The 57,671-nt window shown below is 42.1% G+C and carries 50 protein-coding genes and 2 pseudogenes (2 of these 52 cut by a window edge); 28 read left to right on the top strand and 24 right to left on the bottom strand.

Annotated features, from left to right (window positions below; all coding sequences use genetic code 11):
• Positions 1 to 177 carry the beginning of a L,D-transpeptidase gene (locus tag BM283_RS05635; protein WP_254776203.1) on the bottom strand. Its footprint begins 348 nt before the window's first position, so the window shows 177 of its 525 coding nt (coding positions 1-177); it begins with the start codon at positions 175 to 177; the stop codon falls past the left edge of the window.
• A gap of 169 nt (positions 178 to 346) precedes the next feature.
• On the opposite strand from BM283_RS05635, the gene BM283_RS05630 reads away from it, so the two are divergent.
• From BM283_RS05630 to hypE, 3 genes are read left to right on the top strand one after another with little or no spacing between them, the layout of a single operon-like run.
• On the top strand, positions 347 to 586 hold the full coding sequence (locus BM283_RS05630; RefSeq protein ID WP_090690634.1) for a HypC/HybG/HupF family hydrogenase formation chaperone: 240 nt from the start codon (positions 347 to 349) through the stop codon (positions 584 to 586).
• 5 nt (positions 587 to 591) lie between these two features.
• A complete protein-coding gene (gene hypD / locus BM283_RS05625) occupies positions 592 to 1,719 on the top strand; it encodes a hydrogenase formation protein HypD (RefSeq protein ID WP_090690630.1) in 1,128 nt (375 codons plus the stop codon).
• A complete protein-coding gene (hypE, locus tag BM283_RS05620) occupies positions 1,719 to 2,786 on the top strand; it encodes a hydrogenase expression/formation protein HypE (RefSeq protein ID WP_090690627.1) in 1,068 nt (355 codons plus the stop codon). Before hypD ends, hypE begins: the two co-directional genes overlap by 1 nt.
• Before the next feature lie 96 nt (positions 2,787 to 2,882).
• Here hypE and BM283_RS05615 read toward each other — a convergent pair whose 3' ends face one another.
• A complete protein-coding gene (locus BM283_RS05615) occupies positions 2,883 to 3,086 on the bottom strand; it encodes a cold-shock protein (RefSeq protein ID WP_046850109.1) in 204 nt (67 codons plus the stop codon).
• Positions 3,087 to 3,625: 539 nt separating this feature from the next.
• On the opposite strand from BM283_RS05615, the gene BM283_RS05610 reads away from it, so the two are divergent.
• Positions 3,626 to 4,321 (top strand): phospholipase D family protein, encoded by a 696-nt coding sequence (locus BM283_RS05610; RefSeq protein ID WP_090690624.1) that lies wholly within the window; start codon positions 3,626 to 3,628, stop codon positions 4,319 to 4,321.
• A gap of 181 nt (positions 4,322 to 4,502) precedes the next feature.
• On the opposite strand, the gene BM283_RS18705 is transcribed toward BM283_RS05610, so the two are convergent.
• Entirely contained in the window at positions 4,503 to 4,667 is a 165-nt protein-coding gene (locus BM283_RS18705; protein WP_175492042.1) for a hypothetical protein, read from the bottom strand.
• Positions 4,668 to 4,913: 246 nt separating this feature from the next.
• On the opposite strand from BM283_RS18705, the gene BM283_RS05600 reads away from it, so the two are divergent.
• Both BM283_RS05600 and BM283_RS05595 read left to right on the top strand, forming a co-directional pair.
• Positions 4,914 to 5,285: a calcium-binding protein gene (locus BM283_RS05600; protein WP_090690619.1), complete on the top strand. Its 372-nt coding sequence runs from the start codon at positions 4,914 to 4,916 to the stop codon at positions 5,283 to 5,285.
• A gap of 22 nt (positions 5,286 to 5,307) precedes the next feature.
• Positions 5,308 to 5,523 carry a hypothetical protein gene (locus BM283_RS05595; RefSeq protein WP_090690616.1) on the top strand — a complete coding sequence of 72 codons (216 nt, stop codon included), beginning with the start codon at positions 5,308 to 5,310 and terminating at the stop codon, positions 5,521 to 5,523.
• Between the two features lie 479 nt (positions 5,524 to 6,002).
• Here BM283_RS05595 and BM283_RS05590 read toward each other — a convergent pair whose 3' ends face one another.
• The gene (locus tag BM283_RS05590; protein WP_046850114.1) at positions 6,003 to 6,206 is read right to left on the bottom strand and encodes a cold-shock protein; all 204 of its coding nucleotides are present in this window, start codon (positions 6,204 to 6,206) and stop codon (positions 6,003 to 6,005) included.
• A 488-nt stretch (positions 6,207 to 6,694) separates the two neighbouring features.
• Here BM283_RS05590 and BM283_RS05585 point away from each other — a divergent pair, with 488 nt between their 5' ends.
• The 3 genes from BM283_RS05585 (at position 6,695) to BM283_RS05575 (ending at position 9,682) form a co-directional block, all read left to right on the top strand.
• Positions 6,695 to 8,437, top strand: coding sequence for a hydrogenase maturation protein (locus tag BM283_RS05585; protein WP_090690613.1), 1,743 nt, complete (start codon positions 6,695 to 6,697; stop codon positions 8,435 to 8,437).
• A gap of 110 nt (positions 8,438 to 8,547) precedes the next feature.
• The gene (locus BM283_RS05580) at positions 8,548 to 9,171 is read left to right on the top strand and encodes a hypothetical protein (RefSeq protein WP_090690610.1); all 624 of its coding nucleotides are present in this window, start codon (positions 8,548 to 8,550) and stop codon (positions 9,169 to 9,171) included.
• Positions 9,155 to 9,682 carry a DNA-deoxyinosine glycosylase gene (locus tag BM283_RS05575; RefSeq protein WP_090690607.1) on the top strand — a complete coding sequence of 176 codons (528 nt, stop codon included), beginning with the start codon at positions 9,155 to 9,157 and terminating at the stop codon, positions 9,680 to 9,682. The genes BM283_RS05580 and BM283_RS05575 overlap by 17 nt, the downstream gene beginning before the upstream one ends.
• A 207-nt stretch (positions 9,683 to 9,889) precedes the next feature.
• On the opposite strand, the gene BM283_RS05570 is transcribed toward BM283_RS05575, so the two are convergent.
• The 8 genes from BM283_RS05570 to nadC all read right to left on the bottom strand — a co-directional run bounded on the left by BM283_RS05570 (position 9,890) and on the right by nadC (position 22,199).
• Positions 9,890 to 11,947, bottom strand: coding sequence for an HAD family hydrolase (locus BM283_RS05570; protein ID WP_090690604.1), 2,058 nt, complete (start codon positions 11,945 to 11,947; stop codon positions 9,890 to 9,892).
• Positions 11,944 to 13,167, bottom strand: a complete 1,224-nt coding sequence (locus tag BM283_RS05565; protein ID WP_090690601.1) for a glycosyltransferase — start codon at positions 13,165 to 13,167, stop codon at positions 11,944 to 11,946. The genes BM283_RS05570 and BM283_RS05565 overlap by 4 nt, the downstream gene beginning before the upstream one ends.
• Positions 13,168 to 13,324: 157 nt before the next feature.
• On the bottom strand, positions 13,325 to 15,646 hold the full coding sequence (locus tag BM283_RS05560) for a methyltransferase domain-containing protein (RefSeq protein ID WP_090690597.1): 2,322 nt from the start codon (positions 15,644 to 15,646) through the stop codon (positions 13,325 to 13,327).
• A 4-nt stretch (positions 15,647 to 15,650) separates the two neighbouring features.
• Entirely contained in the window at positions 15,651 to 17,009 is a 1,359-nt protein-coding gene (locus BM283_RS05555) for an ABC transporter ATP-binding protein (RefSeq protein WP_090690594.1), read from the bottom strand.
• Complete coding sequence (locus BM283_RS05550) at positions 16,999 to 17,826, bottom strand: ABC transporter permease (protein ID WP_090690591.1); 828 nt, start codon at positions 17,824 to 17,826, stop codon at positions 16,999 to 17,001. Before BM283_RS05550 ends, BM283_RS05555 begins: the two co-directional genes overlap by 11 nt.
• A 189-nt stretch (positions 17,827 to 18,015) precedes the next feature.
• Positions 18,016 to 19,203 carry a class I SAM-dependent rRNA methyltransferase gene (locus BM283_RS05545; RefSeq protein WP_090690588.1) on the bottom strand — a complete coding sequence of 396 codons (1,188 nt, stop codon included), beginning with the start codon at positions 19,201 to 19,203 and terminating at the stop codon, positions 18,016 to 18,018.
• 40 nt (positions 19,204 to 19,243) lie between these two features.
• Entirely contained in the window at positions 19,244 to 21,331 is a 2,088-nt protein-coding gene (locus tag BM283_RS05540; protein ID WP_090690585.1) for an NAD(+) synthase, read from the bottom strand.
• Between the two features lie 16 nt (positions 21,332 to 21,347).
• A complete protein-coding gene (nadC, locus tag BM283_RS05535) occupies positions 21,348 to 22,199 on the bottom strand; it encodes a carboxylating nicotinate-nucleotide diphosphorylase (protein ID WP_090690582.1) in 852 nt (283 codons plus the stop codon).
• Between the two features lie 605 nt (positions 22,200 to 22,804).
• On the opposite strand from nadC, the gene BM283_RS05530 reads away from it, so the two are divergent.
• The 4 genes and pseudogenes from BM283_RS05530 to BM283_RS05515 all read left to right on the top strand — a co-directional run bounded on the left by BM283_RS05530 (position 22,805) and on the right by BM283_RS05515 (position 25,505).
• Positions 22,805 to 23,014 carry a hypothetical protein gene (locus BM283_RS05530; protein ID WP_090690578.1) on the top strand — a complete coding sequence of 70 codons (210 nt, stop codon included), beginning with the start codon at positions 22,805 to 22,807 and terminating at the stop codon, positions 23,012 to 23,014.
• Between the two features lie 336 nt (positions 23,015 to 23,350).
• A complete protein-coding gene (locus BM283_RS05525; RefSeq protein ID WP_090690576.1) occupies positions 23,351 to 24,598 on the top strand; it encodes a di-heme oxidoredictase family protein in 1,248 nt (415 codons plus the stop codon).
• A gap of 171 nt (positions 24,599 to 24,769) precedes the next feature.
• Positions 24,770 to 24,912: pseudogene (locus BM283_RS05520) on the top strand (IS5/IS1182 family transposase); the annotation flags it as partial.
• A gap of 137 nt (positions 24,913 to 25,049) precedes the next feature.
• Entirely contained in the window at positions 25,050 to 25,505 is a 456-nt protein-coding gene (locus tag BM283_RS05515) for a PAS domain-containing protein (protein WP_175492041.1), read from the top strand.
• An 83-nt stretch (positions 25,506 to 25,588) separates the two neighbouring features.
• Here BM283_RS05515 and BM283_RS05510 read toward each other — a convergent pair.
• Positions 25,589 to 26,295, bottom strand: a pseudogene (locus tag BM283_RS05510) (IS5 family transposase).
• 778 nt (positions 26,296 to 27,073) lie between these two features.
• Between BM283_RS05510 and BM283_RS05505 the strand changes: the two are divergent.
• The 7 genes from BM283_RS05505 (at position 27,074) to BM283_RS17970 (ending at position 36,675) form a co-directional block, all read left to right on the top strand.
• Positions 27,074 to 27,421 carry a hypothetical protein gene (locus BM283_RS05505; RefSeq protein ID WP_090690570.1) on the top strand — a complete coding sequence of 116 codons (348 nt, stop codon included), beginning with the start codon at positions 27,074 to 27,076 and terminating at the stop codon, positions 27,419 to 27,421.
• Between the two features lie 12 nt (positions 27,422 to 27,433).
• Positions 27,434 to 29,896 carry a hypothetical protein gene (locus BM283_RS05500; RefSeq protein WP_090690566.1) on the top strand — a complete coding sequence of 821 codons (2,463 nt, stop codon included), beginning with the start codon at positions 27,434 to 27,436 and terminating at the stop codon, positions 29,894 to 29,896.
• 149 nt (positions 29,897 to 30,045) lie between these two features.
• Entirely contained in the window at positions 30,046 to 31,245 is a 1,200-nt protein-coding gene (locus BM283_RS05495; protein WP_090690559.1) for a tyrosine-type recombinase/integrase, read from the top strand.
• A gap of 843 nt (positions 31,246 to 32,088) precedes the next feature.
• Positions 32,089 to 32,352: a hypothetical protein gene (locus tag BM283_RS17975; RefSeq protein WP_139225203.1), complete on the top strand. Its 264-nt coding sequence runs from the start codon at positions 32,089 to 32,091 to the stop codon at positions 32,350 to 32,352.
• Between the two features lie 283 nt (positions 32,353 to 32,635).
• Positions 32,636 to 33,235, top strand: a complete 600-nt coding sequence (locus BM283_RS05485; RefSeq protein WP_090690550.1) for a hypothetical protein — start codon at positions 32,636 to 32,638, stop codon at positions 33,233 to 33,235.
• 918 nt (positions 33,236 to 34,153) lie between these two features.
• Positions 34,154 to 35,854, top strand: coding sequence for a hypothetical protein (locus BM283_RS05480; protein WP_090690547.1), 1,701 nt, complete (start codon positions 34,154 to 34,156; stop codon positions 35,852 to 35,854).
• A 623-nt stretch (positions 35,855 to 36,477) separates the two neighbouring features.
• Positions 36,478 to 36,675: a hypothetical protein gene (locus BM283_RS17970; protein ID WP_139225202.1), complete on the top strand. Its 198-nt coding sequence runs from the start codon at positions 36,478 to 36,480 to the stop codon at positions 36,673 to 36,675.
• A 357-nt stretch (positions 36,676 to 37,032) separates the two neighbouring features.
• Here the strand turns inward: BM283_RS17970 and BM283_RS05475 are convergent, their stop codons facing one another.
• Entirely contained in the window at positions 37,033 to 37,320 is a 288-nt protein-coding gene (locus BM283_RS05475; protein ID WP_090690544.1) for a helix-turn-helix domain-containing protein, read from the bottom strand.
• A gap of 442 nt (positions 37,321 to 37,762) precedes the next feature.
• Entirely contained in the window at positions 37,763 to 38,149 is a 387-nt protein-coding gene (locus tag BM283_RS05470) for a hypothetical protein (RefSeq protein WP_090690541.1), read from the bottom strand.
• Positions 38,150 to 38,651: 502 nt separating this feature from the next.
• Here BM283_RS05470 and BM283_RS05465 point away from each other — a divergent pair.
• Positions 38,652 to 39,044 (top strand): hypothetical protein, encoded by a 393-nt coding sequence (locus BM283_RS05465; protein WP_090690537.1) that lies wholly within the window; start codon positions 38,652 to 38,654, stop codon positions 39,042 to 39,044.
• Between the two features lie 494 nt (positions 39,045 to 39,538).
• Positions 39,539 to 39,721: a hypothetical protein gene (locus tag BM283_RS05460; protein WP_090690532.1), complete on the top strand. Its 183-nt coding sequence runs from the start codon at positions 39,539 to 39,541 to the stop codon at positions 39,719 to 39,721.
• Between the two features lie 548 nt (positions 39,722 to 40,269).
• Here BM283_RS05460 and BM283_RS05455 read toward each other — a convergent pair.
• The gene (locus BM283_RS05455; RefSeq protein ID WP_090690528.1) at positions 40,270 to 42,933 is read right to left on the bottom strand and encodes a DUF5906 domain-containing protein; all 2,664 of its coding nucleotides are present in this window, start codon (positions 42,931 to 42,933) and stop codon (positions 40,270 to 40,272) included.
• Positions 42,934 to 43,148: 215 nt separating this feature from the next.
• Complete coding sequence (locus BM283_RS05450) at positions 43,149 to 43,337, bottom strand: AlpA family transcriptional regulator (RefSeq protein WP_090690524.1); 189 nt, start codon at positions 43,335 to 43,337, stop codon at positions 43,149 to 43,151.
• Positions 43,338 to 43,546: 209 nt separating this feature from the next.
• Here BM283_RS05450 and BM283_RS05445 point away from each other — a divergent pair, with 209 nt between their 5' ends.
• A complete protein-coding gene (locus tag BM283_RS05445) occupies positions 43,547 to 43,774 on the top strand; it encodes a hypothetical protein (RefSeq protein WP_139225201.1) in 228 nt (75 codons plus the stop codon).
• Positions 43,775 to 43,911: 137 nt separating this feature from the next.
• On the opposite strand, the gene BM283_RS05440 is transcribed toward BM283_RS05445, so the two are convergent.
• Positions 43,912 to 44,538 (bottom strand): DUF5384 family protein, encoded by a 627-nt coding sequence (locus tag BM283_RS05440; protein WP_139225200.1) that lies wholly within the window; start codon positions 44,536 to 44,538, stop codon positions 43,912 to 43,914.
• Complete coding sequence (locus BM283_RS05435) at positions 44,489 to 45,010, bottom strand: hypothetical protein (RefSeq protein ID WP_090690515.1); 522 nt, start codon at positions 45,008 to 45,010, stop codon at positions 44,489 to 44,491. The genes BM283_RS05440 and BM283_RS05435 overlap by 50 nt, the downstream gene beginning before the upstream one ends.
• A 358-nt stretch (positions 45,011 to 45,368) precedes the next feature.
• Between BM283_RS05435 and BM283_RS05430 the strand changes: the two genes are divergently transcribed.
• Positions 45,369 to 45,959: a hypothetical protein gene (locus tag BM283_RS05430; RefSeq protein WP_139225199.1), complete on the top strand. Its 591-nt coding sequence runs from the start codon at positions 45,369 to 45,371 to the stop codon at positions 45,957 to 45,959.
• Between the two features lie 101 nt (positions 45,960 to 46,060).
• Here BM283_RS05430 and BM283_RS05425 read toward each other — a convergent pair whose 3' ends face one another.
• Complete coding sequence (locus BM283_RS05425; RefSeq protein ID WP_090690509.1) at positions 46,061 to 46,513, bottom strand: tellurite resistance TerB family protein; 453 nt, start codon at positions 46,511 to 46,513, stop codon at positions 46,061 to 46,063.
• A gap of 267 nt (positions 46,514 to 46,780) precedes the next feature.
• Positions 46,781 to 47,881, bottom strand: coding sequence for a lysozyme inhibitor LprI family protein (locus tag BM283_RS05420; RefSeq protein WP_090690505.1), 1,101 nt, complete (start codon positions 47,879 to 47,881; stop codon positions 46,781 to 46,783).
• Positions 47,882 to 48,747: 866 nt separating this feature from the next.
• On the opposite strand from BM283_RS05420, the gene BM283_RS05415 reads away from it, so the two are divergent.
• Positions 48,748 to 49,155 carry a hypothetical protein gene (locus tag BM283_RS05415; RefSeq protein ID WP_139225198.1) on the top strand — a complete coding sequence of 136 codons (408 nt, stop codon included), beginning with the start codon at positions 48,748 to 48,750 and terminating at the stop codon, positions 49,153 to 49,155.
• A 35-nt stretch (positions 49,156 to 49,190) separates the two neighbouring features.
• Complete coding sequence (locus BM283_RS05410; protein WP_090690499.1) at positions 49,191 to 49,412, top strand: hypothetical protein; 222 nt, start codon at positions 49,191 to 49,193, stop codon at positions 49,410 to 49,412.
• A gap of 139 nt (positions 49,413 to 49,551) precedes the next feature.
• Here BM283_RS05410 and BM283_RS05405 read toward each other — a convergent pair whose 3' ends face one another.
• The 3 genes from BM283_RS05405 to BM283_RS05395 all read right to left on the bottom strand — a co-directional run bounded on the left by BM283_RS05405 (position 49,552) and on the right by BM283_RS05395 (position 50,886).
• Positions 49,552 to 50,055 carry a hypothetical protein gene (locus BM283_RS05405; RefSeq protein ID WP_090690496.1) on the bottom strand — a complete coding sequence of 168 codons (504 nt, stop codon included), beginning with the start codon at positions 50,053 to 50,055 and terminating at the stop codon, positions 49,552 to 49,554.
• On the bottom strand, positions 50,056 to 50,370 hold the full coding sequence (locus tag BM283_RS05400; protein ID WP_090690493.1) for a hypothetical protein: 315 nt from the start codon (positions 50,368 to 50,370) through the stop codon (positions 50,056 to 50,058).
• 90 nt (positions 50,371 to 50,460) lie between these two features.
• Positions 50,461 to 50,886: a DUF2628 domain-containing protein gene (locus BM283_RS05395; RefSeq protein ID WP_090690490.1), complete on the bottom strand. Its 426-nt coding sequence runs from the start codon at positions 50,884 to 50,886 to the stop codon at positions 50,461 to 50,463.
• Between the two features lie 418 nt (positions 50,887 to 51,304).
• Between BM283_RS05395 and BM283_RS05390 the strand changes: the two genes are divergently transcribed.
• Together BM283_RS05390 and BM283_RS19865 are read left to right on the top strand one after the other, a co-directional pair.
• A complete protein-coding gene (locus tag BM283_RS05390; protein WP_254776201.1) occupies positions 51,305 to 51,808 on the top strand; it encodes a thermonuclease family protein in 504 nt (167 codons plus the stop codon).
• A 278-nt stretch (positions 51,809 to 52,086) separates the two neighbouring features.
• A protein-coding gene (locus tag BM283_RS19865; protein ID WP_139225197.1) for a calcium-binding protein crosses the window boundary here: on the top strand, positions 52,087 to 57,671 show its 5' portion. 2,077 nt of this gene lie beyond the right edge of the window; the window shows 5,585 of its 7,662 coding nt (coding positions 1-5,585); it begins with the start codon at positions 52,087 to 52,089; its stop codon lies beyond the right edge, outside the window.

Genomic DNA, 57,671 nt, shown 5'->3' with positions numbered 1-57,671 from the left:
GTTATCACCCATCATTCTGGCTTTGCTGGCACCAAAGCGTCCGATGGCGATATCTTTGAAAACCGCTTCTAGTATCATTCCTTTCATGACTGATAAGGTGGAAGTTTTGGTATCGACAATTATCCAGACATGATTATGTGCGCTGGATAGGTTGGAAATGAACAGGCAAAAAATCAATACAAGTAATCGGCTATACATTTTAAAAAATAAAAAATAGTAAAGTAATTTTTCTGGTCTGGTTAATAGTGCTGAATCACGTTATTATGGTTCTTTCGGAGGTGGTTTAGCAATAATCCAGGTAATTGTCCTGTTTAAATGCAGTATTGTCTGATGATTTAAATTCATTATGTGCCTCGCCATTCCTGCTTGTGTAGAAGAAATTGTCGCGGAAGATTGCGCAATCGTCAATTTAAGTGGAGTACGCCGAGAAGTTTCGCTGGCGCTGGTGGAGGATGTCAAACTTGGCGATTATGTTATCGTGCATGTCGGTTTCGCATTACAGAAAATAGACCCGAGTGAAGCAGAACATACTTTAGCACTGTTTGCTGAAATACAAGCACAAAATGATCCATGTTCCGCTGAGTAATCAATATGAAATACATAGATGAATTCCGTGACGGTGTATTAGCAAAAAAAATTGCTGCTCGAATTGTGCGTGAAGTGGATCCTCGGCGGCACTACCATCTGATGGAATTTTGCGGCGGTCATACGCATGCCATTTCACGCTATGGCATACCCGATCTGTTGCCGAGCAACGTGCGTATGATCCATGGGCCTGGCTGTCCGGTTTGCGTTTTGCCCGTTGGACGCATTGAAAATGCCATTCAATTAGCGCAGCAAGCGGAGGTGATTTTATGCAGTTATGGCGATATGCTGCGTGTCCCGACTCATCGGGGCATGAGTTTGCTGAAAATCAAAGCACAAGGGGCCGATATACGGATGATCTATTCCAGTACGGATGCGATCAAGATTGCCCAGCAAAATCCACAGCGGCAGGTTGTTTTTCTTGCCATCGGTTTTGAGACCACCACGCCACCCAGCGCGATCGCGATCAAGCATGCACAAGCATTGGATTTGACCAATTTCAGCGTATTTTGTAATCATGTGCTGACGCCTTCCGCCATTTCTCACATCCTGCAGTCTCCGGAAGTGCGCCAGCTCGGCTGGGTGCCGCTGGATGGTTTTATCGGACCGGCTCATGTTTCGACTGTCATAGGCAGCCGGCCTTATGAGTATTTCGCAGAAGAGTTTCAGAAACCTGTTGTGATTGCGGGCTTTGAACCGCTCGATGTCATGCAGGCGATTCTCATGCTGATCCGGCAGATCAACGAAGAACGGGCGGAAGTGGAAAATGAGTTTACCCGTGCTGTAACGTATCAAGGTAATCTCAAGGCGCAGCATCTGGTCGCAGAAGTATTTGAGCTGCGGCGAGCGTTTGAATGGCGCGGCCTCGGTTCGGTGCCTTACAGCGCACTGCGCATCAAGGCAGCTTTTAGTGATTTTGATGCAGAAAAGCGCTTTCAGATACCCGCCCTCTCCATCGCTGATAATAAAGCATGCGAGTGTGGCGCCGTTCTGCGCGGCATCAAGCATCCCAAGGATTGCAAAATTTTTGGTTCTGTCTGTACGCCTGACAATCCGATTGGTTCCTGCATGGTTTCGTCGGAAGGGGCCTGTGCAGCATATTACAGTTATGGCCGTTTTCGACAGACGGCATGATGTCAACTGGAAAACCGGTTAAAGTGAGCAAAACGGCTTATATCCGCCCGCTTGATTTCAAAAACGGTCGAGTGGAGATGGCGCATGGCGGGGGCGGGCGCATGATGATGCAATTGATCGATACTTTGTTCCTCACTGCTTTTGATAACGACATGCTGCGCCAGATGAATGACCAGGCCTGTTTTGCAGTACCAGCGGGGCGCATGGTGATGTCGACTGATAGCCATGTGGTTTCACCTCTGTTTTTCCCGGGTGGCGATATCGGCAGCTTGTCGGTGCATGGCACACTCAATGATGTTGCGATGTCTGGTGCCAGGCCGCTCTATTTATCTGCCAGCTTTATCCTGGAAGAAGGCTTCCCGCTGGCTGATCTCAAGCGCATTGTTGAATCGATGGCAAAAGCGGCGCAACAAGCAGGTGTTTCCATTATTACGGGCGATACCAAAGTAGTGGAACAAGGCAAAGGGGATGGAATATTCATCACCACGACCGGGGTAGGGGTTGTGCCAGAGGGTCTTCAAATTTCAGCCGAGCGGGCGCAGCCCGGCGACAAGATTCTGGTGTCCGGTACGCTCGGTGATCATGGTATCGCTATTCTGTCACTGCGTGAAAATCTTACTTTTCATACCACCATCCAGTCCGATACTGCTGCCTTGCATGAGCTGGTAGCTTGTATGACCGAAGCTGTTCCTACGATTCATGTGCTGCGCGACCCAACACGTGGTGGACTCGCGACTACACTGAATGAGATTGCACGCCAATCTGGCGTGGGCATGATGGTGAATGAAAATAAACTTCCCATTCGTGAACAAGTCAGAGCTGCCTGCGAATTTTTGGGATTTGATCCACTTTATATTGCCAATGAAGGTAAATTAGTTGCTATCTGCCCCCCTGAAGCGGCAGAGGCATTACTGCAAACGATGCAAGCGCATCCTCTGGGGAGTGAGGCAGCAATTATTGGTGAAGTGATCGAAGATTCCCATCATTTCGTGCAGATGGAAACAAGTTTTGGCGGCCAGCGGGTGGTTGACTGGTTAAGTGGAGAACAGTTGCCGCGTATTTGTTAAATAACGCTCGTGATGATTACTGACTGCTTGATTTGATTCTGCCAGACAAAAAAATACCCCGGTTAACCGGGGTATCTGGCTTATTTGTGCTCGAACTTATTGAGGCACAATATTTGATGCCTGCTTACCTTTGGGGCCGGTCGTGACATCGAAGGTCACACGCTGTGCCTCGCGTAATGACTTGAAGCCATTAGCATTGATTGCAGAAAAGTGTGCAAATAAATCTTCTCCACCGTTGTCTGGAGTAATAAAACCAAACCCTTTAGCGTCGTTAAACCATTTTACAGTACCTGTTGCCATGTTCTATTTCCTTAATAATAAATTTATGATTACGGTTATCCGTATGTAGCCATCGAATGTCAAGGAAAAAGGGTCAACTATTAGTACCACATTTAACAACTTGAATCCAAAAGACGTTAGTAGGATACGCTTTTTTAAGTAAAGTTCAAGTATTTATTCAAGATCAAGAGCAAAAGCTAGCAAAAGGATCAGGTCGCGAATCAAGAAAAAACAAGCCTTATACTATAAGGCTAAGTTAAGAGACGAGATGACGACCACTCCGTTTTCTTTTAACTGTGAGTAAGTCAGAAACAATTCAATTTTCCTTTCTTCCATCGTATCAAAATGTTGCTTAGCTTATTCATCTATCATATTTATGGATCTAACAAAGTTTGTTATTATGATGAAAGCTAAATCAATACAATTCTATAAAAATAAGGAGATAGCATGCGACTTGTCGTGTTAGATATCGTTTTTGACATAATATATTTATATTGCGTCATTCTGGAGGCCTAATTTAGTTTCCCCCTTTTTTAGTATTCATCAATCTCGGAACCGTGATGGCAAAATTCTTAAACACAAGCGCCACGAATTACTTCCTCGAAGAACTCATTAAGAATGCCAGGGATCGCCTGATTCTTATTAGCCCTTTTCTCCGGCTAAATGATCGGATCAAAGAACTCCTGGAAGACAAAAACCGTTTGAAGATTGATGTTCGTATCGTCTACGGCAAGAGCGAGCTTCAACCCGGTGAAATCAGTTGGCTTACCGCACTTTCCTATCTCCGCACAAGTTTTTGCAAGAATCTCCACGCCAAGTGCTACCTCAATGAGGAACTGTGCATTATTACCAGCCTAAACCTCTACGAGTTCAGCCAAGTAAACAACAACGAAATGGGTGTGCTCATCCGGCGTAGTGAAGATCCTGATCTATACAAAGAAGCTTACGAAGAAGCTCAGCGCATCATTCGCATCAGCGACGAAATCCGTATCTCTGTTGAAACGGTCGAAAAGGAAGTGGAAATCATCGCAGAGAATGAAGAGCCATCCTGCGACAAATTAACTTCGTCCAAGCTGGCACAGAAGCTCGGGGTTAAAACCAATGAATTTATAGAGCAACTAGTCAAATCAGGTTATCTCGAAGCCCGAGATGGGAAGAACTACATCACCACGAAAGGAAAAGATGCAGGTGGTGAATTTCGGATGAGTCCAAAACATGGACCATACTTCCTCTGGCCCGAGGCCGTCCGTCCATGAAGGCAACCCATCATTCCACCGAATCTGCACGAAAAGACGCGCGGGTTGGGTATTTTGAACGTTCGACATCATGAAGCTTCAAACCGTCCATTACGCTGAGCTAAATGCGAGGCAGCAAGAGTCATACAACTTCCAGAGGGTGTCGGGGGTGCTTGCTGACTACGGGTTCACAACCATTCGGCTAACAGATGATTGGCAGGGTGCAGATTTCATCGTGCAACACATCGACGGTGAACAGCTCTCGAAAGTCCAGCTCAAGGGTAGGTATACGCTTGCTAAAAAATACATGAACAAAGATTTGTATATCTGCTTTCAAGATCGTGGTGTTTGGTATCTTACTCCGCATGACGAACTTCTGGCGTGGGCGCAGCAGAACATGAATATAATAAACACAGGGTCGTGGAGAACAGTAGGCTTGTACTCGCTTCCAAGTCTGTCAGCAGCATTGAAGTGATATCTTGAATCCTATTGAATCGGCGCCGCCCAATCAAGCGCTCCAGCCGATGTCCCTTTGACCCCTTCGTCGCTCCAAGTCAGCGGCTGAGTTTGGGCGGTGGGCGCACCCTTCTGAGCCAAAGTAGAGATTTTTAAAATGAAAGAAATTGAACGAGATGAAGAGCGTGAACGCCGAATAGAGGATGAAGTGATTGTGGATGCCTATGGACCAGAAGAGCAGGCGCTAGGATGGTATTACTACTTGGAAGGTAAAATTACCTTCCCATTTTCAGCCTGTTGTATCGAAGCAAGGCTTATTTTTCCCTTCAAAAAAGGTGAAAAGGTTTCGGTAATTAAAATGGCTCCTGAAGATGATTGTATGCACGAAATGTTTGTTATCGTGGAATGGCAAAGTCGAAGTTTTGGTGTTCCACTCGCACAGTTAGAGCCAGTTGATATTGATGGGCGTACTGAGGAAGCCATTACCGATTGGCATTACTGGGTAAAACATGGTTATCAACTCAGTTGAGACAAAATAAAGGTACTTTCAAATGACTTCGTTTGCAGGCTCCTACCCAACAATTACCCGCTGGATCGAAGAACAAGGCTGGATAGAGATTGGAAGAGATGAATATAGCAGTTCGTTGGTACGGGCGCTTGATCCAGGTGGCATGGCCTGGGAAAGTGATTCAAATATTGATTCAATTGACGATGCATTGCGAGAGCTAGAGAAAGAATTGAAGGATTGGTTCAGGAAAAATGGGTAAATTTTGGAGCCTGTAAGTGCGCCTAATATAGCGTGTACTGGATGGCTGGGACTCTATACGCGTGTTTGGGGTTTATTCTAGAGCTAACTGTGTTTCCATTCCCAAACTTTTTCTTTCCGACTGCCAATACCGCAGGCCGTTGGGCGGCAAGAAGAGTTAATAAAAGTCTGAGGAATGGGGATGGTAATTTGACTTGGAGCATACAAGTACAGTTACATATCTTGTATTACTGATCGGTAAAGCCTGTCAACCAACCTTGTGGCAGAGGCGTGGTGCGCGAGTGTGGTAAACCTATGCATCAAAATCTTTGCACAAGGCAAGCTTGTGCGCAATAAAATAAATTATTTTACTGACTAAAATGACATCTGGCCTCTAGTGCATGAGTACTCGGGATAAAGGAATAAAGCTTGATAGGAATTTCCACGACAAAAAACCTCGGTTAGGCTAAACCGGGGTTTTTTATCAGGCTGGGTTCATACTTATTGAGGCACAATATTGGTAGCCTGCTTACCTTTAGGACCCATCGTTACTTCGAAAGTCACGCGTTGAGCTTCGCGTAATGTTTTAAAACCTTTGCTATTGATTGCAGAGAAGTGGGCAAATAAATCTTCTCCACCATTATCGGGGGTAATAAAACCAAAACCTTTAGAATCATTGAACCATTTTACAATACCAGTTGCCATATTGTTTCTCCTTCCTAATGAATTTATGCATATGGTAATTTATTTATGACTATCCAATATCAAGGTAAAAGAGTCAACCAGAGGCATCACTTTTTTGATAACTTGAATTCAATAGACGAAAGTATGAGATATATTTCATTGTAAAGTTCCAGATATCTTCATGTTTCCATACGCATAACGAATGTAGGCTCTTGCAATAAATGGCTGTGAAAGTTTGATTACCTAAAATAAACAAGGAGCTCATTCAATGCGTCCTTGTTATTCTATTACTAAAATCAAAATTGACTTTGTCGGCTTTATCTTGCCGCATGATTGATACTGTCTGCGGCTCGCCTTTGCGTCATTTTTAATTTAGAAATGGAATTATTCCTTCATTACACGTTATTCAACGATCCGTTCGTACTTTGGCAGAGCATAACTTGAATTAAGATCCTGGAATGAAGCAATATATAGTTAGCTAAAAATAACATCTGGGTTAATAAATTAGTGTGAATATTCTCTTTCTCACCCACAGTTTCAACAGCCTCGCGCAGCGCTTATTTATTGAGTTGACGCGCTGCGGGCATGATGTCTCGCTTGAGTTCGACATCAGCGATTCCATTACGGAGCAAGCGGTCGAGCTTTATCGCCCTGATCTCGTGATTGCCCCCTTTCTCAAGCGGGCGATTCCTGAAACAGTATGGCGCAGCGTGCCTTGTTTCGTGGTGCATCCGGGTATTATCGGTGATCGCGGTCCGTCTGCGCTGGACTGGGCACTCATGCACGGCTACCGCGAGTGGGGAGTAACGGTATTGCAGGCAAATAGCGAAATGGATGCAGGCGATATGTGGGCGTATGAAACCTTTTCGATGCGCTTTGCGAGCAAAAGCAGCCTGTACCGACATGAAGTAACCGAGGCGGCTGTTAACGCTGTGCTAACTGCAGTGGATCGTTTCCTGTCAGATACGTATCAGCCCATACCGCTCGCTAAGGCATGTCAGCAGCTTGGCAATAACCATGGAAAGCAACATATGCCGATACGCCAGATGGACCGTGCCATTGAATGGCAGCAGGATGACACGCATACTGTCCTGAAAAAAATATTTGCAGCAGATGGTTTCCCGGGCGTACTCGATTCGCTGTATGGTGCTCACTACTATTTGTTTGATGCCTGGGCAGAAGCGACGCTCCATGCAGATAAGCCAGGTGCCGTGATAGCACAACGGCAGGGTGCTATTTGTCGCGCGACAGTCGATGGCGCGGTGTGGATTGGTCATCTGAAGCAAAAAAGTGATGCCGAACCCACCCTCAAATTACCCGCTACAGTGGCATTGAACGAGTATATGGCTGATGTGCCCGTGATACCGCCTGAGTCGTTGTCTACCAGCGATGGGGGGAGCGATGCCACCTATCGTGATATCTGGTTCGAACAAAGTAATCAGGTGGGCTATCTTTATTTTGTATTTTATAACGGGGCGATGAGCAGCAGCCAATGCGAGCGGCTACGTGAAGCATATGTGATGGCTAGTCAAAGCGAGGTGCGCGTAATCGTGCTGATGGGTGGGCCGGATTTCTGGTCAAATGGGATTCATCTTAATCTGATCGAGCATGCGGCGAGCCCCGCTGATGAATCCTGGCGCAATATCAATGCAATGAATGATCTCGTACGCGCCATCATTACCAACACCCGCCAGCTTACCCTCGCAGCGTTACAAGGTAATGCGGGGGCAGGAGGGGTATTTTTATCGCTTGCAGCCGACAGGATTTATGCACGTAAAAGCGTGATCCTGAATCCGCACTACAAGAGTATGGGTAACTTGTATGGTTCAGAATATTGGACGTATCTGTTGCCTAAACGGGTCGGTAAAAAGAAGGCGAGCGAGCTGACTGACAACCGTTTGCCAATCGATGCTGCGGATGCACAGCAAATTGGCCTGATCGATGGCTGTTTTGAGCTAAATCATATTGATTTCCGGAAAAAAGTCGAACAGATTGCGCAACAGTTAGCAGCAAGCGCTGATTATGCTCATCTCCTTGCCAGCAAACAGCAGCGACGAGAACGGGACGAACGGGAAAAACCACTGGACAGCTACCGGGCGGAAGAATTGCAGCAAATGCAACTTAATTTCTACGGTTTTGATCCGAGCTATCATGTTGCGCGTTATCATTTTGTGTTTCGCATCCCACACGCCTGGACCCCACTTTATCTTGCGCGACATCGGCAGAGATGTAAAAGGGAACCAGGTGAGTGAATTTAGCATGAGCAATGTAGTCAAATTCAACAATGTTTCCAGCTTAAACATACCAGTAATAGGCTGATAGCAGTCACTCGTTTTTTTACAATTGACTGGAGGACTCATCGATGCTTCTTTCTCATCAATGTGCCAGCATGCTCTTTTTAATACCCCTATTGCTGCTGCAACCTTCCCCCGTACTTGCAACGACCGATGCTGAATCCAGCGATTCCTTTCCATTGCAGCGTTTTCTTGATCTTGAAATCGAAGGTATCTCATTAAGTACCCTGCCCGAAGAGGTGCCAGTCATCCTGGAAGCAGCAGGCTATTTACAGCGAAGGGATTCGATGTTCATCAAGACTTTCGTCAAGGAAACTCCCCTTCCTGGTGGCCGGAGTTCGCTTTACCGGATAGAACTGGAAGATACCCCTCAGCATCGCACTATTACTTACTTGCGCGAAGAGAGTGGCGGCAGAAACAAAAGCTCGGTAGAAAAAAATAAGCCGATTCCGGATAATGAAGCTGCTTGGGTAAAAGCAATTTATGAACTGGTCTGTTTGAATGTGCCAGATAGAATGAATAAAGCGCGTTCCTGCCAACCGTTACAGGAACAGGAAATCCGTTTTGGTGAGGGTGGTTTTTTGAATATTTCGGCTCATGCAGGTGCTCAGGTTAATGCATCAGGCGCAAGCACGATCCTGGGGATTACGCATTTCAAGCATAAACAGAGCGTTGATGACAAGGATTTATAGCTTTGCACCGATCGCGGATGAGCACGCCGAAGTCCTCATACTCGGCAGCATGCCCGGAATTGCGTCGTTAGCTGCGGGGCAATATTATGCGCATAAACAGAATGTTTTCTGGCGCATCATGGCTGAACTGCTCTCTTTTGACCCTGCGATATCTTATGCTGACAAAGTTCAGGTGTTGAAGTCTGCGCGCATTGCATTATGGGATGTGCTTCATTCCTGTAAAAGAGACGGTAGCTTGGACGCAAAAATTGAAATTGAAACGCAGATAGCCAACGATTTTGAAAATTTTTTCCGTGGCCATCGCAATATCACCCACCTTTTCTTTAATGGTACCAAAGCAGAAATCAGTTTCAAGCAATTGGTCATGCCAAGAATGAAGAGCAATGCGCTCTGCTATAGTCGGCTACCTTCCACCAGTCCGGCTAATGCTTCAATATCTTTTGAAGGGAAACTTAAGGCATGGCAGGCGATTCTCAGGCCTATCGGCATGGAACCAAACCATTGCGGGTAGAATACGGAGTATACTCAATAATAGGTGAGTCCGACTACCAGTGTGAGACTTCAACATGAGTCCCTGAAGAACAGCGTCATCATCGGTCGGTAGTGATTTCATTTCCAAATCAAACATGACGTGAAGGCAAGCTGCAGACGGTACCAATTATCCAGCAAGAGGAAACTGGTAAAGTTAGTTTGGATTTAAAAATGGAATGACACTACTTCACATCTTTGCATCATCTCTATTGCGGAAACACTGAACCTTCATGCGTAAACGCCTCACTTGATTAGCGAAGCGAAACGTGAAAACCAATGTCCATCGGTGGAAGCGACTCAGCCCATTGATATGCTGAATGGCTGCTGACCATTGCACGCGTCGAATAAATTCAATCAACTGGCGTCGCCTTTCCTTGACGAGCGGAGCCAGTAAAATGGCAGTCAAGGACGGAGCTTGATTTCTGTTAAAAAAGTCACCAAACCCAAATACATCATGTTGCGGGGTTTTTATGAATAATTCCGCCAAGTCGACACTGGGGGTGCTTCGCAAGGTGGCCCACACTCTAAGCGCAGTGTTTTGAAGCTCACTCGCGCTTACTACGTATCGTTCTATATATAACCGCCAATGTTTAGCCGCCAGAAGTATCCCTTGTTGAAAATAACGCGTGAACTGGTCATAGGCCGCATTTTCATCCCCTAAGACCTGGCGGCAGGGGAGGATTTGATCGGGGGTTCGGCGGTAACCCACTACACTTCCTCCGGCAGACATACAAAGCATTTCTAGTGCAGCAAAAACCTCAAAGAGATCATTCGCATTGCTGCTGATATTTTCGTTAGGACCATAAGCTGACTTGGAAACATTATCAGGCTGGGGATTGACAAACCGCCGCAGACCTAGATACATGCCATGCAAATTCGTCTCTGACATAACAAGTGCGAGGTTGTCTTGGATAGTGCCACGCCAGCCAATATCCACCACACCTATTTTGACTTCGGACTGCCATCCATTTTGTATCAAGTAATCACACAGAAGCGATTGCTGACGAGCAATGGAGTTTTGTAATGCATTTACAAACTCTGGCGTATCAAAGAGCTTATTTAAAGCAGAGTTTTGTTGGGGAATTTCAATCACATCCTCGGGTTTTAGCTCAAGTTGATCAAGGATGTCTTTGAAATTGTTAATATTGATGCCGAGTGTGACGAACATTCCGGCAACATTTTGTTCCTTGAATAAGTCCCAGATACGGGACATTTCGCCAATGGTTACTTCTCGTAATGATGAGACGAAAGTTGACAGTCGGCTGACGGCCAGTATGTTTGACGGCGGCAAGGTATGGCCAAAAAATGTTTGCTGAGGGAACAGGGCGGTAAATACCTGATGGAAAAACTCACCTTCCCGCGTCAGGAAATGGAGCTGATCAAGTTTTTTTACCAATGCTTGCTCAGCAATCCATAAAGCAAAGCCGATAAAAAGCGGAGCAGCATCCGCCCCAAGTCGAAAAGCGGCAGCTTGTTTAGCTGACATACCTTGGCTAACTTGTAGCGCTTCGTCGGCACATAAGGCTCTGATGTGCTCGAATAGGGCTTCGCGGGAAGAAAACAGCCGTTCTCGAGCCAGCCGCTCAGCATGCGAGGTGGCAGGCAGGTAATGGACAGCGGTTACGCCAGACTTTTCAGCCGCTTCGATATCTGACCATCGATTGTCCCCCACATGGACATGCTCCTTGGGAAAAATGCCGTGGAGAGAGTGGACATGCTGGAAAAGGCGTCCTGAACGCTTATTCAGACCAATCTCGCAAGAGGCAATGCCTTCGCAAACTAGAGCGTCCAACCCTTTTTCTTCCAGAAGGCGCCCGAGCATGCTTGAATTCATATAAAAGTCTGAGAGAAAATAATTATGCTCTGCTGGATAAGCTTGCAGGAAATCTTCAATATCTGGGTCCTTGAATGATCTCGCTATTTCAACTTGCAATTCGAATTCCGCTAGCCTGCATGGTAACGCTGTATCAAAAGGCCTGCAGAAAACTGCCAATAACCACTGATGCAAGACCGCAGCAATTTCGTATTCATCATCCTGTCCTTCAGAGCGGGCAGCCTCTGCGAGAAAGCGCTCGGCATCGATACGCGCTCGATAGAGGGCCCAATGCTCCTGGAAATCCGGCCTGAGATGGTCCGGCCATCCCAGAAGGACATGCCGCGCTGTAGCCAGCTTGATGCACTCCGGATGACAATCTCGTCTCAACAAGGTATCCCAGACATCAATGGTGCGGAGCTTATACCTCAATATGCTGTTCTCCTTCCCAACGCCACCTCACCGATTGCTTCTAACTGTTTCACTTTCCGGATCACTGAGCGTGGAAAGTGCGATGCAAGCGCACTCAATTTATGTCGACGGATAATGGCAGGGTTTTGGGCAAGCCGTAATTGCTCATCGTGCGAATAGTCGGCAAAGGCTTGCTCGGTCATGGCTGCCAGAACCGAACGATCTGGCGCCGAGCCTTGCAGGCAGCCTGCCACCCATTGGTGGAATTGTGCGGAGGATTCTTCCCAAGACGGCCAGACAGCAGCCGTTTGTAATGCTCCCTGTTGCAGTTGCGACAAGGTATCGCGATCTGACAACAAACGCTGCAGTATGCTAACGACTCTATCAGCATCGCCACAAGAAGTTACGCATGCATTTACGCCATCAACGATGTACTCGTCGTGACCTGTAACGTCAAACACGATGGCCGTTCCGCCGCAATGAAATATTTCCAAGGGAGGACCGAACATCCCTTCTACTGTACTCAGCTTGACTAAAATATCGCAGGAACGATAGATCTGGGAGGTCTTTATCATAGGTACTTGCGAAAAGACTCTGTTTACCCCAGGAAGCCAACTAACCGGGGAGCCAGTGAGCACCCAGATATCTCTCGCACCTGCTTCCCGCGCTAGGCGAATACTTAGTGCGGTGTTCTTGAATGAAACACCGAAATGTCCTTCTACCAGTATGCGAGGCGGCCGAGCCAGGTTACGCGGTGCAATTGCCAGCCCTAATGGCGTATAGATATCCTTCCGAATGCCGTTACGGACGAGTGCAGCCGCCTGACCAAACTTTTTCGCCAGGTATTGCTGAATCCAGGTCGCTTCGGTCACGTACAGGATGGGGAAACGGTAGGTCGTTTCCACCAAAAACCTCAAGGGTACTTCTTCCTCAGGATAAAAATTGGATTCGATCGACTGAACAAAATAAGCATATTGTTTAGCCTGGAAATGACTTAGCTCAAATACTGTCTTCCACCAGGTCGCAATGACCAGATCGAAATGCTCTTTCTTGGCTTCTGCAATGGGAATGCAGCGTAAAGCCGGCGCTTCGTCATGCCAGGCAAGCGTTAAGGCGGAAAATGGTTCTTGTACCGCAAGGGTCACATCGAATCCATGATCACGTAAATAAGCTGCGTGCTGAACGATCACATAAGTGCCCCCACTGATCGCCATCGAACCCACAAGAAAACACAATTTCATCTCTTATCTCTTGTTAAATTGTAAAATTACATTCACTATATTTAACAACAGACCAATGTTTAGTCAGAGAATTCGAGAAGAAATTGATTAAATTTTAGCAATCACACCTTCACCGCACTCCGCTATTAAAAATTACTACGCCGATTAAAGGTCGCCTTCAGCGTCTTTGCCAACGTCGGAACCAGCTATATAGCCTGTCCAACCCTGGCAGTGCCCGTATTTTGATAGTAAGCCATGGCCAAGATCCCAGTTCTGATGGTCGACGACGACGTAACAAATGCCAGGTAAACATCATCTGGCTTAATCGAGACGTGCGACTGTTGGCGCCACCGAACCGGGACTCCTCGAAAACCCCGAAATTTTCCACATGGTAAACAGAAAATATCCAATCGATCTCCTCTTGAGATGGATGGAAAACCATGCGCGCATGCCGTTTCAGCGTGAATTTAAGCAAATCGTTAGCGGCTAGCGGTGCATTTGCCAAGGCCGCAGCAAGCTGTCCAAAGTAGTCAAAAATAGGTTGAGAAACTGGCCATACTTTTTCCTCAATCATTTTTTTTTCTTTAAATTCATCTTGCACGATTTGTGCATTCCCAGTGGCGTCTAATCCATAACGTTGGGCTGAGCCATGGTCAGCATGAAGAATGATCTCAAAGAGTGAGCGGTTTTCATTAAAGATGGCAAAGCCTGGCGTTAATTGACTAATATTGGAAAAAAGTAAGCCGGTTTTGGCATTGCGGACAGTGAGACCGCCGCTTGCCACCAGCCCTAAATAATAGCCCTCAATTCTGGCTTTCTTGCCATGCAAATGGCTGAGCCAATTAAAGAGATTGTCCTGAATGGATCCTTTCCAGCCGACATCAACCACGTGCAGCAATTCGGGTATTGAACCGCCTGCCAGCTCGGCAAGGTAGCGTTCGAACGCAGTACTTCTGGCGACGCGTTCTTCTTCATACAGTTGCTGGAATACCTTTAGCTTGAGAAGATTTTGAAAGAGCGGGTCATTTGGCAGATCTTCTTTGACCGTTTCAAAAGCGCGGACATCTACCCCGAGTGCTTGCGCCAGGGAAAGGGTATGCTCTTCGAGTGCCAGGCTTTTTAAAAAATCAATGAGCGCGATATGGCGATATTGCCTGAAAAGAACATGAAATCTTTCTTGCGATAATGGCCCAAGCGAGATCAGGAAAGTAGAGCGCCTCGACACCTGAAGATAATGAGTGCGGATAGTGGCTGGACTGTCTTTATAAGAGAGATAGAGATCAAACATCTCTTTAAGAGGTTGTCCTTCGCGGGAGAAGAAAAATAAATCTTGTGCGCCCGCTTTGAGCGCTGCTTGATAAAGCCTGGCTACAAAAAGGTAAAGACTGAAAGCCATGTCGAGGAATGGCGTGGAGGGATGCTGTTCATTTTGTAGCATCTTTAAAAAATCTTCAGGGCCTATTTTTTCAGAAACCGCATTGAGCACACTTTTAAGCCCCCTGATGCCTCGTACCTGCAGGGCCACAGTTTCATCACACTGGCAAATCTGCTCTTCCATCGACTGCATCACAGCCCAGCGTGCTTCGAGCATCTGCGCTTGGGCCGCCATCGCCTGGTCACGTTGGTGAATCTGCTCCTCCATCGATTGCATCACAGCCCAGCGCTCCTCGAGTAACTTTGCTTGGGCTGCCATCGCTTCGTCACGTTGGCGTATCATATTTTCCGCGCGCTGAAGGGATAGCCTGACGGGTTCTACTTCTTCCTGGTCGAGAACAATCTTAGGTACGCTCTGGAGGAATTTCTGCATAAGACCCAGCTTGTTCAAGGCTGATCCAACCCGAGCCTTTCCACCGGCAATAAAGAACAGCGACCCTGCTACCTTGTTCAGATGGTTGTCACGTAAGATGATCTGCCCCGCAGAAGAATCAGATGCCTTTTGATCGAGAGGACGAAAAAGAGTGCCCATAGCAAATTCAGCGGAAAACATACGAGCCGACTCAAAATATCGGCCGAGTAAATCCTCGAGACCTTTGTGAGTAAAACGATGCAGATGAAATGGATTAGGTCCGTATACCCGTTCGCACAGCTCATCATAATCAGCACTCGGAACGCTTCCAATCAGTAGACCATCGGCTTTGAGGATGTGGCTAACATTCCGGATGCACTTCTCAGGATCGTGAGTGTGCTCAAGCGTTTCAAGCGTAACAAAAGTATCGACGCTGGCTGCTTCACATGAATTATCCTCAAGCGTACCTACAGTAAAGGTGAAACCTGGCCTAGCATAATTTTCTGTTGCATATCGGATGGCTTCCTCTGAAGGATCCATGCCAAGATAGGAAGTAACCGCTTTCTCTTGGTCTAACAGGGTACTGCCATAGCCAATGCCACAAGCACAATCAACCACCCTACCTTCAGCCAGCATAGAAGCAAGCGTATATCGATGGAAATGCTCATCCCTTAACGATGAGCGTTCAAACAAATCTATTGTGGCGCGTTCCATTCGGTTAATTTTTAGTTTGTTGCCCTACAATATTGACTGCTCTGGGAAGGGGCGTTCCGAAATCTCGGTGATCGCGCTCACAGCTGGTTGTTGTTCTCGACCCATTAGCAGGGCTAATTATCTCTCGGCTCCAAGTGTGCGGGATGTCGATAATGCCCACAGCTCTAAAGTCGTCATTCACTGAAAAATGGCAGACGGGGACAGCTTCAGCCAGGATGCCCATACCCCGACCATCGTTTACCGCGACCCGCCACTTATATTTGCCCGAAACAAGCGGTAACGAAGGAAAATATATGCTGACACGAGCCTCATTTTCAGGTGAAAACTCGGCTAGGCCTTGCATTCTGGTAGTCGTGCCAAAAACATAAGTGTCGTCTTCACGATACAAATTTACCACGAACGAAATGGTGTCAGAATAGGTGCCGTGTATTTCGTAATCGAACTCGATACAGACGGGGTCACAGCTGTTAATCTCGGTGGCATGCCGAACATTACCAGTAATCAAAGTAGGATTTTTGATCACGACAGCGAAACCAGCGTTTCCGTCAATATTCGAACGAGAGGGAGTGAAATCTGATGATTCAGCCTTGGCTTTTGAACCCACAGCGGAGCAATAGGCAATATATTCATCCATGACTTTTTCGGAAGACTCAAACATACACTGCCTTCCTTCCTGCAACAACAGGGCTTTTCGACAAATTGATCGAATCTGATAGGCATCATGAGAAACCAGCAGAATGGAAACACCATCATCCATCATTTGATAAAGTTTCTTGATGCACTTCTGTTGGAAGGGCACATCACCCACTGCTAATATTTCGTCTACAATCAACACATCCGGTTCGGCGTGAATCGCTGCAGAAAACGCCAGACGCGCATACATTCCGCTCGAGTAGATCTTGACCGGTTGATCTATAAATTCACCGATATCAGCAAAAGCAGCAATATCTTCGTATTTCTTATCAATCTGATCTGAACCAAATCCCTGCAGGGCAACGCTCAAATAGACATTATCTTTTCCGCTGAATTCCGGATTAAATCCAGAGCCGAGTTCTAGAAGGGCACTTATTCGCCCAAAAGTTTCCACTGTCCCTTCGGTTGGTGTTAATGTTCCTGCAATAATCTGCAATAAGGTAGATTTCCCCGAACCATTTCGGCCCAGGATGCCCATACTCTCGCCTTTTTTGATTTCGAATGAGACATCTCTCAGTGCCCAGAACTCCTTGAAGTACTGTTGTCCTGCTTCGCCAACAAAGCGGCGAAGTCGAGGAAAAATAAACTGTTTCAATCGATCACGCGGGGTTGTATAGATGTGATAGCACTTGCTTAGGTTCTCAACCTTGATGGCAATCTCAGAGGACATCTGCGAATCCTTTGCGTGTTTTCTGGAACCAGGCAAATCCAAACCAGGCAATGATTGCAGCAAGTAACATGTACATCGCCCAAGCACCCCAATCCAATCCTTTACCCCAAATCATCACGTCCCGGGCTTGTTCAACGGTGAATGTTAACGGGCTGATTTGCATAAATAAATGGTATTCTTCAGGCAAAGCAGCGATGGGGTAAAAAATGGGTGATAAAAACATGAGCGCAGTCATCATTACCCCAATAATTTGACTGACATCACGCAGATAGACGCCTAGTGAAGCCAGGAACCAACTCAATCCCAGAGTCATTAAAAAGAAAGGGATCAACAGGACAGGTAGCAGTACAATAGTTGCTTGGGGAATCCCGAAAAAAATCAAGTAAAACGCCAACCAGACAAATAAGCTAATCAATAGGTGAAAAGCAGCAGAACCCATGGCTACAAAAGGGAGTATTTCGAGCGGAAAGACGACTTTTTTAACATAATTGACATTCCCCAGAATCAGACTGGGTGCTCGATTTAAGCACTCTGCAAATAAATTAAAAAGCATAAGCCCCGCAAAAAGCACCAAGGCAAATTCTGTTTTGGATTCAGTCCCACCCACCCAGCGGGCCTTGAAAACCACACTGAAAACAAATGTATAAACAGTCAGCATGAGTACGGGATTGAAGAATGACCATAATAACCCCATGATAGATCCGCGATAACGACCAATTACTTCACGTTTAATCAGATTATAAATCAGGCCCCGGTTGGCCTTAAGCGTATTAAGTAATACCAACGGAGAAATCGATCGGGCTGCGTGCGGATTCAATTTTTAAAACTCCAGCTTATGAATAGATTGGGTAAGCTTGCAAGGTACCCAAAAGCTTCTGAAAGGTAATGTGATGAATTGGTTTGATGGCATAAAAGACTGGAATAAAATAGCTTCATACTATGTTACCTAATCCTGACAATAATTGCAGGGACGCTCATGTGCGAGTAATGGCAGCCATGGTCAGCTTTAATCGGATAGTTTCAAGAGAAGCCCCTTGAGGTAGGCGCCTTCTGGAAAACTAAGCAAGATGGGATGATCTGGCGCTGCCATCTGCTGTGCAATAATATGTGCGCTGCTCCCTGCGTCCAAAGCAGCGCCAGCGATGATTTTCTGAAACAGATCACTACTGATTCCACTGGAGCAGGAATAAGTGGCTACTATGCCGCCAGGTCTGAGTAATTTGAAAGCGAGTAGATTGATATCCTTGTATCCACGCGCTGCTTTAGCCGCAAACGAAGCCGTTGGCGCAAATTTAGGGGGATCAAGAATGATTAGATCAAACTTTCGATTCTGATCACGCAATTGACGCAGCATTTGAAATACATCGGCACGTTGCCATTCCTGGGAATCCGTTGCCAGTCCGTTCAGGGTAAAATTGCGCTGTGCGAGTTTCAATGCTTCCTCTGATGAATCTACTGACAGGACTGACTTGGCGCCTGCTCGTTTGGCGTAGACAGAAAATCCACCGCTGTAGCAGAAACAGTTGAGTATATCTTTATCTTTTGCCAAGGTGCCGATTTTGGCACGGTTATCGCGCTGATCCAGATAGAACCCTGTCTTCTGTCCAGTTATAACATCCACGGCAAAATGTAGACCATTTTCTTCAATAATCAGATCATGGGGCAAACCACCCCACAGCACACCAGTGCGTTTAACCAAGCCTTCTAATTCACGTACATCGGTATCAGAGCGTTCGTAAATACAGTCGGGATCACATAAATCTTTTAAAATATCCAGGATCACTTCCCGCCAGCGTTCTGCCCCGACACTGCCAATCTGGATCACCAGTATGCGACCGTATTGATCGATTACTAAGCCAGGCAAGCCGTCAGATTCACCGTGCACCAGACGGCAACCCGTACTAAACTGAGACAAACCAAGCTCTTTGCGAAATTCTAATGCGTGAGTTAATTTCCGGTAAAAGAAGGCCTCATCAATACGTTCATCTTGCTGCCACGACCAAACGCGAGCAGCAATCGGTGCTTTCGAATGATAGGCTGCATGGGCAAGGAAAACCTTCTGGTTCGTGTAAATTGAGACAGTGTCGCCATCGCTCGGATGACCTTCTACCCGGCTGATTGCACCCGAATAGACCCATGGGTGCCGGCGCAACAGGGATTTTTCTTTCCCTGCCTTGAGGATGATTTTCTTCATAACGCTTTCGGTAATGAGCTCTCAGCAATCAAATGGTTGCTTACTTGAATAAATTGTTTTCTGACGCAGCATCGGGAATCTGTGCAATGTTATCGAGCCATAGGGTTGCTTCACTATCGCTGGGTGCTCGATAATCTCCACGCGGTGAAAGTGACCCACCTGAACCCACCTTGGGGGCATTGGGGATGCAACTGCGCTTGAATTGGCTGATCTGGAAAAATCGGTAGGCGAAAACATGTAACCATTGTTTGATTTCACTAATGTTATATTGGTTGCGCCTGTATTCGGGTATGCCAGGCCAGCGGCCTTGTGTACGGTCACGCCAGCTACAATAGGCGAGAAAAGCAATTTTGCTCGGCAGGTAACCAAAGCGTGTGGTGTAATACAAGTTGAAATCCTGTAATTCATAAGGGCCAATGATGGCTTCTGTGCGTTGAGCAGGCTGATTACTCTCTGTTTTTCCTGGAACGAGTTCAGGGCTGATTTCTGTGTCCAGGATGGCACGCAGGACGAGACTGACTTTATGACCAAGTTGATTAGTATCAGCAATCCAGCGAAGCAGAAATTGAATCAGCGTTTTGGGAATACTCGCATTAATGGCATAGTGTGACATGTGATCACCGACGCCATAAGTACACCAACCCAAAGCCAATTCACTCAGATCTCCCGTGCCAAGCACTAAGCCATGGTGATAATTTGCCAGACGAAAAAGGTGATTGGTACGTTCACCTGCTTGTACATTCTCAAAGGTGACATCATAGACCGGTTCACCATGAATGAAGGGATGGTCGAGATCCCGCAGCATTTGCTCGCAACTTGGCCGGATATCGATTTGATGCGCAGCGCAGCCAAGCACCTGCATGAGGGCTGTGGCATTGGCCAAGGTATGTTCGCTGGTAGCAAAGCCGGGCATGGTGTAGGCCAGAATGTTCGTGCGTGAAAAGTGTAGTACATCCATCGCGCGCGCTGCCACGATAAGCGCATGAGTGGAATCCAGCCCTCCTGAGACGCCAATCACGATCTTCTGAATACCTGTGTGTTTCAGCCGTTTGACTAAACCCTGCACCTGGATATGGTAAGCTTCAAAACAATGGCTATCGCGTGTAGCAGGATCGGCAGGAACATAAGGAAAGCGATCATACTGGCGCTGACAAAGTAGCCGGGCGGTAGTGGGTAAGGTGATCTCAAAGTGAATTTCCCGGAATTGTCGGATTTCTTCTCGATAATACTGCACGCTCTGACCAAAGCTGTTTTGCCGCATGCGCTCCTGAATCAAGTGATCCAGATCCACGTCCGCAAAAATTAATTGTGAGCCGTCATGAAATCGGCTGGATTCTGCCAGAAGAGCCCCATTTTCATAAACCATGGCATGACCGTCCCAGGCAAGATCGGTCGTCGATTCGCCGGTGCCGGCTGCGGTATAAAGGTAAGCCGCAAGGCAGTGCGCTGACTGATTGGCTACCAGGCTATGGCGATATTCCTGTTTGCCAATCGTGACGTTAGAGGCCGAAAGATTGAGCAGCAGGGTGGCACCGGCCAAGGCGGCATGAGATGAAGGAGGGACTGGCACCCACAGATCCTCGCAGATTTCGGTAAAAAAACGGAAATGAGGTTGATTTTTGGCCAGAAACACCAACTTCTCACCAAAGGGGATAGCGCTTTGGCCACATAGCGTAATGGTGTCGCAGCAAGCGGCGGTGGCAGGCGCAAATTGCCGCAGTTCATAGAATTCTCGATAATTGGGGAGGAAAGTCTTGGGAACGACACCCAGAATGCGACCGCGATACACAATCGCGGCACAGTTGAAAAGCAGATGGTTCACTTGCAACGGTAAGCCGACGACTGTGATCAGTTCAAGTTGCTCTGAAGCTTCTAGCACCCTGCTGAGTGCCTCCAGCGCACCTGCCAGTAAGGTTTGCTGATGGAATAAGTCTTCACATGAGTAAGCCGTCAGCCCTAACTCTGGAAAGAGAGCGAGGATGGCATGTTGCTCAACCGCCTGTGTCATAAGCGCAATGGTGGTAGAAGCATTAAATACTGGATCGGCCACGCGCACATCAGGTACACCGACAGCGACACGGACAAAACCGTGCCGATATAAATTAAAAAATTCCGGATTGGTCGGCATAATTATTTGGCATAAACTAGGCAGTCGGTAGAAAACGCATCGATAAATCCAATGCCTTGATATCTTTAGTCAAACTGCCGATAGAAATTCTATCTACTCCTGTTTCCGCTACCGTACGCACATTCACCAGCGTGATATTGCCCGAGGCTTCCAGAATAGCGCGTTTACCTGTGAGTTGTTGATTCAATGCAACCGCTTGGCGCAATCTTTCAGGATCAAAATTATCCAGCAGGATCATAGGAGCGCCTGCATGGAGTGCTTGTTGCAACTCATCCAGCGTTTCCACCTCAATTTGGATAAGTACGTTACAGGGTGTAATTTCCTTGGCTTTGCGTAAAGACAGCTCAATTCCTCCGGTAGCCAGAATGTGATTTTCCTTGATGAGAATTCCATCGTACAATCCGAAACGATGATTAATACCGCCGCCGCATTTCACTGCATATTTTTGGGCAAGTCTTAATCCGGGCAAAGTTTTGCGTGTATCGACAATCACTGCATCTGTGCCTGAAATGGCATCGACATAGCGCCGCGTCTGGGTCGCCACCGCAGAAAGCATTTGCAGGAAATTCAATGCGGTGCGTTCTGCCGTTAACAGAGCTCTGGCATTTCCTGTTATTTCACATAGTTTTTGATCTGCCTGAACCCTTTCGCCTTCCTGCGCCAACCAGCTAATTCTGATCGTGGGAGACAGCTGCCGGAAACATTCTTCAAACCAGGCAACCCCACACAATACTGCCTGCTCCCTACTGATCACGCTCGCAGCCAGAGTTTTATCGGCAGGGACCAGCAATGCCGTCAGATCACCTGCGCCAATATCTTCTGCGAGTGCCAAACTCACCTGCTTCTTGATTTCTTCATGCCCGATCATGGAATACTCAATCTTCACTATATCACTCTACTCGTCATTATCTCATTGTATAGCAATTGGCTGCCTCTTGATTTGGTCTTGGTTCATCCGGTTCGAATTTATCATTTATTCCATACTAATCAGATGAAATCTAAGGGTTCATTCCATTTCCAAATCAAACATGAGGCAAAGGGGAGCCGCCGACAGTATCAATCATACGGCAAGGTGCAGCCGGCAAGGCAGTTTTGATTTAAAAAAGAATCAGATGTTTTCTATTCAGCAAAGAGAGATCACAGCGATGGAGCCCATCACTTGATAATTTTTTTAAGGCAGTTTCTCTTCTTTTTTGGCTGAAATGGAAAAAAAGAATATTTCAGTACAGTTGGAATAACTTTTAATAGATTGGGCTGGCCATAATTTTTTATTGAAAATTATTGATTTATCAAAACTTTATTCAGCCATTATAGCCTTTATGACGTGGAATATAAGGGTTATCCCTTACGTGTTTGCACGTATTTAATTCTCTTCTATTTTTCGATCAAATATTACTTCTAGTGTAGTGATGTATCACTACGATCATCTTGTTAATTATTTGTAATTGTTTTTGCTTAAACGGAGGCGACAACATGAGACCAGCTAAGTCATTTAACGAGGATGTCAGGAAAAATAAAGCAGTGATAGGCAGTAGCGCGAGAAGCGGTAGCGCTAGAACCAAATATAGAGACGAAGATTCTTTTTCCCGTTCTGCTGGTTCAGCTTATCACAAAGCGCAAGTGAGGGGACTCCACCCAAAACATAAATTAAATGATTGGTATGCGGTAGAAGAGGAAAATTAGCGAGTATTCAGCAGCTTAAGCCGTATTTACTACGGCCATCGTTTGCTTGAATCCCGGATGCGTCCTGGCAAAACGAGAGGAGCGCGAAATGGATCCCTAGTCTTCAGCCAAAAACAATCTTTTGATGGCTTATTGCTGAAGTGCCAGTATGCCTATTTATTATGAGTTCTACTCCGATAAAAAAATAAGTCTATTTTTATTGTAAGTCGTGTCCATAAAAATAGATGATTTTTTTTCTGTATCGCTGTTTCGGCGCATTACAAAGCTCGAGAAAGAGAACTTCATCCAAGGCATAAATAGGATTATTGGTTAACTTGCAGAAGAGGAAAAATAATAATGAAAATCACGCCAGCTTCAATGACATTTACCCTATTCATGACCTGCGTTATCTTTGGATTTTCTCCGGCTGGTTGGGCGGATAAGGCGGATAGAGAAAAAACGAACGTCTCTGACAGTACAGAACAAAAACAGCGCGAAGGACAAGAGATTTTTCGTTTTGATACCTTTGGCAATGAGCAATTATGGACCGACGTGTTACGACTGCATGAGGCCATTGCAACAGTCGATCCTGCTACTGCGTTAGCGGTCGGTCTCAAGGTGGATGTCGATGCCTTACCGAAAGAGCTTGCCGCTGCGCTTCAGGCTGGTCAAGTTGATCTCAAAAAGCCAGAGGTGACAGTTGAGCTGTTACGCCTGAATGCAGTTGTCGGGGTAAAAGGCAACGTCGATGAACTGGGTCGTCTCGCTACCATTGGCGTGACCTGTGCGCTGTGCCATTCGTCCGTCGATGACTCGCTTGCGCCGGGAATTGGCAAGCGACTCGATGGGTGGGCCAACATTGATTTGAATGTCGGCGCGATCATCGCGCTGTCGCCGGTACTGGACGATGCGACTAAAGCAGAATTTAATACCTGGGGGCCGGGTAAATACGATCCGGTCCGCCACTATTTTAATGGTGCCAACATCATTCCGCTCAATAGCCCGTCGCAGCCGGTCGTCATCCCCTCGATCTACGGTTTAAAGGGCGTTGGCTTTGAGACGTACACCGCAGATGGGCCTATCTCTTATTGGAACAGCTATGTAGGTATAGGGCAGATGGGAGGTAAAGGAACGTTCACCGATCCACGCACCGGCCTCACGATTGAGCAGACTCCGGATCTGGTTACACCGAAGCTTCCTGCCCTGTACGAGTATCAATTGATTCTGAAGACGCCAAAGGCTGAAGCAGGGAGCTTTGACCGAGCTGCGGCTCAGCGAGGCAAGCATTTGTTCCGCAACAAAGCCAGCTGCGATACCTGTCATCAGCCACCGCATTTCACTGACGTAGTACGTAGTCCAAATCAGCAAGAACCATTCCTGCATGACCCGGCCGAAGTGGGGGCAGACCCAACCTACGCTAATAAATCAGCCACAAAGAAATACCGAACCACGCCATTGCGAGGGCTCCAAAAACATCCGCCTTATTTTCATGATGGCAGCGCAGCAGACCTGCTTGCGGTGGTCAATCATTATGACAAGCACTTCGGGCTGAGTTTGACGGAGGAAGAGAAGGCCGATCTGGTTGAATATCTTAAGTCCATCTGATAGTGCATCTGGTTAGAGTCGTGATTCTTGAATGCTGATCGGTTGTTCACTATAAGCTGCCGTCATCGCTGGAAAGGCTAGGGTCTGTTGACGTTTTAAGATAAGTATTTCATAGATAGAAACAAACTCGTCATATTGGGATTCCTACACCACCAACAAAACGAGTTTGCGCTGCCCCGAATGAGGCTCAATGATGAGTACTGGTCGAAGCTGGAGAAGATTCTGCTTCAAGAATCGATTGATAATAAGCGCAATCTGCGCATGACGGTAGAAGGCATACTGTGTAACTGTATCGAATGCGGGTTGGCTGCCCTGGTGCGACCTACCCCAGGCGTTCGGCTGCGGGATCTTATAATTTTATATTGTTTATTTTTCTGATTTTGATTGATGCACGGTATTTTTTAAAAAACAATGGGAACTACATCACTATGTAATGAATGGATTTATAAAAATGATTACACATTACCCCTTTCCTGATGACGTACTAGAATTTCAAGAATTAATAGATTTATTGCCTTTAGCTATTTTTATAAAAAATGCCGAGAGTAAAATATTGGCAATGAACAAAGCTTGTGAATTGCAATGGGGTATAAATTTTAAAAACATACAAGGAACAGACGGCAGTCAATTTTTTTCATCAGAGCAAATGAGGCAATTTCTCGGAAGAGATAAAGAGGTATTTAGGAGTTTTCATCAAATTGAGTTTGAAGGAATAATTCCAAATTATTCTCTTGGACATAAACGCATTGTTCGCACATCTAAGAAGCCTTTGTATAACAAATGCGGGAAACCAGTATGTTTGATTGGCATATCCATGGACATCACTGAACGCAGAGAGGCGGAGCAAAGTATTATGGAGATGACAACATTGTCTATGAAACTACTGCATACTATTGCACGGCTGTAGCTGGAATCTTGCCAGGGTCTGTTGACATTTCACATAGGTAGCCACAGAGATCCACACGCTATGGCTACCCTACTCTCGTAATTTCACTTCAGCTTGTCGTATCGTGTTGCTATTGCCCGATACTGCTTTAGCCGGGCAAAAGCATTCTCCACCCATTCTCCGCCAAATACCGGTATTGATACAAACCCCAATCCATATCTGCATTACCCTTCAACGAGTTGCGCTTTCCCGGTATCACAGCCCGAGCTCCCTTCTTCGTTATCTGTTCCCGTAACCATTCGCTGTCATAGCCCTTGTCTGCAACTATTGCTTTTGCGTCAGGCAACCTGGCAATCGAATCAGGTGCGGCAGAACAGTCATTGACTTCTCCACCGGTGATTTCAAACTCAACTGGCAAGCCATAACCATCGACCGCTAAATGGATCCTGGTGGTATTGCCTGCACGGCTTCTCCCGATAGCCTGCGATGCTTGACTCGCTGCTCCCGCACTATGTTGATGCGCTTTAACATAACTGCCATCCATAAATCTCCATTCCCAATCCAGATCAACAGCCAATGCTTTGAAAACATTGAGCCATTTCCTGCTCAATGACCATGCATTGAATCTTTTATAGATAGAATTCCAGCAGCCGAACACCCGGGGCAGGTCGCGCCACGGACAGCCAACCCGCATTCGATACAGTATGCCTTCTACCGTCATGCGCAGATTGCGCTTGTTATCAATCGAGTCTTGAAGCAGAATCTTCTCCAGCTTCGACCCGTACTCATCATTGAGTATCATTCGGGGCAGCGCAAACTCGTTTTGTTGGTGGTGTAGGAATCCCAATATGACGAGTTTGTTTTTATCTATGAAATACTTATCTTAAAACGTCAACAGACCCTAAGCTAACTTCACATTTCTGTGCAATTTCCGGCTGGATGCCACCAATTTTTTTGCCTAGTCAATCTTCACTCGAAAAAAAACAGAAATGCCTCTAGCCTCGGGATTCTTATTGCTATTTTACGCAAAAAAGGTGTTCCTTTGATCATTCAAAATATTGGTTCTGGATAAACAGTCAGCGCTACGTCTATTTCATTTAAATTCTTGAGACTAATTCCACGCCTCGTGGAGTATTAAAAATTAATATAAAAACGATCGTCCTGAAAGAAAGGACGCGATACCTTGTGGTATGCCGCAGGATAGTCGTTTTAAGATTTTTGCTATCTAACTCAATTTTTACTGAATTGAATCAAATAGCACATAGTCATAAATATTATCTAAAGTAAATAATCTTTGTGGCGTTAATAATTTCGACAAATTGAAATAAAAAAAGATTGCATTATTTTTTTGCTGTTTGTGGGATTGTCGGTTTGAATTGGTTTCTTACCGTTTATACGCTGCAATCCGATTTTTTCATGAATAAAATGACTGTGATGCAAGCGCATCTGTACAAATTATTTAGTACCCAGCAATAGAAGAGCGGATTAAAAGTGAAGCAAGAAAAATTGTTAACGCAAAGGGTATGAAGCTTTGCTCCTAATCCTAATACTTATTTGTGATGATGGTTTATAGCAGTGGAGATCGTGAAATGGCATTTGTGAATGAAAGAAAAGAAGATGGTACATGGCAAACCATAGATCAGGAAAGGAAGCTTGTTCTGAAAAAATCTGGCGGTGGAAGACCACAGGAGCCGATAGAATTTAATCTTAATATTGCCGGAGAAAATGTCAATTTTGATGCTTTTCAAAGAATAAAGCAGTTACAGCATGCCTATCAAATAGAGTGGCGCGTTGTAAGAATTATTGCTCCACCTCATCTAAAACAAGACAAATCCCGATTGCATGCGCTGATTGAAGAAGCTCTGGATGCTTATGGTTTTGCGTCTTCTCGCGAATATGTCGAAAGCTTGACAGTTACTTTTGCCGCTAATCTATAGGAGCTTCAAAAGATGGATGCGCAATCCGCAATTAATGAAATTATTGCCAGAAATGGTGCTAGTAATCCGATGTCTGTTAACGAACTACGAGCATTGGCAAATACCATAGATATCAGTGCAGGAAATTCAACTATATTGCTGTATAGCGGGGGTGTGGGAGAAATTACAGATCCACTTACTGGTTATAGAGAATTTAAAGCTTTAGATTTTGCAGAATCTCTATCAAATGGCTCCACCGTGAAGACAATCGTGGATACACAGTTAGGTGAATTTTTAAAAAATGATGAATTTATAGCAGCACTAGGAAAAGCTGCTGTTCGTGAAGGAGTGAGTTTTAATGCTTTATATTTGGGGGCCAATGAGAATGGTGTTCGCATCAACAATACCAGTTTTTGGGATGAGGCTTCAGCACGGCTTGTGAACAGCCATACAGGAGATTTCCGCTTGATTATGCCGCATGCACCTGACGGTAGTGTTGCTGTGGCAACGGAAATCCCGGCTCTGTTGAGTAAAATTATTCAGCCCGGACAGAAAGTAAATGGTATTAATCTCCAGGATTGGCAAGACCGGTATCGGGTGGAGAAATTATTGAATAGTGAGAATGCTGCAAAGACAGAGCTAGTCGATCTAATTCGCGCTACATCCAATGCAGATCTGGCGGGTATGAATGTGGGGCGTGATAGTTCAGGTAAGCTATATATTGATACGAATACTTATTTGGGAAGAGCACTTGGATTGCCAGCCAAGGAAATTCCTGCAGGTGTTGATGTTAGCAGATTGGCATTATTAGAGGATATGCATTTGACAAATAGCGATATGACTCTGTATGTCAAATATGGTGATTTACTCAACAAGGCAGGTTTGGTTGGAGATGTTCTAGGCACAGCTTTGGCTATCGCACAGGCGCAGCATGCCTATAATAGTGGAAATCCTAATGAGGCAGGTGCAATTTTAGCTGCACATGCTGGTAGTTTAGTAGGTGGTTTTGCCGCTGGAACGGCCTCTGCTGCGCTTGTAGCAGGCCTTCTGCTGGCGCCTGGTATCAATGTTGGTGTCGGAGCCGGCATGGTAATAACGGGAGTAGCTGGATTGGCTGGTGGCTACTTTGGCGGGCTGGCTGGGGAGAAGCTTTTCGAGGATTTGTATAGGGATGTGACAAGTATCGATATGGCGCTCTTTTTCCAGAATCTTGCAGAAGATTTTTCGTGGGCAATCAATCGTCTCAGTACTGTTGTTATGCAAGATCTAGGTGATCTTGCGGGTATATTAAACACCGTTAATAATTTCTTTCTCCAATTCAAAAACTGGGTACCGCCTCGGATAGATCCGTTGGTGCTTGATCTGGACAATGACGGTATCGAAACCATCGGTATCAATGGCTCGATTGTCTTTGATCATGATGGTGATGGTATTAAAACCGGTACAGGATGGGTGGGGAAAGATGATGGTTTTCTGGTACTGGATCGTAATGACAATGGCACCATTGATACAGGGGCAGAGCTGTTTGGAGTCGATACCGTAAAATCAGATGGAAAACTAGCTATCAATGGTTTTGATGCATTATCGGATCTCGATTCCGATGCAGATGGATTATTTAATCAGAATGATGCGCAATTCTCGCAGGTGCGGGTTTGGCAAGACCTGGACCAGAATGGTATTTCCACAGCCAATGAGTTGTTTTTATTATCACAACTGGGTGTGGTTAGTATTAATTTAAAAGCCACCACCAAAAATGTCAATCTTGGTAACGGCAATGTGCAAACGGCCTCAGCGGCGCATTTGACTATAGATGGTGAGGGGCAGACAGGTAACCTGGACCTTGCCAATAATCCGTTTTACCGGGAGTTTGTTAATAGCATTCCACTTACAGAGGAAGCATTCAGTCTGCCAAACGCAAAAGGATCTGGTCTGGTGCGTGATTTGCGAGAAGCAGCCAGCTTGTCTCCAGACTTAACCAATCTAGTCAAAAATTACGTTAGCCAGACTAGCTATGCTGGACAGAGAGCATTGCTGGATGACTTGTTAATTGCCTGGGCTGAAACTTCTACTATGAAAACCAGTGTCGATCAGGCTGTAGACAAAGGTTATTACCTGTTTTATTTGATCCCGGGCCAATCATGGCCAGATTATGATAAACATCTTAGTTATTGGGATTCAACGGATAGCAGTGTTGTAGATGCACTTAGCCTACCAATGCGCGAAGAATACCAAACGCTTCTGCAACAGCAGCAGGAAACAGTAGGAATTCTCAGTGTATTAGAGCGTTTTAATGCTTCACCTTTTGTAACGGTAAGTACAGACCGGGTAACTTTGGGTAATGGATCACAAAACATAGTGAATCCGGTGCCGATTAGTGATGGTACAAGTATAAGAAGAGTATTTGTATCTTTATCAACTACGCAAACGGAGTTGATGCAGCAAGGTTATGAGACATTGAAGGAATCCGTATATGGCATTCATATTAATGCAAATTAATGGCTGTTATTTTCCATAAAATTAGCTAAAACAAATAGTATAGAGAATATTTTGCTAACTGTAGTCAATAGTTGAAAATGTGAGTAACAAGACATATATGTGAGTAAAATAGAGAGTAACTTTCATGATTAATCACAGGGATGCTCATAATGACACTGACTGATCGCATGATTAAAAAAGCTATAGCAGAAAATAAACCTTCTAGGTTGTCTGATGGTAACAATCTCGTATTATTAATTCAGCCGAATGGTTCTAAGTGGTGGCGGTTCAGGTACCGTTATCATGGCAAAGCAAAAATGCTGTCTCTTGGTACTTACCCAGGGGTATCCCTAAAAGCGGCTAGAGAAATGCGGGATGATGCGAAAAAATTATTAAGAGGAGGTATTGACCCATCACAGTATAGGCAAGAGAAGAAGTTAGCTAAGACAATAGCGATTGAAAATGGCTTTGAATCGGTTGCACGACAATGGTGGGATAATTGGAAATCTTCTAAAACTGAGCGTCATGCCAATTACGTAATTCGTAGGTTAGAAGCGGATATCTTTCCCATGATCGGCAATAAGCCAGTTACAGAGATAACTGCGCCAACTCTTTTAGGAGTGATCAAAAAAATTGAATTACGTGGAGCTATGGATATAGCCAAGCGAGCATTAAACACTTGTGGTCAGATCTATCGCTATGCGGTTGGGCATGGGCTTGCAGAGCGCAATCCAGCAACTGATATTAGGGCCTCTGATGTGCTGAAAACTACTAGATCCACTAATTTTGCAAGATTAGATAAAAAGGATTTGCCCGAGTTTCTGAGAAAAATTGAAGCATATAGTGGAAATCCATTGACCAAGTTTGCTTTGCAATTGATGGCTTTCACCTTTGTTCGTACTAATGAATTATTTGGTGCAAGATGGGAGGAGATCGATTGGGAGGCAAGACAATGGCACATACCTGCTGAGCGCATGAAGATGAAAAAACAGCACATTGTGCCTTTATCAAATCAAGCCATATCTGTGCTTCAGAATATCAGAAAGATAACTGGTGGTCTTCCTTTATTATTCCCTAATGCACGTAATAACAGGCGACCAATGAACAAAAACACTATTTTATTTGCGATTTATCGTCTTGGTTATAAAGGACGTATGACAGGGCACGGCTTCCGAGGGATAGCTGCAACGATATTACGTGAACAACAAACTCCACGAGAACACGTTGAATTACAGCTTGGCCATCTTGTTGGGAATGCAGTATCGCGAGCCTACGATTATTCTGAGCATCTTCCCGAGCGAACTAAAATGATGCAGAAATGGGCAGATTATCTTGATGAATTAAGGCAAAACAAAAACACTAAAAAATAAAAATGCTCTTGTATTATTTATCAATGTAGAGTATAATTTTAAACTAATGATCTAACGAATATGGTAAATAAGTAAATTCGCAAAGCATTTTATATTATATTTTGATTTGTTATGGAAAAGTGAAATGAATAACCAAGACATATTTTTTAAGTCTGGGTGATTACTATTGCTCATTCCGTAGCAATGCCGTAACACTCAGGCAATAATTAACAACGGAGTGTTACAATTAATGACGAACGTCAATTCAGAACTTCCCCTCATCGGAAAATCTCGCTGGTCACAAATCAAGAGATTTATCCCTGTTTCTCGCGAAAAATTTCGACAATTAGCCCTAGTAGGGAGAGCACCTCAACCGGAAAGACTGGGGATCAGATGCACTTTTTATGATAATTCAGAAGTGCACAGATGGCTTGCTGACCCAATAAACTACAGAGTTAGTCAATAAAAAGGAGTATGTGTGTATCTCCCTTTTGGAAATCGGTTGCTCAAGAGGAATGATTTTTTCTTACTTCTTCCATGAATTAATTCTGGTGGTTTAGCATTATTGTCAGAAATAATTTTGTTTATGTGATCCATTATCTGGGTTGAATATTGAAGAAAAGATATTGAGCAATAAATTCCATAAAATTTGAAAAATTTCAGCGCAATGCGCAATAAATAGTAATGTAAGGAAAATTATTTAACATTTACTGAAGTTTTTGTTATGCAGTGTATTTGGTGACAGTGGTTTGAGAAGCCATCGAAATTCTGAATGGTTTTTTTCTTGATATTCCTGCCATTCAGACTCACCAAATACACACTCTTGATTCTCACCCATTAGTTTTTAAAAAGGAATTTCAAGAAATGCTTAACAAAAGCAGTAGTACCAGTCCATCATTATTTGATGATGCCTTCCAAGAACTTAAATCTAAAAGTTCTGCTAAAAATCTCTTCAAAGAAAAATATGTAATTACGATTGGATTTTATGAAAATTTAAATCAGCAAAAGTCTTCATTAAACCCAAGTAGTAAACTACTTTTCTATTTCTACCCACCAAAAACTAGTTCTTCTAATTCCTGCAATTCTTTGCATGAATGCATTAATTCTATTCCTTCACCTCATACCTGAAACAGAAGGTGTTTTTAAAATTAAAAAAAATTAGTTTTTATAAATAAATAAAAAAGCATCAAACCAGATACATTGATTTAAGCATCTCTCAGGGTGGATCAGGTAAATGGGGAATAAATCGGCAATTATTTTTCTTGGGTCATAGTGACCAGTAATTCTGTGACCCTTGTATTGCCAGAAAATTTTAATTTACTGCTATGGCTAAAAAGCACATGGTTTCTAGAATCTTGCTTGATTGAAAAGTATTCTAAATAAAAAATTAAAGATTAAAAAGAAAATATAAATGAAGAAAACAACAAAATTTTATAAATCTGATATTAGGAAATTCATTAATAAATTTAAGGAAAATGATTCCCTTATGTTAACAATCAGTGAACCACATATAAGATTAAAGAAATTTGCTATTGAAGGAATAACTCTAGAACCAATTATTGATGAAATTATTAGATTAGTTAATAGATTTGTTTTTGGAAAGAATAAAAAGTATGAGTCATTAAAAGGTATTGTTGTAGAAGAGAATATGTATTTCCATCCTCATTATCATATTATCTTGAAAAAACCAGAAGGAATGGAATTTGATCCTTTCAAGAGAAAATTAGAACAAATAGCAGAGAGATTATGTGAGAAAGATTTTATATTAGATTTAAGTGGATCAAATATTTCTTCTAAAACGAAAGAAAGACTATCAAAGCCTTGTTATGACAAATTTGCTAAAGTAACTGAAGTGCATGGGAATTTAGATAATTATCTAACAAAACAGGGGGCATTTTATTACATACTTCAAGGGAGAGAATTTAAACGTGAAAGGGATATTCTAGAATTAAGAGTTAATATTTTTTTTGATAGCCATCATTTTGGAGATTTTGCAAATAATTATGTCTAGAAAATTTCCTATTTTATTCGATGAAGATACTTCTTATCCGTATTCATAGAACTCCTCTTCATATCAAAGGACTGAATCAGATTCATATTTCTAATGAAAGAATGTGATTGTTCAATCCATGAAATTGCCTATCAAACAATTTTAAGATCAGCATTAAGAAATCCTAAAATACTTTTTTAATAAAAGTTATTGTTGCTGATAAAGAAAGTGCTCTTACCCTGGCGAAATCATTTTATGAAGCTAGGAAAGATCTTTGCATAACTGACTTTTTGGATATTTTGGTATTTTAAAGTAATTGATTCTAACAGTTTAATATATAGAAAAAAATTCTAAAGGCACAGTTATACAAAGTTCTTAGTCTTTGTATTTTTAATTCAGCTAATAGTAGAAATTCGACTATTCCTAAACGTATACTGCGACTTCTCTAATATTATTAATATATTTTATAAATTGATCATATTCGAGATTATCATCTTTATATTCTTTTAGAATATTTTTCATGTAGGAAAAGGCCTCTTGAATCTTTTTGTATAAACTATCCCTATTAGTGTTGTAAATAATATTGTTTTGATATTAGTTATAATTTTAATGACCCAATTAGTTCAATTTCTAATTCGTCCGTAATGTAATACTCATAAGATGTCTCGGTATATTTTGGGCTGTACGAGTTAAAATCATTCCTTTTTAACACTAAAAATAGCATGCAATACAAATAGGAATGTATGCTATTGCATTATTGATTGCTTAATTTCTGCCTCGTATACTCTCCATGCCAAATCAATAAAATTGAATTCCTTTGTATTGTTGATTCCTACTTTCTTGAATGCCGGCATAGCCAACTCACGTTGTAAGGTGGGCACATACTCTATCTACCTAGTTTCACCTTAATAGTTTTAAAATCTTATAGGAAGAATAAAAATGGAGATTTCGCGGATTCTCGGCTTAATTATAGCCATGAGTTTAAGCTTTGTTTTGCCTGTTCAGGCAACTACACTGAAAAATATCAAGACTTTTGGTTCAACAAATACCGTCCAGTACTTACATAATGATTGGAATCCATCGGATGGAGATACACACTGGGGAACGCTAGAAATTAAGAACATGTCTGATCTTGTTGCCTCCCTTCTTGATTTTAATGGACCATATGTTGCTGGAAGCTTCATTGTTGGAAATGATCCTTGGGAAACTGTTTCGATAAAAAGTCTTGCCGGAGAAGTTAACCTTGAAGGAACGCAAGAGATGCAGCTTCTAGCCCGGCCACGATATACAACAAGTAATCCTTATGTCAGTGTCGTGCTGCGGTTTACTATGCAAGACGGAAGTATCTGGGATCAACCCAAGGTCTTGGCTAATAATGTATGGGGGAGAGGAGCCTTCCCGATCAATAAAGATTATTTTGCTCGTGTCGAATGGGGGCCTCAAGGTGTATTCGACATTGACAAGGTTGTCTCGTGGGAAATGATTTTAGTAGATTTGCCTCCTAATAATACTCATTACATTGATCTAAGCTCGATATATATCAAGGGAAAGTATGATGCTCCGGTTAACATGAATGCTGCTCAGACATTCGGTGAATATTTTCGTAATGGGGATCAAGGCATTCTCTTTCGACACGCTGACTGGAATCCGACTGATGGTGACACCGACTGGCTATATCATTTATGGAATCAGCCAACATCTTGGGATTACTACGGGTATATATTGGCATACTACCGATCAAATAATGATCCATGGGAAACCGTGTCAATACGCAAGGAAGCTCAATCGCATTTTGATCTGGCATCTGATAGCAACAGCCAGATTGTGGCATTAGTGAGAACTGATCTGAACATGGATCCGAATGCATTAGTTATGAGTCTGACTATGGAAGATGGCAGTATATGGCAGCAAGGAAGGCCCTTGGATGTGGTGAGAACGATTGGCTCATTACCTGGCTATTCTGATATTCGTAATCTCGTTGCCCCATATCGATTTCACCTAGATCCTAGCGGGAATGGATGGACGAGGGCAGCTTGGGGGCCGACAGGAAATTTTAATCTAGCCCAGGTAAAAGTGTGGGAATTACACTTTAATAATCTTGGACAAGGGATGCATGCTGTTGCGCTTGGCAGTATTGATATTAAGTCTGGCTCAGCTTCTTTGACTAAAGCGGATAATGCATTTAATAGCAGTGGACAGGCACAATGGCTAGAGCGCGTATTTTCTGCTGATGGCGTCATTGCCAGCATTAGCTCAACAGGCGATATTGGAGATAGCCTCTCTATTGCAGCCCCAATTAATGGGTCAACTGGTGGTTTTACTCTTGAAGTTTCTAGTGATTATGTCAATAACTCACCAGATGCAATTGTGCTCAAGCTGACAACAAAGGATGGGAAAATTTGGCAACAAGCCTATAGCCTGCCACAAGCTGGGCGGTCTATACTCTGGATTTATACCTCTTGTCCTGGCTTACCGCCTGGCCCTGCACGTCCTAACGGTTTTGAATTGCACTGCCAATTTGCAATGGGGCCGCTGTATGGGATTAACCCTGCTGACGTTACAAATTGGGAAATAGTACTAAACGGACCACCTTCCGGGGAAAGTAAAATTGGGATTAACCTTTTCCCATCAGTTCAGTAATATCTACCGACTCGTGCAGCTGAAGAAACTAGAAATGGGATATTTTTTAGCTGCACACAATGCCATATAAAATGTTAATAGTAAATAAATTTGGCTCATCGCATGCAACGAGCTGAACATTAAATTGATAATAATAAACTCAATATCAACTCTTATAGTTCATATGAAGCAGCATGACCTGAATTTAAGACATGAGGGCATGCTTTTTTGAGCGGTGTTATAGCAAAATTAGCGAACTCTGAATTCTTCTATTATGATTAATCTAACTTTGCTATTAAAGCATCTTTTTCTGTTCTGGTCTGCTTTATAGATCACCCCTTCAATTTCCATATGTTTGACCCCAATAATTCTCCTCCTGATAAGTGTGTCTTTAATAATACAATCACAAGCGCATGCCAAAAGGAGAATTTCCAATATTTTAAAAAATAATAATTTAGGTGTAATTATTGAATAAATAAAAATCAACTAAAAATACTGAAAGAAATATTAGGATTAGATTAGATGGTCAACACAACTCGATATATATAAATTATTTGTTAATATTATGTGAACTTTTTGTGATGGATATCTTCTAATAGTTAACAAAAGCAATATTGATAAATTAATATATTGGAGAGTTAGAAATGAAAACGCATGAAGTTAGCAGAAACTCAGTAATAACCCTCTCTCTTGTTTTGCTGAGTGTTTTAGCTTCAGTCAGTTTGATTTTATTAGTGGATATGCCTACAGGCGCATTATTCTTTCTGGGATATTGGATAATTGCTGCAATTAGTAGTATCTTTAAAAATAAAAGATATTCCTCACCTAGAGTTCTAGCGTAAGTTACTTTAGCTGTAACCTAAGGTATTCTAAACTCTGACAAGACCAATATTGATTTTAGTATTGGTCTTTTTTATAGGTAAATTATAACTTAAGGTTTGTATCTACTCTGAATTAGTCAGGACGAAAACCATTTTCTCAGCAGATAAAATTTAGCTTTGAGGGGTAATCAAGCAAAAAGCTGAGTCGAAACTAAATGATTGATTTTGGTCTTAATAGAACGCATTCAACTATATATCTAGAAATATCTAGCTTCCGGTTATTGCATTAAAGATATTCTCACACTACATCATCAGTTATTTTATAAGCTGATAGCATGAATTTTTCAAAAAGACATAGAACAACTCTTCTTACTGGTGCTAAGTGGAAACCTTTGCTGATTTTTTCAGGCTTTTGTACAGGTCAGGATGCTGTGCTTTTAACATTGCGGCCACAATCAGATCTTCTCGTTTAACTTTTGTCAAATCAATCCGATCAATATGCATTAAGCGTACCAATTCTCTGACGGCTTTGGGCATTTCTCGCCCACTTTCGTACCTTGAGCCCCCACTTTGAGTTACGCCTACCTTACTCCAAAATTCCAACTGATTAAGACCAAGATTTTGCCGAATTTCTCTTGGGTTTGGTATCTTCTTAAAAAGTTTCATAATTTCTGCTCTCGGTCATAACGTTTATAAAAAATAGACTAAAAGATTTATTTTTTGTTCAATTTTATGAAATTACTTCATACTAATGCGCGACTTTAACTGAAATCTTGCTAAATTATTCAACTACAAGCATATCTACCTGTCCTCAGGTTAATTCGATGACAGAAGTGGTATTGAAAACTGTGCAGGTTGTTAAGTAGTATTTGCTGTCAAATATGGAGTTCATCATTTCATAATATGCAAGTATGAAATGGAAGGCAAAGAGGGAAACACTACCTATTGCAACTTGGTATTATGATTAAATCAGCACACATATCATTTATACAGAATTACCCAGAATTATCCTTGTTAAGATAACATTTCTTCCACTTATTACAGGAAATGGATGGCCTCGTATAATGCCTAGTGTCTATAACTCTATTGTTGTTAACGCATTGACAGGTTACGCAATTAAACATGGAACGATTACATCTTCATCATAAGAATATATTGCACATAATCGATGGTAGCCATCTGCAATAATAACTTTTCCATTATTTGAATCCCTCACCAGGAGAAGAGGAGATAACTTTTCAGCTAATTGTATTTTTTGAATATCTCTTTTGACATGAATATTGCTTATACCAAGTAATGGCAAAGTAGATGCTCTGAAGATATCTTTAGCTTGGAATTCTGCAAGCATTGCTTTCTCTAGACTCTTCACATAATTAGCGGCCGTCTTCTCATCGTAAATCAAACTCAAATAGGATAAAGCAGCACTGAAGTTATGGCCTTCTGGCTGGTTTAGCCACTTAATTTCAACTTTCTTTGTTTCAGTTTTCTTTCCCATAGCATTTTTATTACGCTTATAAAACGTTATTTAAAAGTTTCTATATTACTTCGCAACTATTCTCCTTTATAAATTAAAAGTAGTTCTGGCGCTAACTACAGAATTATTTATTTTGTTTTTTATTCCACATCACATGGTCTATAGCATCAATATAGATCCAATTTATTTGTGTCTATTTAAGAAACAATTTATTTCTTTTTTTCTTACTTATTTTTTGTAATTTATGTGGATATTATTCAATATAAGAATTTATATACTGGCGCGATGAGTAGGGTTAAAGTATTAATAACCATAATCTTATTATGAATAATATTAAAATTAATCGTCTAGAATTGTTAAATGAAGGGCTATGTTGGAGAGCCAAGTTGGCCATAGGATTGTTGCCTGCAAAGAACGCACTATTAATGTGGTTATTCTTAATGGACTAGTTATGCATAAATTTGATAAGTACTTTATATAGCGAAATGGAGTTAAATTAAAATAATCGGATGGAGACGTTAAGATGAAAAAGTTGACCATCTTTATAACAATTTTGACAGTTGTTTTCTTGTCTGGCTGTGCTCAAATGAATCCTTTAGCGAGTACTTTGAGTGATGGAGAAGTTGTTGCGAATCAACCTTTCATGGACCCTAATGATCATGATGCTGTGGCTAAACATTACGAAGATGTGGCTAAAGAGATGAAAGCAAAGCTACAGGCGAAAAAAGAGCAACTTGCGGAATATGAAAGACATAATTACTACTATGGAAGAAAAGGGCAAAGCTTCCGGTCACATACTTGGGCTAATATGCGACATTTAGAGAATTCTATTGAAGAGAATTTAAAAGAAGCGGCCATTCACCACAAAATGGCTCAGGATCAACAAAAACGAGATCTCAGTTTAAGAACTGAATAAACTGTAAACTTTAAATTGAAGTAGGAAGTAACTAGCAAAAAATATCTAAATTTCACAACAAGGAATCCTGCAATAGCCGCGATATTAATTACAGATACGCGGCTTTTCTTTTTTATCTGCTTTTATTTTGTATGCTAGCACTATGCTTTGTTTGTGCTGCCTGTCTTTAACCTTATGCTTACTTTTCCACAATTTCTGTGGATAACTTTGTGGGTAATCTGTAAATATTGTTGCTAAGAGGGTTATTTGTAACAACTTTTATTAGATCGATTAAATTTTATACAAATAAAATTATTATTAATAATCAAATATTTAATATTATAAATTTATAGATTGACTATTCAAATAATTATGATAGATGCAGGATATCTTTAGAAAAGGGGTGTGGATTATTTCAGAATGTCAAGTGCGCATTTCCTACATTCTTATTTGACAGTGTGTTTCTCAAGATCGGAAGTACTTGGGTTATCACGTAATAAAAGAGGGGCTATTGAATGACTAAAGAAGTAACATCGAAAGAGTTTAAAGAGAAGTCAAAAGAGAAGCAGAAACTTTCTGGCTTAGAAACTGTTTTTGAAGGGTATTCCTTATCTAGTGAAGAAAAACTTCCCGCACTGGAAACAGTTTTTGGAAGACATTCTCAAGAAAAAAAGGATATTAAAGAAGATCAATATTAAAAGAGAAGTATAGAACATAGTACGCTTCCAAAAAAGAAAACATCTAAGTGATAAACAGCATCAACTGCTGGTTCATCCCTTTTATTTTGCTATCTATCAATGCTTTCAATGGCTTTTGTTACAGGAAATCATTCTCTTAAATTGATATAGCTGAAAAGTTCAGATAGTGCTCTCTGTAGCCACATTCTCAAGAAAATGCGCGCGTGCGTGATGTGTTATTACTTGTTCTAATAGAATTTTAAAATTCTAGACACAAAGACATATTCTTTAGAATAGTTCAAAAATGTGTCTTGTCTGAAACCCTTATGAATATTGATTCTAGACAGAAAGACACATTAGACACATTTTTATTAATTTCTAGGAAAAAAATAAAATAAAGATAACGTATCACGCACATATACAAGCAAGCGCGCACAAGTTGAAAAATCAGAAAATAATGTGTCTAATGTGTCTTAAGTGTATTATTTTATAAAAATCATAAAGTTACACTAGACACATTAGATATTGCATCATAATAATGTGTCTAATGATTTTTTATGTGTCTATTATTAATTCAAACAATTAGCCGTATAACTAACATTGGCTTGTGCATTGGCACTAAAATCAATAAACCCAAACCTATCAATCTGTGAAACAGCCATTTCTACTTCTAAAATACTACTAGAGCAGTCATCCATTTGATCTAACTCAACTTGTCCCTTTTCTGCCTCAAGATCAATATCAAGATTCACTTTCTCGTATTTCTCAAATGCTGCAATAGCCTCACTTAATGTGCCAAAATAATATCCTCGGACATCACTTTTTATTTTTTGATTTTTAAAAAGTTTTGTCAAATATCTGCCAAGTGTATTTTGAGTTTCTATATCATATTGACCCAGTTTTTGTGAATCGCACCAAAATTTGTAGCTTTTATATAGATGTGCTGAAGAAACTTCATTTTTCCAAGTTTTACATTCATATTCATCAAAATTGGAAATACTAAAATAACCTTGGGTAAATGAGTCAACAAGCCATTTTCCAGGTGATTTAAGTGAATACAATCTCTGATCCTTTAATCCTTGAGATTCTGGAATTGCAGTGACATTAAAATTACTAATATCACGATTCAACATTTCATAAAAGAAAGTAGATTGTACTGCCTTATCAGTACAGGCAGCATTCAAAGCATCAAAATATTTTTTATCTCCAATTCGTGTATTTGCAACATCTAATACACAATACCTGCGCTCATCCTTAGTGGCTGGAACAGCGTAATCACTATTCGTGACCATAAATACTTTTAAGAAATTTGGTTGACTAATTGCATCAATACCTTTTCTTTCGATTATTAAAGTTGGTTCTGTAATTAGTGCCTTTAATATACCTTCATGTGATTTGTTACCAGAGTAAAATGCTTCATCTGCAAATAAAAAACAGATGTTTTCCAAGTGAGCATTAAATTTTCCAATAAAATGCTGAGGGTTACTAATATGGGTACCATGATTCCCCCAGATTTTTCTAAGAAAATGTCCGATTGTGCCTTTTCCTGTACCTTTCTCACCCCGAAGAACGATTGCAGAGCCAATAGGTTTATTTGGATATTGCATCGTACAGGCAATCCAATTATAAAAATATTCAATTGATACAGGATCATTGCCACAAATAATTTGCTCAATATGATTTTTTACAATATCGATATTGGCTCCTTTCAAAGGTTCTACTGCGAACCCTCGCCAAGTATTGAAATAATCCTTAGGTAGATTTTTGCCTGGTGCAAAACGAACACCTTTTCGATAGACACTGCAATTTTTATGTTCTGCCCATGCAGTGATTTTATCTTTCATAACCGGAACAATATTACTACGGACTACTTTTTCTCCAACTTGGATTTGATCATTCGCATAGATTTTCTTAAGTTCTGACTGATCAATGAACTCGTAAGAAATTCTGGATTCATAATGAGCATTTTCCGATACAGTTCTCATAATTTTGTGCTTACCACCCAACATTACTTGAGCATGCGTTTGATTGAAAGAATTCACATGCTCATTTAATTTCACTTCCCAATCTGCTAATACTGGTTCTTCATAATTTGAACATAAAGAAAATGTTTCGCCACCGTGTGCGAAAGTATGAATGGCAGGTTTATCTTGATTGGAATAAATCACAGATTTACCAAAAATAGATTGATCTAATGGGTGCGCACATGCCATTTGATGATATTTCATGGGATTATCAATAATATTCTGGACTGTAATTTCTTCACCTATTTCCAGAAGAATCGAAAATTGACCATATAATTCATGTCTGGTAAGAGCATGATCAATAATAGCTGCAGCATTGCTTTTCGTTAAATTTTTTATCTTTTCTCTCATGTTAATTGAGGATTGATTAATAAATTGTTGACGAATTTTTTGAGCTTCTTCTGCAACGCTACCTTTTAATTCCTCTGTTATTTTTTCATAAATTTCATGTTCTTCTTGAGTTAATGGTGAAATAGAATTTGTTGAGAGCATATTGCCATCGAATGTTTCAATAAACTTTTTCTGACTAATTGAATCATTTTTTAGAATCGCCCCACCTTCAAATATGGGTTGATTGCTGGTACATAATGCTTTATCAACTAGAGAATAAATTTTGACTATTCCAGCTTTAGTTATTTTTGGATAACAGTAACCGGCAATAACTGAACGAACATGTAAGATCTCTAAAATATCTTTATTATTTTTTGTGGTATTTATTGGAATATAAGTATGTACCCCTCGTAAGCCATTTTTTTCTTGGTCATTGACAAAAATATGGCTACTTGCTGATGTTGACATCACTTTGAACGCACCTTTTAAACAAGGATCTATTTTGCCCAATACGTCATTCAGTTCATCAAGTGAATTAATATTCATTTTTTGAACTGAATCAGAATCTATACAGAGTATTCCTGGTTTATTAGTAAATGGAAAAATTTTCTTTAATCGCGTAGCATCCCCTGGGCAATTACCTTCAGACAAAGATTGGTGTACACCCTGGATTAAAAATTCTCCAGGTATCATTGAATTAATATAATCTGGTAATTCTGTATAGTTTATGTTGATGGTTCTAAATGACCCGTTCCAGAAATTCCCATTCGCTATTTTGATCAGTTCGCCATCTAATAGGTCATAAGATTTGGCTGTTCTCTTTTCAGCATCAGTAAATTTTGTGAAAGTGATTTGTGATTTATTTTTAATATCTTTCATTGCTTTTTTATTTCTCTTTTTAAAAATTATTTCTAATAAGAGAACCTTAAAGATTTAGCTCACAAAACTTTTATAAATATTTTTATCGAGGAAATATTTTCTTGTGAGCCAGAGTACTCTCAAAGTTCTCTGGTTTCTTTTTTGTGCATAGTGCTCACCGAAAACTCATAATAAAAATAATTACTCATTGCCTTATTCAGGCATTTCCACGAATTTTAAGGATTGCCTCTTTTTGCAATGCAAGAGGACATCCATTCCTCAATTTCACTGGCAACCCATGCTACAGATCTAGCCCCAAGCTTTACTTGGGATGGAAATTTTCCATCTTTTATAAACTGATATATTGAACTGCGAGATAAACCAGTTATCGTTTTTACTTGATCCAACCGAATAAATTTACTCATTTATATTCCTTATAAGTATTAATGAAGTTCAGAAGATTTTTTTTCTTCTATTAATATTTATTAAGATACATTACTGTTTATTTCCCAATAATTAACTTTTGGGAAACTTTTTTTCTAATTATTTTTTTTGATTTAATCGGGGTAAGAAAGTGAGTGGGTTTCCTAAACATCTACCTAGGACGCTTAGGGAGGGGGATATTGCAGATCAATTGGAACGACAACGAACTCCTGGGAGTATTTCTCAGAAGCTAAGTGATTTTGTTGTGAGACAGGTTGATAGAGAGAAATGGGAAATTGAATTCAAAAATAATGGTGTGGATGGCTATCGCTTACAAGCGAAGAGGGGAGAGATAAGACAGTTTGTCAGGATTGCAGGAGTTGAGAGATGGATGAAAAAAATGGGAATTAAGGAATTTAAGGTTGTGTTAGATGATTGAAATTACTATGTTCTTTAATATCGGTACTAAGAAATATGAGTTAATTGTATGATTTATAGTATCGTTAGTGGTTCATCCGGCAAATGCATATGTAAACCAATATGCGCAATTACGGATGAACCTTTGCTTGACTAAGTTTACTTAAACCAATTCTTACCATCTGCTTCGGCACCTTTGCCTACACCAATCAGCATTTCCTTGGTTCCTTCCGAAACATTACGTTTAGCATCTGCAGCGGATTTAACCACATCAGTTTCAGCTTTGTGTCGACCTAGCTCAGCATCGATGTAATCATTTGCTCTGGCTGCCTTTGCTTTTTTCTCTTCCAATGCAATACGTCTTTCCTCTAAATCCATTTTACGCAACTCATCTTCATATGCTTGATCTCGTTTTTTATCTGCATCAATAGCTTGGCGTTTAGCATTTGCCTCGGCTTCAGCTTTTGCCTTTGCTGCTTTATGTTGGGCTCTAGCTTCTGCTGCAGCTTTTTCTGCTTTTGCTTCAGCAGCCGCCCGTTCAGCTTTTGCCTGAGCCGCTGCTTTTTCAGCGCGCATATTTTCTTGACGTTGTAAATCTAGCCTAATAGCTTCTTGCTCATTGTTATATTGCTGTTGCTGAGATTTAACAGCATTCAGAGCAAAATCTAGATCATTAGCAAATGACGTTGTGCTAGCTAGGAATGAAAGTAAGGTAAATCCCTCTTTCAGCATCTTATTACCCTTTTGTACAACCACTTGGATTGTTCGGCTGAATTCTTGTTTCATTCGCTTGGGATGAAATCACCATAGCTGTGCCTTGTTTGTATTCACACAATCTGCCAACTTGAGCTGAATTCATGATTTTTCCTGAAGAATCTTTATAAGTCAGGTTAACGCCAGCAACTAAAGCTTTATCAGAAACTAAAGAACCAACAGCTGCTCCTGCAGCACTTCCCCCTACAACGCCACCAGCAGTGGCCAAACCATTGTTTTTAGTAGCTAAGCTAGTACCAACACCGCCTCCAACGGCACCCAATATCCCGCCGATAACCTGTGCCTGTTTCTTAGCTTCAGCATTATCAACTTCAATTTTTGCCTCTTGAATCATCATAATTTCAATCGTTTTGACTTCCTGCGCTTGATTTACCTGTCCAGCTTTGAAAACGTTTGCTTGGTATTCTTCTCCTTTGGTAGCACAGCCAGATAAAATGAGCGCGGCACAAAATGACGCTAAAGATAAATGAGATGAATATTTCAAAGTTAACCCCCCCTTCTACGTTGTTGTTTTTTTAAAATTTTATGTTTTCAGAAAGCAGAAAAATTCAAAAGTCATACTTATTCTTAGAACTACGATGAGATTGATCTAAAAATTTGGAGATGTTAACAGCCCCACGCCAGCATTTGATTTGTTCTCCTGGGGAACTTTAACAATCAAAAATAATCTAATGTCATATTTTATGATTTTATCATTAAAAATAGGAAATAATATATTTGTCTTATTTATTGCTAAATATTATTAAAAAATAACAATATATATGTATTAGTAGAGATTTTATTAATATACAGTTGTCTCATTCCATTCAATTTGAGTATGGTTTCTAAATTTATGGGGAGCTATGATGGAGGTTACGCGTATTGAAGAACTTGTAAATTCTCGTTGCGAGGAACTTGGAATAGATACAAAAGAATTGATCAGAAGAGCAGGGTACAGCACCTACAATAATGGGATACGTCGATTAATGGAATTATTTGTTGGAGACTTTAAATCTAGTCGTGGGTTAATCGAGAAATTGCCAAATGCTCTTGAACTTCCAGAAGATGCTATTCAGCAAGCGATTGAACAAACTAAACAAGATGAAAGGGATGCGTGGGAAGCGGCTTGGCGTGCAAGTTTTAAGCCTCATGCTATTGTTCGCACAGATATGAATGGCCGCCCTCGTTCAATTACTATGGCAGGGCTAACTGATGCTGGCCGCCATAAACGTATTGAGTTTACAGATGATATCCAACCTGAAGATTATATTAAAGTTGCATTAAGTGAATATAAAAATCGAGAACGACTGATCAATGGATTCTTTTACGAACCACTAGAAATCATTGTTAATTTTTCTCCAGATCATGCTAGCAGATACACGCTTAATGGAGTCTTTTTAGGTGATCTTGATCATGCCTATCGGAATGGTATGTCGATAGTTGAGATTAGATAGTATTACTTTATCAGCATTCCGTTAAGATAAGAATGCTGATAATTTATCTTACCTTTAGATTAGTAGAAAAAGTTTATTGGCTTTGCCGAAGTTAATTTTACTTATTTTGCGTTGCCATAATTTCTTGCCAGCATCACTTCTACAGCTTTCGTGGCAAAATCATCAGAAATAGCTAATTGTTCTTTCAAATGCTCAATAATTTGTTGCTCTTGTGGACTAATAGAACCATCAATCAAAACGATGTCTACAGCAACTGAAAAAACCATGTTTCTGTTTTCTGGTTTAATTAAAGGAGCGCAATCGTTAACTGCTTCTGCAAGACTTTCAAAATTTTTCAGGTTATTAATACATTCACGAACTAATCCTTTCAAATCAATGTTAGCAAACATTCTTTTTTCGAAAAGCGTATCGACAATCGTATCCCATTCTTCTGGTTCCAGTACACCATCAGAAGTAGCTGCAGCAGCTATAATGGTAATAAAAGCTTCTTGTTCGTTATCAATAACTGGTTTTTGAGCAACTGAATTGGCAAATAATTTATCAAAAAATCCCATGATGTTTTCCTGTTGAAAGAATAGAAAGTAAGTTGTGGAAATAACTTGAATTCAAGGAATCTATGTTAAATAGATTTTAGATAAAAGACATGTTTTTACAATAAGGAATAAATCTGAACAAAACAATAGAGTATTTCTTCTTTAAAAAATGAGAAATTAAGATTGATTATTTTATATCTATTGTCCCTATTTGATTCAATAATCTAGTAGAAAAAAGCACTAAGAATTTTTAAAAGGCGATTCTTAAGAATAAAAAGGAAATGAGTATTATTCATTCAACTCGGAGATTCTTTGAGTGTAAGCATTTTCCATGCAAAACTTATCGGAACAGGCGTTTCTTGATGTCTTTATCCAATCAATTTGTTTGGCCTTAAATTTGTTTTTGTCTAATGCTTTATCACGCATTTTCAGATATACCTGGCTTAAATCGACATCAAGCTTAGAAAGATCACGATCTGAACAGATTAGCCTTTCTGCGCCGTTGCTAGCTTTTGTACAATCAAAGCTTGGTGCAAAGGGAGTGTTGTCAATCGGTTCTAAAGTTGCTGGTACAGTTGGAGAGACAGATTTTTGAGTTGGAGTAACTATAGATTCAACGGCTAGTGCTTGATCAATTGTAAGTGCTGGAGTAGGAGATAGTTCTGATACTGTTTCAATCGCATCAAGTGTTTTTTTGCCATCTGCTTCAATTAATTTTAGTGATTCCATTTGAATAATTGTTTCAATTGATTGGCTTGGAAAAGCCACTTCAACAAGATATTTATTCTTTAAATCAGGATCTTCACTCATTCTGACTGTATAGAATATTTTTTTATTACTAAGTGAAATTATATTATTTTTTAAATTTACCGGGCTCTCTTCAAATATATTGTTGATATTTGTTCTAACTGCCATAAAAAGAGTTGAATAAGTATCATTATTCAAAGACAATTTAACATACTCTTTATCCAATTCTTTTAAATCTGCATCAGATAAATTTTTTCCGCTAAGATGTGCTATAAAATTTGTAGCAGGATCATTTTTTAAGAGACCGACAAATAAAGCCCGACCAGTCTCTTTGGAAGGATTATTAAGCGCATCAATTATTTTTATAGTTTGATCATTTAATTTCCATTTAAAAATAGCAGAACACTGATTCTTATTGAGCCTCTCATCAATCTGAATTGTTTCAATATTGTTGATCGAAATCTGTTTTACAGCTTTTGCTCTTTCGTTTTCATTTTCAAAAATTTGCTCTGCCAAAATCTGTTTCAATAAATTTGAAACTTCATTGTCTCCACATTTAGGTAACTTTGGGCCAAACCCAGGTAAAATTGGACCAAACCCCGCAAGAAGCATAGCAAGAAATATAATAAAAATTTTTTTCAATTAATCTTCCTTAGATCTTAATAAAGAATTTGCACTAGTCATAAAATGCTTATGACATCTAATAAGATTCCAAATTATAAAAGAGATTGAAATAGTATCCATCAATTTGCTCAAATGTTATTTGTGAATTAGTGTCAGATGTTGAGTTACAAATGAACTAGCTAATTTAACTAATTGTTTTAATATACATTTAAACGAAACTATTACTTCACCTATATAATAGGAAAAAGTAATCATTTCATTACATATCAATACAAATCATTATAAATCTCAAGAATCATATGTAGTAACTATTCTTGAGTTCATTAATTTTTTGAATCAAGCAAACAGCAAGATTACAAATTTCTTCTGTCTATTGTTTCTCTTTTATTGAAGTCAGTGTATTTCATTTCAACTCCAGTTTTTATATGCCTGATTGAATTCTTTTTTAACTATCAAACTCCACCATAGCAATCAATCTGTTGGTTTACCACCTAAACTATAATTAGTAATCATTGCTCTTCGCTCAATTTTATTCTGCTATACATTTATGTACAAAATGGAACTAAATTTTCGTCAATATGTATGAAATGCAAGCAGAGCCTAGTAAATATTTCTTTATTAGATACAATCATGTGGGCAAATGTAACTAAAGGGTGATTAAATAGTACATCATAGAAAAATCAAAAAACTACAAAAGTAATGTATGAAATCACAAAATATATCTATATGTTTTACAATTAATGCTATTGTCACATTCTAATTAAATAATAGATATGAGCTTAATTAATTTAAGTTATTCAATTTCAATTGATGTAAGCCAGTCAATTCCTTAACAATCTGTCCAGTTTCTAAAATTACATGAAACTAATTACATGGAAAATACAATGAAGAACATTATCTTGTTAGTTTTAGTTTTAATGGCTTTTATAACAAAATCAGCATTAGCTAATAATCCCGTTCAGCTTTATAAAAACTATAAATTTGGAATGTCAAAATTAGATTTACAAAAAAACACTAATGTTTATGATTGCTCAGAAGTTATTGAAAAAGGGGCATTATGTTTAGATGGAGAAAAATTTTTTGAAATGGAAGTGTTGTTAGGTTTTCGATTTTTTGATGATAAATTAGTATCGGTAGTGCTTTTCTCGGAATTTACCGAAGAAAAATATATGAAACTTCTCAACGCACTTAAATCTAAATTTCAGATTATCCAACTTGTAAGTGGCAATGAAAAAATTGATACATTAATTCAGTTTAAAAAAATGATAAAGCTACAATTCTTAAAAACGTAAACGATATCGAGCGGCGAGGTTTAGCTAGTGGAAATTTGAAAATATTTTTCATTGAAAAAGAAATTTTTGATACTCTAGCAAAATCATCAGCTAATGCCGAAGAGTTATTCGCGAGGGCAAACAACGATATACGCTCAGTTGAGTATACAGTTAATATAAAAATAGATGAAAAAACTACTTTTAGTGCAATACAATTTACTGCGCCAAAAAAAATGGCTTTAATGGTAAAGTCGAAGCAAAAATATGAAGATTTTTAATTTAGATTTTCCCTTAGAACCACGAACATCTATAGACTTCACAAGTCATTCTAGTAGCTTTCCTTTGATATATCTTTGAACTCACAAAGGTTTCTATAGAAAGAAACAAATCATGTCGGAATTAACTAAGACATTATGCTTACACTTTAAATCTATTCCAGATCATGTGTGTGAAAGATTGCCCATCTCTCCCTAAATCTAATAATTCTTTTTGGAATACTGGCCATTCTGATTCGGTGAGTAGAACTAAACGCTGGCTGTGATATTTCGTTGGTTTTACATCAATCTTTAAAAACATAAATGCCCCATCTTTCTTTGTGATGTCTAATATGGCACCATGAACAATATCATTTCTCTTTATTCCTGCATTTTCAAATCGTAGAAAAAGCTCTTCACTCTCTTTACGGAATTCAGTAAGCTCTGGAATCTTATTAAAGCATTCTTTTAAGAATTTAAGCTTTGAACCCAGATTTATCGGTCGATTTTTAAGTAAAACATGACCATCGAAATAATGAAAGATATTTGCAACCATAAGATCAAGCGATTGTTCTGCAAATCCCCATTGAACAACAATAAAACCAACAATATTATATAGAATCCCAATATCGCTTTCTGCTTTTACTCCTTTAAGATTGAAACTCATCTAAATTTGCTTTAAGTTTTGCTGTTTTGCCTTTTGTCTACCATAGTAGACTCCCACACTTGCACCTATCACTGAAAATAAAAAGAATCTAGAAATTCCATCAATAACAATACTTGGTATGTCAGCATTTGGGTTTAAAAAAGAAGCAATATACGCCCACATAATTACACCAATCGACCAACTTATAGCGAATCCTGATAATAAACCCAAAAATACCCTCCAAGGTTTTATATTTACTTTATTAAAGAAAAATCCAATTCCGAATCCTATTCCTAGTATGAGCGCTTGCGACATTGTGAGTAGGAGTATTGACATAGATTTTCCTTAATGTAGTTTACGTTATCAGGAACGCCTAGCTGTTTTGCCAGCGAAGCGTCTCCTTGAAGCACAGTATCAGTATTAGGCCTATTTAGCGACTTGAGCAATAGCCACATCGGAAGTTTCAGCTTGGACGGTAGCAAGTTTAGCGACTTGAGCAATAGCCGCATCGGGAGTTTCAGCTTGAATGGTAGCAAGTTGTTCGTAACCACGTTTTGACAGATTTTCTTGTCTCCATTTGTTGCCTTTGAACGCAGGAATTAACCAAAGCGCGAAATAGCCAGCAGCAAGAATTAGGTAAACGAGTGCCTGAGCATCGCCTTCTCCCGATTGGCCTGTGACTGTTTCGATTAGGGCAAACACGATATATGCGGCGAACCATAATCCAGCTAACCCCCATAACTTCTTTACCAACAGCCAAAAAAAGCCGAAAAAAAATGCAGGCCAGGAAAAACCGACTTTTACAGCTTCAATACCATAAGTCGGATGCTTATAAACGTTAAATGTCTTCATGACTTCCCCTTTGGTTTAAAAAAATAGCATTAATCCGTAACCTTCCGCGAGTTTGTAATAACCACTGTTTTATCGGCAACGGATAAAACTTGTTGAACTGAACTACCAGTAAGATTGCTCTTATGGAGATTGTAAGTCTGCGTAAGGAAAAGTCAACTTACAGTTATGACGAGTGGGTATATGGTTAATTAGAAAAATAGAAAGCCAAGTAGCTGGAATGGGATTCCGGATTCAATTTCCGCCCAGATCAATCTTAATTTTCTTTATTAATCTATCAATTGCTTGACTAAATCCATCTACCTTTTTGGGTTCAGTATTATTGCTGGCAGGAAAAAAGTAAAATTGAGATAAGGCTACCTTAATTCAAGATAGAACCGATTATAAAAATTTTGCATAAAGATTAAATAATACGAATTTGATGAAATTAGTGACCATGGTAAATTCAAAAGCATTTCTATTTCTATTCTTACTGTACCTTGTTCTTTTACCGTTTTCTGCAATAGCCCAGGAATACATTGGACGAGTAGTCGGTGTATCTGACGGAGACACTATAACTATCCTTGATGACCAAAAACAGCAAATCAGGGTACGGCTAGCTGAGATTGATACACCAGAATCAGCACAACCTTACGGTACTCGCGCTAAGCAGGAATTATCTAGAATTGTCTTCGGTAAAACTGTAATCGTCAAAGTAAAAGACACTGATCGCTATGGTCGTAAAGTTGGGCGTGTCTATATAGATGATATCGATGTCAATGCAGAAATGGTAAAAATCGGTGCAGCTTGGGTATATCGGAAGTATGCTAGAGATCAAAACCTCTATGCTTTGGAAAAACAAGCTAGGAAAAAAAGAGTAGGGTTATGGAGATTACCTGAAGCTCAGCAAGTTCCACCTTGGGAATGGCGGAAAACAAAGCGATAAGGTGCATAAGTTAACTTCACGTACTTAACTTCATCAGTATAACAATACTCCATTATCTGGTTAACACTAAATAATGCTTTGGCAATGAATTCATCATTGAACAGCATTAATGGCAATTTATTTTGTTGTTCCACTTAAATACAAGAATTTTTTATGATGTAAATTCTAAGCAATAACTCAAGATGGTTCCTAGTGAGATAAATTCACCTTAAAAAGTAGAGTGCATTGCAGAGTTGTGAGTAATTATGTGAGTAACAAAATAACTAATTAAGGAAAAAATGGCTTTAGACAATGTTTTTCGTATATTATATGAATGTGTATATGGAAGTCTTGTCTTGCAGACGCGCCTTTCACCATACTTGAATGAGATTACCCTGAATGTGACTGAAACGGCAGGAGTTTCTGTAGATTTTTCTAGGGTGAACTCTTTGCTTAATAATCAAAAAGTGGTAGATCCTGTTTCTGCATTGGCAGACTTAATCAAACTGAACAAATATGCGGGACATATATTGTCCCAAAATGGCTGGAATGGCCTTGATTTGTTGCGAAATTGGATTGATGAAGGCGTCGGTGGTAAGCAAGCAGATGTCATCCTGCAGGATTTGAATGTGAGTATTATCGAACGGGATACCTCTGCCGGTAGTAAAGATGACATCATTTTTAGCGAACCAAGCGATATAGTATTAAACGGCTATACCGGTAACGATATGCTAAATGGTGGTGCTGGGAATGACACTCTTGCTGGCAGTAGTGGTAATGATATTCTTCAAGGTGGTAGTGGTCGCGATCTATTGATGGGGGGTGATGGTGACGATATCTTGCGTGGTGGCACGGGGGAAAACGATCACCTGAGAGGTGATAACGGTAACGATACTTATCTCTTTGCTGCTGGCGACGGTAATACTTCCATTGATAACAATGACACAGGCACAAGCTATGATGTGCTGCAATTTATGGAGGGAATTAATCCTGGCGAGGTGGTTGTGACGCGCGATAGCAGCAATCTCTACCTGACCCTGACTAGTACCAGCGAAAAAATTACCGTTAGCAACTACTTTTACCAGGATGGAGTGGGTCCTTATGTCCTGGATGCGATTGAGTTCAGTGATGGCATCAGCTGGGATGTTGCCACCGTCAAACAGAAAGTACTGCAGGGCACGGTGGGAGCTGACAACCTCACCGGCTTTGCCAGCAATGATACGATTGATGGCCTGGAAGGCAACGACAGCTTGAATGGCGCGGCAGGCAACGATACCTTACTGGGTGGTGCGGGTGATGATACCCTCTCCGGAAGCGATGGCAACGACATGCTGGACGGAAGTGACGGCACTGATATGCTGTATGGTGGTGCTGGAGATGATACGCTGAGCGGGGGCGCCGGTGCCAACGATTCTCTGACAGGCGATGCTGGCAACGACACCTATTTATTTGCTGCTGGAGAGGGCCACACCAGCATCAATAACTACGACACCAGCGTGGGTCGCCATGATGTGCTTCGTTTCCTCGAAGGGATTAATCCTGGCGAGGTAGCTGTAACACGTAATAGCAGCAATCTCTACCTGACCCTGACTAGTACTGGCGAAAAAATTACTGTCAGCAACTACTTTTACCAGGATGGAGCCGGCCCTTATGTCCTGGATGCCATTGAGTTCAGTGATGGCACCAGCTGGGATGTGACCACCGTTAAGCAGAAAACGCTGCAGGGGACGAGCGGGGCTGACAACCTCATCGGCTTTGCCAGCAATGACTCGATGAGTGGTCTGGCTGGCAATGACACTCTGTCTGGCGGTAATGGCAACGATGTGCTGGAAGGAGGCGACGGCACTGACATGCTGTATGGCGGCAGCGGAGATGACACGCTGAGCGGGGGCGCAGGTGCCAACGACTCTCTGGCAGGTGATGCCGGCAACGACACCTATTTATTTGCTGCTGGCGAAGGCAACACCAGCATCAATAACTATGACACTGGTGTGGGCCGCCATGATGTGTTGCGCTTTATGCAAGGGATCAATCCTGGCGAGGTAGCTGTAACGCGTGATAGCAGCAGTCTCTACCTGACCCTGACTAGTACCGGCGAAAGAATCACCGTCAACAGCTACTTTTACCAGGATGGAATGGGCCCTTATGTCCTGGATGCGATTGAGTTCAGTGATGGTACCAGCTGGGATGTGGCCACCGTTAAGCAGAAAACGCTGCAAGGGACGAGCGGAGCTGACAACCTCACCGGCTTTGCCAGCAATGACACAATGAACGGTCTGGCTGGCAATGACACGCTGTCTGGCGGCAATGGTAACGACGTGCTGGAAGGAGGCGACGGTACTGACATGCTGTATGGCGGCAGCGGAGATGACACGCTGAGCGGCGGGGCAGGTGCCAACGATTCTCTGACAGGCGATGCCGGCAATGATACCTATTTATTTGCTGCTGGCGAAGGCCACACCAGTATCAATAACTATGACACAGGCGTGGGCCGCCATGATGTGTTGCGCTTTATGCAAGGGATCAATCCTGGCGAGGTAGCTGTAACGCGTGATAGCAGCAATCTCTACTTGACCCTGACCGGTACCGGTGAAAAAATCACCGTCAGCAGTTATTTTTACCAGGATGGAGCCGGCCCTTATGTCTTGGATGCGATTGAGTTCAGTGATGGTACCAGATGGGATGTCACCACCGTCAAACAGAAAGTACTGCAGGGCACGACAGGAGCTGACAACCTCACCGGCTTTGCCAGCAATGACACAATGAACGGTCTGGCTGGCAATGACACGCTGTCTGGCGGCAATGGCAACGACATGCTGGAAGGAGGTGACGGCACTGACATGCTGTATGGTGGCAGCGGAGATGATACGCTGAGCGGGGGCGCAGGTACCAACGATTCCCTGACAGGCGATGCCGGCAATGACACCTATTTATTTGCTGCCGGAGAGGGCAACACCAGCATCAATAACTATGACACCAGCGTGGGTCGCCATGATGTGTTGCGCTTTATGCAAGGGATCAATCCTGGCGAGGTAGCTGTAACACGTGATAGCAGCAATCTCTGCCTGATCCTGGCCGGTACTGGGGAAAAAATCACCGTCCACAGCTACTTTTACCAGGATGGAGCCGGCCCTTATGTCCTGGGTGCGATTGAGTTCAGTGATGGCACCAGCTGGGATGTGGCCACCGTTAAGCAGAAAACGCTGCAGGGCACGAGCAAGGCTGACAACCTCACCGGCTTTGCCAGCAATGACACAATGAACGGTCTGGCTGGCAATGACACGCTGTCTGGCGGCAATGGCAACGATGTGCTGGAAGGAGGCGACGGTACTGACATGCTGTATGGTGGTAGCGGAGATGACACGCTGAGCGGGGGCGCAGGTGCCAACGACTCTCTGACAGGCGATGCCGGCAACGATACCTATTTATTTGCCGCCGGCGAAGGCCACACCAGCATCAATAACTATGACACTGGTGTGGGCCGCCATGATGTGTTGCGCTTTATGCAAGGGATCACTCCTGGCGATGTATTAGTAAGCCGTGATAGCAGTAATCTCTACCTGACCCTGGCTGGTACTGGTGAAAAAATCACCGTCCACAGCTACTTTTACCAGGATGGAGCCGACCCTTATGTCCTGGATGCGATTGAGTTCAGTGATGGCACCAGCTGGGATGTGGCCACCGTTAAGCAGAAAACACTGCAGGGGACGAGCGGAGTTGACAACCTCACCGGCTTTGCCAGCAATGACACAATGAACGGTCTGGCTGGCAACGACACGCTGTCTGGCGGCAATGGCAACGACGTGCTGGAAGGAGGCGACGGTACTGATATGCTGTATGGTGGTGCTGGAGATGATACGCTGAGCGGAGGGGCAGGTGCCAACGATTCTCTGACAGGCGATGCCGGCAACGATACCTATTTATTTGCCGCCGGCGAAGGCCACACCAGCATCAATAACTATGACACTGGTGTGGGCCGCCATGATGTGTTGCGCTTTATGCAAGGGATCACTCCTGGCGATGTATTAGTAAGCCGTGATAGCAGTAATCTCTACCTGACCCTGGCTGGTACTGGTGAAAAAATCACCGTCCACAGCTACTTTTACCAGGATGGAGCCGGCCCTTATGTCCTGGATGCGATTGAGTTCAGTGATGGCACCAGCTGGGATGTGGCCGCCGTGAAACAGAAAACGCTGCAGGGCACGAGCAAGGCTGACAACCTCACCGGCTTTGCCAGCAATGACACAATGAACGGTCTGGCTGGCAATGACACTCTGTCTGGTGGTAATGGCAATGACATGCTGGAAGGAGGTGACGGCACTGATATGCTGTATGGTGGTGCTGGAGATGATACGCTGAGCGGGGGCGCCGGTGCCAACGATTCTCTGACAGGTGATGCCGGCAACGATACCTATTTATTTGCCGCTGGCGAAGGCCATACCAGCATCAATAACTACGACACCAGCGTGGGTCGCCATGATGTGCTTCGTTTCCTTGAAGGGATCAACCCTGGCGAGGTAGCTGTAACACGCGATGGCAGCAATCTCTACCTGACCTTGCAGAGCACCGGCGAGAAAATCACCGTCCACAGCTACTTTTACCAGGATGGAGCCGGCCCTTATGTCCTGGATGCGATTGAGTTCAGTGATGGCACCAGCTGGGATGTGGCCACCGTTAAGCAGAAAACACTGCAGGGCACGAGCAAGGCTGACAACCTCACCGGCTTTGCCAGCAATGACTCGATGAGTGGTCTGGCTGGCAATGACACGCTGTCTGGCGGCAATGGCAACGACATGCTGGAAGGAGGCGACGGTACTGACGTGCTGTATGGCGGCAGCGGAGATGACACGCTGAGCGGGGGCGCAGGTGCCAACGACTCTCTGACAGGCGATGCCGGCAACGACACCTATTTATTTGCTGCTGGCGAAGGCCACACCAGTATCAATAACTATGACACAGGCGTGGGCCGCTATGATGTGTTGCGCTTTATGCAAGGGATCAATCCTGGCGAGGTAGCTGTAAGCCGTGATAGTAGCAATCTCTACCTGACCTTGCAGAGCACCGGCGAGAAAATCACCGTCCACAGCTACTTTTACCAGGATGGAGCCGGCCCTTATGCCCTGGATGCGGTTGAGTTCAGTGATGGCACCAGCTGGGATGTGGCCACCGTTAAGCAGAAAACACTGCAGGGGACGAGCGGAGCTGACAACCTCACCGGCTTTGCCAGCAATGACTCGATGAGTGGTCTGGCTGGTAACGACACGCTGTCTGGCGGCAATGGCAACGACATGCTGGAAGGAGGTGACGGCACTGATATGCTGTATGGTGGTGCTGGAGATGATACGCTGAGCGGGGGCGCAGGTGCCAACGACTCTCTGACAGGCGATGCCGGCAATGACACCTATTTATTTGCTGCCGGAGAGGGCAACACCAGCATTAATAATTACGATACCAGTACTAGCCGCCATGATGTGCTTCGTTTCCTCGAAGAGATCAACCCTGGCGACGTAGCTGTAACACGTGATAGCAGCAATCTCTACTTGACCCTGACCGGTACCGGTGAAAAAATCACCGTCAGCAGTTATTTTTACCAGGATGGAGCCGGCCCTTATGTCCTGGATGCGATTGAGTTCAGTGATGGTACCAGCTGGGATGTCACCACCGTCAAACAGAAGGTACTGCAGGGCACGACAGGAGCTGACAACCTCACCGGCTTTGCCAGCAACGATACGATTGACGGCTTGGAAGGCAACGATAACCTGAATGGCGCGGCAGGCAACGATACCTTATTGGGTGGTGCGGGTAATGATACTCTGTCTGGCGGTAATGGCAGCGACGTGCTGGAAGGGGGCGACGGCACTGACATGCTGTATGGTGGCAGCGG

It is taken from the genome of Nitrosomonas sp. Nm34, from assembly GCF_900113925.1.
Lineage (GTDB): Bacteria > Pseudomonadota > Gammaproteobacteria > Burkholderiales > Nitrosomonadaceae > Nitrosomonas.
This window is presented reverse-complemented; position numbering and strand designations above follow the sequence as displayed.

What these genes read in the sequence shown, in the direction of transcription:
- BM283_RS05405 (WP_090690496.1), bottom strand. Translation starts at nt 50,055, where the DNA reads ATGAGTTTCAATCTTAAAGGAGTAAAAGCAGAAAGCGATATTGGGATT.
- BM283_RS05630 (WP_090690634.1), top strand. Translation starts at nt 347, where the DNA reads ATGTGCCTCGCCATTCCTGCTTGTGTAGAAGAAATTGTCGCGGAAGAT.
- BM283_RS05505 (WP_090690570.1), top strand. Translation starts at nt 27,074, where the DNA reads ATGGCATTTGTGAATGAAAGAAAAGAAGATGGTACATGGCAAACCATA.
- BM283_RS05465 (WP_090690537.1), top strand. Translation starts at nt 38,652, where the DNA reads ATGAAAAAGTTGACCATCTTTATAACAATTTTGACAGTTGTTTTCTTG.
- BM283_RS05415 (WP_139225198.1), top strand. Translation starts at nt 48,748, where the DNA reads ATGAAGAACATTATCTTGTTAGTTTTAGTTTTAATGGCTTTTATAACA.
- BM283_RS05560 (WP_090690597.1), bottom strand. Translation starts at nt 15,646, where the DNA reads ATGGAACGCGCCACAATAGATTTGTTTGAACGCTCATCGTTAAGGGAT.
- BM283_RS05595 (WP_090690616.1), top strand. Translation starts at nt 5,308, where the DNA reads ATGACTTCGTTTGCAGGCTCCTACCCAACAATTACCCGCTGGATCGAA.
- BM283_RS05565 (WP_090690601.1), bottom strand. Translation starts at nt 13,167, where the DNA reads ATGAAATTGTGTTTTCTTGTGGGTTCGATGGCGATCAGTGGGGGCACT.
- BM283_RS05430 (WP_139225199.1), top strand. Translation starts at nt 45,369, where the DNA reads ATGATGGAGGTTACGCGTATTGAAGAACTTGTAAATTCTCGTTGCGAG.
- BM283_RS05515 (WP_175492041.1), top strand. Translation starts at nt 25,050, where the DNA reads ATGATTACACATTACCCCTTTCCTGATGACGTACTAGAATTTCAAGAA.
- BM283_RS05460 (WP_090690532.1), top strand. Translation starts at nt 39,539, where the DNA reads ATGACTAAAGAAGTAACATCGAAAGAGTTTAAAGAGAAGTCAAAAGAG.
- BM283_RS05575 (WP_090690607.1), top strand. Translation starts at nt 9,155, where the DNA reads ATGACAAGGATTTATAGCTTTGCACCGATCGCGGATGAGCACGCCGAA.
- BM283_RS17970 (WP_139225202.1), top strand. Translation starts at nt 36,478, where the DNA reads ATGAAAACGCATGAAGTTAGCAGAAACTCAGTAATAACCCTCTCTCTT.
- BM283_RS05470 (WP_090690541.1), bottom strand. Translation starts at nt 38,149, where the DNA reads ATGGGAAAGAAAACTGAAACAAAGAAAGTTGAAATTAAGTGGCTAAAC.
- BM283_RS05395 (WP_090690490.1), bottom strand. Translation starts at nt 50,886, where the DNA reads ATGAAGACATTTAACGTTTATAAGCATCCGACTTATGGTATTGAAGCT.
- BM283_RS18705 (WP_175492042.1), bottom strand. Translation starts at nt 4,667, where the DNA reads ATGCGGAGTAAGATACCAAACACCACGATCTTGAAAGCAGATATACAA.
- hypE (WP_090690627.1), top strand. Translation starts at nt 1,719, where the DNA reads ATGTCAACTGGAAAACCGGTTAAAGTGAGCAAAACGGCTTATATCCGC.
- BM283_RS05390 (WP_254776201.1), top strand. Translation starts at nt 51,305, where the DNA reads ATGAAATTAGTGACCATGGTAAATTCAAAAGCATTTCTATTTCTATTC.
- BM283_RS05615 (WP_046850109.1), bottom strand. Translation starts at nt 3,086, where the DNA reads ATGGCAACAGGTACTGTAAAATGGTTTAACGACGCTAAAGGGTTTGGT.
- BM283_RS05610 (WP_090690624.1), top strand. Translation starts at nt 3,626, where the DNA reads ATGGCAAAATTCTTAAACACAAGCGCCACGAATTACTTCCTCGAAGAA.
- BM283_RS05545 (WP_090690588.1), bottom strand. Translation starts at nt 19,203, where the DNA reads ATGAAGAAAATCATCCTCAAGGCAGGGAAAGAAAAATCCCTGTTGCGC.
- BM283_RS05530 (WP_090690578.1), top strand. Translation starts at nt 22,805, where the DNA reads ATGAGACCAGCTAAGTCATTTAACGAGGATGTCAGGAAAAATAAAGCA.
- BM283_RS05540 (WP_090690585.1), bottom strand. Translation starts at nt 21,331, where the DNA reads ATGCCGACCAATCCGGAATTTTTTAATTTATATCGGCACGGTTTTGTC.
- BM283_RS05590 (WP_046850114.1), bottom strand. Translation starts at nt 6,206, where the DNA reads ATGGCAACTGGTATTGTAAAATGGTTCAATGATTCTAAAGGTTTTGGT.
- nadC (WP_090690582.1), bottom strand. Translation starts at nt 22,199, where the DNA reads ATGATCGGGCATGAAGAAATCAAGAAGCAGGTGAGTTTGGCACTCGCA.
- BM283_RS05485 (WP_090690550.1), top strand. Translation starts at nt 32,636, where the DNA reads ATGAAGAAAACAACAAAATTTTATAAATCTGATATTAGGAAATTCATT.
- BM283_RS05525 (WP_090690576.1), top strand. Translation starts at nt 23,351, where the DNA reads ATGAAAATCACGCCAGCTTCAATGACATTTACCCTATTCATGACCTGC.
- hypD (WP_090690630.1), top strand. Translation starts at nt 592, where the DNA reads ATGAAATACATAGATGAATTCCGTGACGGTGTATTAGCAAAAAAAATT.
- BM283_RS05425 (WP_090690509.1), bottom strand. Translation starts at nt 46,513, where the DNA reads ATGGGATTTTTTGATAAATTATTTGCCAATTCAGTTGCTCAAAAACCA.
- BM283_RS05580 (WP_090690610.1), top strand. Translation starts at nt 8,548, where the DNA reads ATGCTTCTTTCTCATCAATGTGCCAGCATGCTCTTTTTAATACCCCTA.
- BM283_RS05600 (WP_090690619.1), top strand. Translation starts at nt 4,914, where the DNA reads ATGAAAGAAATTGAACGAGATGAAGAGCGTGAACGCCGAATAGAGGAT.
- BM283_RS05480 (WP_090690547.1), top strand. Translation starts at nt 34,154, where the DNA reads ATGGAGATTTCGCGGATTCTCGGCTTAATTATAGCCATGAGTTTAAGC.
- BM283_RS05495 (WP_090690559.1), top strand. Translation starts at nt 30,046, where the DNA reads ATGACACTGACTGATCGCATGATTAAAAAAGCTATAGCAGAAAATAAA.
- BM283_RS17975 (WP_139225203.1), top strand. Translation starts at nt 32,089, where the DNA reads ATGCTTAACAAAAGCAGTAGTACCAGTCCATCATTATTTGATGATGCC.
- BM283_RS05440 (WP_139225200.1), bottom strand. Translation starts at nt 44,538, where the DNA reads ATGAAACAAGAATTCAGCCGAACAATCCAAGTGGTTGTACAAAAGGGT.
- BM283_RS05555 (WP_090690594.1), bottom strand. Translation starts at nt 17,009, where the DNA reads ATGTCCTCTGAGATTGCCATCAAGGTTGAGAACCTAAGCAAGTGCTAT.
- BM283_RS05500 (WP_090690566.1), top strand. Translation starts at nt 27,434, where the DNA reads ATGGATGCGCAATCCGCAATTAATGAAATTATTGCCAGAAATGGTGCT.
- BM283_RS05455 (WP_090690528.1), bottom strand. Translation starts at nt 42,933, where the DNA reads ATGAAAGATATTAAAAATAAATCACAAATCACTTTCACAAAATTTACT.
- BM283_RS05475 (WP_090690544.1), bottom strand. Translation starts at nt 37,320, where the DNA reads ATGAAACTTTTTAAGAAGATACCAAACCCAAGAGAAATTCGGCAAAAT.
- BM283_RS05400 (WP_090690493.1), bottom strand. Translation starts at nt 50,370, where the DNA reads ATGTCAATACTCCTACTCACAATGTCGCAAGCGCTCATACTAGGAATA.
- BM283_RS05450 (WP_090690524.1), bottom strand. Translation starts at nt 43,337, where the DNA reads ATGAGTAAATTTATTCGGTTGGATCAAGTAAAAACGATAACTGGTTTA.